This is a genomic window from Janthinobacterium sp. HH104, from assembly GCF_001758715.1.
Lineage (GTDB): Bacteria > Pseudomonadota > Gammaproteobacteria > Burkholderiales > Burkholderiaceae_D > Janthinobacterium > Janthinobacterium aestuarii.
The window spans coordinates 1-57671 of record NZ_LRIB01000040.1 but is presented as its reverse complement, the minus strand read 5'-3'; the positions used below and the strand labels follow the sequence as shown (position 1 = coordinate 57671).

The window sequence follows — 57671 nt, the reverse complement described above, 5'->3', positions numbered from 1 at the left end:
CAATCCTCAACCGCTAAAGTACAGTCGGGCGGCAGCTTACTTGAAATCTTGCCCTGATACAAAGGCAAGTCCAGGTAATTTGCCGCTCAATTGCCTGCTATTCTTCGTTTCGAATAGATCATCTACCTGCCGTACCGTCCAAAGCTTGCGTCTTGCCTGCGACTTTCCAGCTTCCATCTCCAACCTTTGTTGCACATCTTTTTGCTAAACCGCGCTGTCCTAAACCTGATCTTATTGAAGGCAAGAGGCAGGAAAAGCCTGCCTTGGAACGCCTAAACAAAACGTCGTCCAAAGAAACCCCTCGGCGGACAGCATACCGGCCCCAATCCAACCGACCGCGGCAAGCTTGGCTGCAAGCCCCATCTGCTCATCGATCAACGCGGTCTGCCTCTGGTGGCGAGCATATCGGGGACTCAGGTACATGATTCACGGATGCTGATCCCGCCGCTTGTCTCGGCGTCCTTGACGCGGGCCTTATTCCGCGCCTTTCCTTTCGCCGGGGACTTCCCCGCCGTGATCAGTTTCTTTGCCTCGCCCAGCTTCTCGCGCGCCTCCGCCAGCGTCATGCCGCCGACGCCATAGCGGCCGAAGATAACGGTCTCCTGGCGGCCGTTGATTATATAGTTATAACGGAACGAGATTGAGCCGGCAGTCGTGACGGCCACATACAGGCCATCGCGGTCGTTCACCTTGTAGAGTTTGTCCTGTGGCTTGAGATTGCGCAGTTTGGTATCGGTCAGCATGGCATCTTGTCGTGAAGGGCTGAAATGCCATGATCAAAAAGCCGATGAAAATTTCTTACAAGTCCTTGATTTTAATGACCTTTTACAAAAACGATACCATGAAAGAATCCGGAAGCATCGCATGGTATCGACCGCTGATCATGCATCGTTGTGAGGTCATACCATTAATAACGCCATGCAAAAAACAGTGCTTAAGCGCGCCAATCGTTGCCAGGCAGTGCCAGACAAAATAACAAAAAAGCCCGTGAAATCACGGGCTTAGGTGTGGTTTCCTGCCTATCAGTGCCAGCAGTTGCTAGACATCAAATCATTCCCACTCGATGGTCGCCGGCGGCTTGCCAGAGATATCGTAGACGACGCGGTTGATGCCGCGCACTTCATTGATGATGCGGTTCGAGACCTTGCCCAGCAGGCTGTGCGGCAGGTGTGCCCAGTGGGCCGTCATGAAGTCCTGCGTTTGCACGGCGCGCAGGGCCACCACGTATTCGTAGGTGCGGCCGTCGCCCATCACGCCCACCGATTTGACGGGCAGGAAGACGGCAAACGCCTGGCTGGTCGCTTCGTACCAGTTGGTCGGAACGCTATCCTGGTCGAAACCAGGAACCACGACCGGCTCATACGGCGTGTTGCGCAGCTCTTCGATGAAGATGGCGTCGGCGCGGCGCAGCAGGTCGGCGTAGTCTTTCTTGACTTCGCCGAGGATGCGCACACCGAGGCCCGGGCCCGGGAATGGGTGGCGGTAGACCATGTCATGCGGCAAGCCCAGGGCCACGCCGAGTTTACGCACTTCGTCCTTGAACAGTTCGCGCAGCGGTTCGAGCAATTTCAGCTTCATGGTGTCCGGCAAGCCGCCCACGTTGTGGTGGCTCTTGATGGTCTGGCCTTTTTTACCTTTACCGGCCGATTCGATCACGTCCGGGTAAATCGTGCCTTGCGCCAGCCATTTGGCGTTGACCAGCTTGCCCGATTCCACCTGGAAGACTTCGACGAATTCGCGGCCGATGATCTTGCGCTTTTGCTCAGGATCGGTGACGCCGGCCAGGTGGCCCATGAACTGGTCTTCCGCATCGACGCGGATGACTTTCACGCCCAGGTTCTTGGCAAACATGTCCATCACCATCTTGCCTTCGTCCAGGCGCAGCAGGCCGTGGTCGACGAAGACGCAGGTCAGCTGGTCACCGATGGCGCGGTGGATCAGCGCTGCCGCGACGGAGGAATCGACTCCACCGGACAGGCCCAGGATGACATCGTCGGTGCCCACTTGCGCGCGGATCTTTTCCACCGCTTCGCTGATGTAATCGGGCATGTTCCAGTCCGACTTGCAGCCGCAGATTTCATGCACGAAACGGCCGAGCATGGCCTTGCCCTGCACCGTGTGCGTCACTTCCGGGTGGAATTGCACGCCGTAGAACTGGCGCTCTTCGTCGGCCATGGCGGCGATCGGGCAGCTCGGAGTGTTGCCCATCAGCTTGAAGCCTGGTGGCATTTCCAGCACCTTGTCGCCATGGCTCATCCACACTTTCAGCATGCCGTGGCCTTCGTCGGTGACGAAGTCGGCGATACCGTTGAGCAGCTTGGTATGGCTGCGGGCGCGCACTTCGGCGTAGCCGAATTCGCGCACCAGACCGTTTTCCACTTTGCCGCCCAATTGAGCCGCCATGGTTTGCATGCCGTAGCAGATGCCCAGCACGGGCACGCCCAGCTCGAACACGGCTTGCGGCGCGCGCGGCGAGTCGCCGTCCAGGGTGGAATTGTGGCTGCCCGACAGGATCACGCCGGCGGCGCCGTAGTTGCGCACGAATTCATCGCTGACGTCATACGGGAAGACTTCGGAAAACACGCCGGAATCGCGCACGCGGCGGGCGATCAACTGGGTGACTTGGGAACCGAAATCGAGAATGAGGATTTTAGAATGCATGATGGGGACTTTATCTGAGGTCATTACAAAACCGGCGCACTAGGCGCCGGTCTGGTGTGTCGCTATTTACTCGGAACGGTAATTCGGCGCTTCCTTGGTAATCTGCACATCATGGACATGCGACTCGCGCATGCCGGCCGAGGTGATTTCCACGAATTCCGCTTTTTCGCGCAGTTCGTCGATGGTGGCGCAACCGCAGTAACCCATCGATTGACGTACGCCGCCCACCAGCTGGAAGATGATCGCCAGCACGCTGCCTTTGTAGGCCACGCGGCCTTCGATACCTTCAGGCACGAACTTGTCGGCCTTCATGGTGGCGTCCTGGAAATAACGGTCAGCCGAACCATCAGACATCGCGCCCAGCGAACCCATGCCGCGGTACGATTTGTAGCTGCGGCCCTGGTACAGGATCACTTCGCCCGGTGCTTCTTCCGTACCGGCAAACATGGAACCCATCATGACGGTCGAGGCGCCAGCGGCCAGCGCTTTGGAAATGTCGCCCGAGAAGCGGATACCGCCGTCGGCGATACACGGCACGCCCGTGCCTTCCAGTGCTTCGGCCACATTCGAGATGGCCGTGATTTGCGGTACGCCTACGCCAGCGACGATACGCGTGGTGCAGATCGAGCCAGGACCGATGCCGACCTTGACCGCATCGGCGCCGTATTCCACCAGCGCCTTGGCGGCAGCGGCCGTAGCGATATTGCCGCCAATCACTTCGACTTGCGGATACTTGGTCTTGATCCAGCGTACGCGGTCGAGGATGCCTTGCGAGTGGCCGTGGGCCGTGTCGACCACCAGCACGTCGACGCCTGCAGCGACCAGCAGGTCGATGCGCTCTTCATCCTTGGCGCCCACGCCGACGGCAGCACCGACCAGCAGTTTGCCCTGGCTGTCTTTCGACGCGAACGGGTGCGAAGTCGACTTCTGGATATCCTTGACGGTGATCAGGCCGCGCAACTCAAACGCGTCGTTGACGACCAGCACGCGCTCGAGGCGGTGCTTGTTCATCAGGCGCTTGGCTTCGGCCGTATCGGCGTCTTCCTTGACGACCACCAGCTTTTCGCGCGGGGTCATCTTGGCGGAAGCTTCCGCGTCGAGTTCCTGCTCAAAACGCAAATCGCGGTTGGTGATGATGCCGACGACTTCCTTGCCTTTGACGACAGGGAAACCGCTGATGCCGTATTGTTCCGTCAGCGCGATCACGTCGCGGATTTTCATTTCCGGCGGAATCGTGATCGGATCACGCAGCACACCTGCTTCGAAACGCTTTACGCGGGCCACTTCACGTGCCTGGTCCTTCGGATTCAAATTCTTGTGGATGATGCCGATGCCGCCTTCCTGGGCCATCGCGATTGCCAGACGGGCTTCCGTCACCGTATCCATGGCTGCGGACAGCAAGGGAATATTCAAGGTGATATTGCGGGTCAGGCGAGTTTTGAGGGACGTATCGGCGGGCAGAACGTTGGAGTAGGCTGGGACGAGCAGCACGTCATCGAATGTGAGTGCTTTTTGAAGTAGACGCATAGCATTTCCTATTGGCGCAAAAGCAGATTATACAGAAAAAAGCGCCCTCCGTCCTTGCAGCATAGAAAAGATATTTGAAAATAGCCAAAAATGGCGCGCGCCAGGCAGCGGCCACCCTGCCCGCTCAGCCCTTGGCAGGCTTGCCGCCAGCCCTGCGCCGGCGTGCCTCTTTCGGGTCCGCCTGCAAGGGGCGGTACACTTCCACCCGGTCATGTTCGTGCAAGACCGTATCGAGCGGCCTCTTCTTGCCATAGATGCCCACCATATTGATGGTCAGGTCGATGCCGGGGATGGCCTGCAGCAAGCCGCTCTGTGCCACCGCCTGTTCGATGGTGGTGCCGGCAGGCACCGTCAAGGCGCGCAGGAAGCTGCTTTCCGGCAAGGCGTGGCAGACTTGCACGTGGATGCTGGCTTCAGCCATACACGGTCTCCGCGCGCTTGCAGAAGGAATCGACCATGCTGTTGGCGATCATGCCGAAGACGGGGCCGATGATCTGCTCGAGTACGCGGCTGGAAAACTCGTAGTGCAGGTCCAGTTCGATCTTGCAGGCATCTTCACGCAGGGCCTTGAAGGTCCACACGCCATCGAGGGTCTTGAAAGGGCCGTCCACCAGCTTCATCTTGATGGATGACGGCGGCACGTTCTCGTTGGACGTGGTGAAGCTTTGGCGCACGCCGTGGTAATGTATGCCCACGCTGGCGACAACCGTGTTCTCGCCCCGCTCGCGAATCTCGACCGCACCGCACCAGGGCAGGAATTTGGGATAATCCTCCACCGCCGCCACCAGCGCGAACATTTGTTCGGCGCTATAGCCGAGAAAAACTGATTTATGTACTACTGCCATTGAAGAACCATTTGCTATGATGTTGGATACATTTGATTTTATCGCGCTTGCGCGAGACAGTAGTTTAACCGACCCGCGCACATTTACCATCTCATGACCATAGCAGACAACAGAAAAGCCTTCCACGACTACTTTATCGAGGATCGCTACGAAGCGGGCATCGTGCTGGAAGGCTGGGAAGTCAAAGCCATCCGCGACGCCCGCGTACAAATCAAGGAAGCCTACGTCGTCGTCCGCGGCGATGAACTCTTCCTGTTCGGCGCGCATATCAGCGCCCTGCCGACCGCCTCCACCCACATCCATCCGGAAGCCGTACGCACGCGCAAGCTGCTGCTGCACCGCACGGAAATGGATAAACTGATCGGCAAGGTGGAACGCTCCGGCTACACCCTGGTCCCGCTCAACCTGCACTACAAGGGCGGCCGCGTGAAATGCGAAATCGGCCTGGCCAAAGGCAAGAAGCAGCACGACAAACGGGCTGCGGAACGCGACCGCGATGGCGCGCGCGAAGTGCAAGCGGCAATGAAATCGCACCGCCGCTGATCCGGCACTGCGCGCAGCGTGCTGCGCCAATACCAACAAGCCCGGCTATATGCCGGGTTTTATTTTGCCGATTGCCTGCGGCAAGCGGAAATGCACAACATAACGGGATAAAAACAGGGAAAGGAAGAGATACGACGGAAATAAGACTGGTATTGACGAAAATACCGGGAAGATAAGCGATGTGAATCAGCTTTGCCTGCCTGGCCAAAGACGATAAACGAGGAAAGTTCCGGATGCTTGCGTGCTGCCTGGTATTACCCCTGCACTACTCCACAGGACAAGCATCCGAATGAATGGCGTATTACATTACACCTTCAGCAGATCACGCGACTTGCCCGAATCGGTCCATTCTTTGACCCATTTCGGTTGACGGCCACGGCCAGTCCATTGTTGCGTCGCATCATCCGGATTGCGATAGCGCACTGCAACCGTGCCGGTTTTAGCGCGGATACCCGTACCAACCAGATCTTTCACGGAAACGCCGACGCTCTGGGCGATCGCCAGGATTTGTTCGCGCGCCTTGGACAGATCGTCCTGTTCGCGTTTCTTCATTTGCTTCTTGATGTCGTCCTGCAAGGTGCGCAGTTCGGACAGGGATAAGCTGGACAGATCCATGATATTTCCTTGTGTGAGTTGAAAAATATAACTGAACAGTTAAATTCTATCCAATTGTAACGCGACTGAGGTGATTTTTTTGAAGATTTGATTGTTTTTTACAATTCTTTTACCAAAAATCCTACTCCCCCCGGCTTTCAAGCGATGCTGTCTTCAACCAAGTGGGGCGGACATCACACACGGACCGTCTGCGCAAGCACCTCTGTTTTGTGCGGCGGCGATTCAATACAGCGCTATCGGCCGCATTTATTCTGCAGTATTTTTTGTTTCATTGCAATTTATAGTAATTCTAAATTGCAATTCAAAATATACATGAGGCCAATACTATCGGCCATCGCCCATCCGCCCCAAACCCCGCACCGGCATCCGTAGCGGACATCGGTGCAGCAGATTCTACTTCAATCAAAAAGATAAGCGTCGCACGACAGCATATAATCCCGAAAGTGCGCACAGCATAGCATAAAGAAAATATTTTCAACGTTACTGGTTCAAGCGCAGATACTCGATCCCTGCTGCCACCACATATTCCGGTAGCGCAAATGAAAACTGCCCACCATATGGCGGGCAGTTTTGACGGCAAACTTGCTACCAGTTTGCTATTCGCCAGGCAATCAGGGAATAGCCACGCCGCCTTTCGGCTTCTGCGTTTTCACCACCTGCATCGCCGTGGCGATCAAACCGCTCATATCACCGAGATTGGCCGGCACGATAATCGAGTTATTCGTTTTCGCCAATTGCGCGAAGGCGCCCACATACTGCTCGGCTACTTTCAGGTTGACGGCATCTTCGCCGCCCGGCTCGCGGATGGCGGCCCCCACCTGGCGCAGCGCCTCGGCGCTGGCCTGCGCCAGCGCGACGATGGCCGTGGCCTGGCCTTCGGCGCGGTTGATCGATGCCTGCTTTTCGCCTTCGGAACGGGCGATAGCCGCTTCGCGCTCTCCGCTGGCGATATTGATCTGCTCCTGCTTGCGCCCTTCCGAAGCAGCAATCAGCGCGCGCTTTTCGCGCTCGGCCGTAATCTGCGCCTGCATCGCATGCAGGATTTCCTTGGGTGGCGTCAAATCCTTGATTTCATAACGCAATACCTTGACGCCCCAATTCGCCGCCGATTCATCGATGGCATTCACGATGGCTGTATTGATATGGTCGCGTTCTTCAAATGTCTTGTCGAGCTCCATTTTACCGATTACCGAGCGCAAGGTCGTTTGCGCCAATTGCGTAATGGCGGCAATATAATTCGACGAACCATACGAAGCACGCATGGCATCGGTAATCTGGAAATACAGAATGCCATCGACCTGCAATTGCGTATTGTCGCGCGTGATGCACACCTGCGGTGGCACGTCGAGCGGAATTTCCTTGAGCACATGCTTGTAAGCGATACGGTCAACAAAAGGCACGACAATATTCAGGCCGGGGCCCAATACCGCATGGAACTTGCCCAGGCGCTCCACCACCCAGGCATGCTGCTGCGGCACCACATTGACCGTCTTGAAGACAAATACCAACGCCAGCAATAACAAGATCAGCGACACGCTTCCGATACTTACTTCCATAATTTATTCTCCAGGTTATCCAACAATCAAACGGCTGCCACGCACGGCCCGTATGGTGTAATGACCGGCCTGCGTATCGCTGCCGGGAATCAGTTCCACATCCCACAAGGCGCCGCGATACATGACGCGCGCCGCGCCATCGACCCAGTGCGCGACTGCCACGCTTTGGCCGATATCGAGATTCACATTCGGATCCTGCGCCGCATCGCGCCGCGCCGCCTTGCCAAAACGGCTGCGCCGCAATAACAGGGTGGCCGCCACGCCGACAATAGCGGCCGTCAGGGCCTGCCAGCTGCCATTTCCGCCCGCCAGCGCCACCAATCCGCCCGCACTGACGCCGATGGCGATCATCAGCAGATAAAACGTGCCCGTAAACAGCTCCAGGATCAATACCGCGCCAGCCGCTACAAACCAGCCTACCCATTCAGCCATGATGCCTCCATCTTTGTAAATCCGAAAATAAAAAACCCCGCGGCCTATATAAGCGACGGGGTTTAATGCGCTGTGCTGCCTGATATTATTCTTGCCAAACACCTATATACAAGCAGTCTAACGCAATTCCGGATGGCGTCAATAGCTAGGGGCGAATTAGCGCCACCAGCCCGGCAATTACTCTTCCAGCAGGCTGCGCAGCATCCACGCGGTCTTTTCATGCAGATCCAGGCGCTGCGTGATCAGGTCGGCCGTCGGCTGGTCATTGGCTTTTTCCAGCAGCGGGAACAGGCGGCGCGCCGTACGCGCGGTCGCTTCCTGTGCCGCCACCAGATGGCTGACCATGTCCAGCGCCGGCGGCACGCCGTCGATTTCCTTGATCGAGGCCAGCTTGACGAATTCCTTGTAGGTGCCCGGCGCCGGGTAGCCGAGGGCACGGATGCGCTCGGCGATCAGGTCCAGCGCGGCCCACTGCTCCGTGTATTGCGTCATGAACATCAGGTGCAGGGTGTTGAACATCGGTCCCTTGACGTTCCAGTGAAAATTATGGGTCATCAGGTACAAGGTGTAGCTGTCGGCTAGCAGGCCGGACAGGCCTTCCGCAATCTTCGCGCGGTCCGCCTCGGAAATGCCGATGTCGATCTTTGCAACTTTGCTTGGTTTCTTGCTTGCCATGTGAACTCCTGTTTCAATGTATTGGTGGAATCATTTTAGCTGATCTGGCGCAAGCCCATCGGATACTGCCGTGCGCCGCATGGCGGGCATAAAAAAACCCGCTGCCGGGTGAGCGGCAGCGGGTTTTCAGACGGCGATAAAGATGCTTACGCTTTCAGCGCAGCGAGCTTTTGCCAGGTATCGATCACCGAGTCGGGATTCAGGGACATCGATTCGATGCCCTGCTCCATCAGCCAGACGGCGAAGTCAGGGTGGTCCGAAGGACCCTGGCCGCAAATGCCGATGTACTTGCCGCGTGCCAGGCAAGCCTTGATGGCCAGGGCCAGCAGGGCTTTCACGGCAGGATCGCGCTCGTCGAAGTCGGCGGCCAGCAATTCCATGCCGGAATCGCGGTCCAGGCCCAGGGTCAGCTGGGTCAGGTCGTTCGAACCGATCGAGAAGCCGTCGAAATGGTCGAGGAACTGGTCGGCCAGGATGGCGTTCGACGGTACTTCGCACATCATGATGACGCGCAAGTCGTTCTCGCCGCGCTTCAGGCCATTCTTTGCCAGCAGGTCGATGACTTTCTCGGCTTGGCCCAGGGTACGCACGAATGGCACCATGATTTCCACGTTCGTCAGGCCCATGTCGTTACGCACGCGCTTCATCGCTTCGCATTCCATGTTGAACGCTTCGGAGAAGTCGGCCGACAGGTAGCGCGCCGCGCCGCGGAAGCCCAGCATCGGGTTTTCCTCGTCCGGCTCGTAGCGCGAACCGCCGATCAGCTTCTTGTACTCGTTCGACTTGAAGTCGGACAGGCGCACGATGACTTTTTTCGGCCAGAACGCGGCGGCGATGGTGGCGATGCCTTCGGCCAGCTTGTCGATGTAGAACGCCTTCGGCGAAGCGTGGCCGCGCGCCACCGATTCCACGGCCTTTTTCAGGTCGGCGTCGATGTTCGGGTACTCGAGGATCGCGCGCGGATGCACACCAATATTGTTATTGATGATGAATTCCAGGCGCGCCAGGCCCACGCCCGCATTCGGCACGGACTGGAAGTCGAACGCCAGCTGCGGATTGCCCACGTTGAGCATGATCTTGGTGTCGAGCTTCGGCAATTCGCCGCGCGATACTTCCGACACTTCCGTTTCCAGCAAGCCATCGTAGATCTTGCCTTCGTCGCCTTCGGAGCACACGACGGTGACGAACGTGCCGTCTTTCAGCACGTCGGTCGCGTCGCCGCAGCCGACGACGGCCGGCACGCCGAGTTCACGGGCAATAATTGCAGCGTGGCAAGTACGGCCACCACGGTTGGTGACGATGGCCGATGCGCGCTTCATGACCGGTTCCCAGTTCGGGTCCGTCATGTCGGCAACGAGCACGTCGCCTGGCTGCACACGCTCCATGTCGGCCGGGTCGTGAATCACGCGCACAGGGCCGGCGCCGATCTTCTGGCCGATGGCGCGGCCGGACGTCAGCACGGTGCCCGTGCTTTTCAGCTTGAAGCGCTCCTGCACGTCGGTCGCCTTTTGCTGCGACTTGACGGTTTCAGGACGCGCCTGCAGGATGTACAGCTTGCCGTCGCGGCCATCCTTGCCCCACTCGATGTCCATCGGACGGCCGTAGTGGTTTTCAATGATGACGGCGTATTTGGCCAGCTCCACCACTTCGCTGTCGTTCAGCGAGTAGCGGTTGCGCATTTCGACGGGCACGTCGACGGTTTTCACGGAACGGCCAGCTTTCGCTTCGTTCGTGAATTCCATCTTCAGCAGCTTCGAGCCGATATTGCGGCGGATCACAGGCGACTTGCCTTTTTCCAGCATCGGCTTGTGCACATAGAATTCGTCTGGGTTGACGGCGCCCTGCACCACGGTTTCACCGAGGCCATAGCTGGAGGTGACGAAGACCACGTCCTTGAAGCCCGATTCCGTGTCGATGGTGAACATCACGCCGGCCGCGCCCAGGTCGGAACGCACCATGCGCTGCACGCCGGCCGACAAGGCCACTTCAGCGTGCGTAAAGCCTTTATGTACGCGGTACGAGATGGCGCGGTCGTTGTACAGCGACGCGAACACCTGTTTCATGGCCTCGAGCACGTTGTCGATGCCGACCACGTTCAGGAAGGTTTCTTGCTGACCAGCAAAAGACGCGTCCGGCAAGTCTTCCGCCGTGGCGGAGGAGCGCACGGCAAACGACATTTCCGTGTCGGAATCGGCCACCAGCTTGGCGTAGAACTGGTCGATTTCGGCGGCCAGGCGTGGCTGGAATGGCGTTTCCACGATCCATTGACGGATCTCGGCACCGGCTTGCGCCAGCGAGCGCACGTCATCGATGTTCAGCCCTTCGAGGCGCTGGGCGATGCGTTCGGCCAGCGGCAAGCCGCCATTGGCGCTATACGACAGGAAATCGCGGAATGCCTGCGCCGTGGTGGCAAAGCCACCGGGCACGCGCACGCCGGCTTCCGCCAGCTGGCTGATCATTTCGCCCAGGGAGGCGTTCTTGCCGCCGACGGATTCGACATCCGTCATGCGCAAATGCTCGAACGAGGCAACATACACCGCGTCCTTGTCTTCCTGCTGTTGCGATACTGCGTTGGTCATAATGACACCCTTACTGATGATAGAAATCTTTACGCGCGGCGCACAGACAGTCTTCTTGTTATTCTTGGCGTCGTGCAGCACAATCATACCGTTGCAGCCATTTTACCTTGTGCGGCGCAAATTGACGACGCACAATCTTGATCCGAAAACCCATGACACAAGAACCACGCCCTCCTCTGCCCTCCGCGGCCCGCACCGTCTTCTTCGTTTCCGACGGCACCGGCATCACCGCCGAGACGTTCGGCCACTCGGTGCTGACGCAGTTCGATCTGCGCTTCCGCCAGATCCGCCTGCCCTTCATCGACACCATGGACAAGGCCCATGAGGCGGCGCGCAAGATCAACGAGGCGTTTGCCAGCGACGGCCAGCGTCCGATCATTTTCTCCACCCTGGTGAAGAACGACCTGTCGGCCGTGATCCGCAAGTCCAGCGGCATGCACATGGACCTGATCCAGACCTTTGTCGCCCCGCTGGAGCAGGAATTGGGCGTCATGTCGACCCATACCATCGGCCGCTCGCACAACATCGTCGACAGCGAGGAGTACAAGAACCGCATCGAGGCGATCAACTATTCGCTGGCGCACGACGACGGCCAGTCGCACAAGAACCTGTCATCGGCCGATGTCATTCTGGTGGGTGTTTCGCGCTCTGGCAAGACCCCGACCAGCCTGTATCTGGCCATGCAATATGGCATCAAGGCGGCCAATTATCCGCTGATTCCCGACGATTTCGAGCGCGACAAGCTGCCATCGGCCTTGCTGGAATTTAAGAATAAAATTTTCGGATTGAGCATTACGCCCGAACGTTTGTCGGAAATACGCAACGAAAGACGCGCTGGCAGCAAGTATGCGGCCATTGAAAATTGCCGTTACGAGGTCAACGAGGCGGAAAAAATGATGAAACGCGAGGGAATACGCTGGCTGTCGTCGACCACCAAGTCGATCGAAGAGATCTCCACGACCATCTTGCAAGAGATTAAGCCGAACCGCCGCGAATACTGAGAAAAACACCTGACCAGACCTGCCGCGCGTCGGTTTTGTCAGGTGGTCGCCTCGCTGGACAGCACCGTCAGCGCGGCCACCAGCTGATCGAGTTCACCGGTGGTGGTCGTGATGGCGACCGTGGCGCGCACAACATCGGTATCGCCGATATTGCGCTGCACGGTAAAGACGCCGAAACGCTGCAGCAAGGCTTGCTGCAGATCGCGCGCGCTCATGCCATCGACTGCAAAGGCGACCAGCGCCGTACCACGCCTCGCATCGAGCGGCGACAACATGCGCACGCCCGGCAGTTGCGCGGCGCGGCTGACCCAGTAATTGCGCAGCCAGGCCAGGCGTTCGTTCTTGGCCGGCGTGCCGCCCAGGCGCGCATGGAAATCCAACGCGGCAGGCGCGGCCAGGATGGCGCCGATCGGCGGCATGCCCATGTGCAGGCGGCTGCGGATATCGTCCAGCGGATAATCGTCGTCGCCACAATGCGGCTCGATCTTGTGCAGCTGCGATGCGCGGATATACACGACACCGAGTCCCGCCGGCGCCCCCAGCCATTTGTGCAGATTGAAACCGGCGAAATCGACGCCCATGGCCTGCACGTCCACGTCGACCTGTCCCAGCGCATGGGCGCTGTCGAGCAGCACGTCGATGCCGTGCTCGCGCGCCAGCGCCATGATGTCCTTGAGCGGCAGTTGCTGGCCGTTGGCCGGCGTCACCTGCGACAGCAGCAGCAATTTTGGATTGACGGCCTGGCGCATGGCTTGCGCGTAACGGGCGATGATCTCGTCATCGCTGATGGGCAGGCTCAATGTGACTTGCGTGCTGGTGACGCCACGGCGCTGCGCCAGCCAGCGCATGGCCGTGCGCATGGCCGGATAATCGAGATTACTCCACAGCACCGTATCACCTGGCGCCAGACCATGGTATTGCGTGATCAGCACCTGCATCGATTCGGTGCCGCTGCGGGTCAGCAGGATCTCGTGCGGCTGCGCGCCGATCAGCGCGGCGACGCGCTGGCGCAGGATATCCACGTGCGTGCGCGTGAACTCGCCGCGCACGAAAGGGCTCAGTTGCTCGTTGGTGTAGCGCACGGCCTGCTCGAACGCCGCTTGCACGGGCGCGGCCATGGCGCCGAAATAACCATGTTCGAGATTGACGATGGCGTCCGGCGGCGCGGGATACAACGCGGCCACCTGGCGCCACCAGGCCTCGTCACGTACGGCACCATCGGCAAGCAGAGGAAAAGACATGGCTACCCTGTTCAGGACTGGCCCTGGCGCAGCTGCTCGAAGAAGCAGACGGCGGCGCAGGCGGCCACGTTCAGCGATTCGATCTGGCCCAGGTGGGGAATGACCACCTGGTGCGTCGCCATAGCCAGCAGGTCGTCGGCCACGCCCTGCCCTTCATGGCCGAACAGCCACGCGACGGGCTGGCGCAGGTCGACGTCGTACAGCTGCTTCGTGGCGTAGCCGCTGGTGGCCAGGGTCGCCACCTTGGCGCCCGCAACGAGCGCGGCCAGGTCGACGTTTTCAAAGATGTCGAGCACGAAGTGCGCACCCATGGCCGCGCGCAGCACCTTCGGCGACCAGCAAAAGGCCGTGCCGGCGCTGCAGTAGACCTGCGTGATGCCGGCGGCGGCCGCGCTGCGCAAAATCGACCCCACGTTGCCCGGATCTTGCAGGTTATCGAGCAGCACGGCCGACACGCTCAGTGGTTGCGTGACGGCCCGTTCCGGCGTCTCGATGAGGAACATCACGCCCACGCCGTGTTCGACCTGGCTCACGGCGTTGTACAGCGCGTCGGGCAAGCCCAATACATGCGCTCGCTGGCTTTCCAGCTGGCCGACGATCTCCGCCACTTCCGGATTCCGCAAGGCGCTTTCGCTGACAATGCACTGCTCCGGCATGCCGCGCAGCTGCAGGTACGACTGGCACAGGTGCACGCCGTCGAGCAAGGTGCGGCCCGACTTGCGGCGCGCCTGCGAACTGCCCGCCAGCTTCAGCAAATCCTTGTATTGCGCATTGTCGCGCGAAGTGATCGTCTTCATGCCGCCACCTCCTGTCCGCCAAACAGCGCGATCACGTTGCGCACGGGCGCGAACGAGCGGCGGTGCACGGGCGAGGCGCCGTGCAGGTGCAATCGCTCCAGGTGCAATTTGGTGCCATAACCCTTGTGCTGGTCGAAGCAGTATTCGGGATAGGCCGCATGCAGGTGTACGAGGGCCGCGTCGCGCGCCGTCTTGGCCAGGATCGAAGCGGCGGAAATCGAATCGACCTTGTCGTCGCCACCGACGATGGCCATGCCGCGTATCGGCATCACGGGACAGCGGTTGCCGTCGATCAAGGCCAGGGTCGGCACGGTGGCCAGGGCCTCGACGGCGCGGCGCATGGCCAGCATCGACGCCTGCAGGATGTTCAGGCGGTCGATCTCTTCTTCCGACGCTTCGGCGATGGCCCAGGCCAGGGCCTTGGCCTTGATCTGCGGCGCCAGCAAGTCGCGTTTTGCTTCGCTGAGTTTTTTCGAATCGCGCAAGCCGTCGATGGGCTGGTTCGGGTCGAGGATCACGGCGGCGGCGAACACGGGGCCGGCCAGCGGACCGCGGCCTGCCTCGTCGACGCCGCAGATGATTTCATCGAGCGAGAATGGCAAGTCGTCAAACAGGCCGGGATAGATATTTTTCACGTTGAATCTTTGGTAGGAACTGCGATTGAAACGGTGCTCACTTGTGGTTGGCGGCAATGACCTGCATGACGGCATTCGCGCTTTCCTGCGCGCTGTCGCGCAGCAGGCTGTGGTGCATGTCCGTGAAGCGCTGTACCAGGCGCAAACGGCCCGGCACGTCGCTCAGCTGCTGCCACATGGCCTCGGCCAGCGCTTCGGGGCTGGCCGCGTTTTGCAGCAGCTCGGGCACCAGGTAATCGCGCGCCAGGATGTTCGGCAAACCGATCCACGGCTGGTAGCCCATGTGGCGCATGATTTCCCACGAGGCGCGCATCATCTTGTAGGCGATGACCATGGGCTTCTTGTACAGCGCCACTTCCAGCGACGCCGTACCGGATGCCACCAGCACCGCATCGGCGGCGCAGATGGCCGTGTGCGAGCCGCCGTCCGTGAGCAAAATCTCGACGTCCTGCAAGCCCGCTTCCGCTATCAATTGCAGGAAGTACTGGCGCTGCTTTTCGCCGGCCATGGGCGCGACGAAACGCAAGGAGCGGTCGCGCGCCAGCAGCAGCTTGCAGGCGCCGACAAAGGCCACGGTATTGTATTTGAGTTCGCCCATGCGGCTGCCCGGCATCAAGGTCACGACATTCGCGTCTTCGGGCAAACCCAGGACACGCCGCGCGGCCGCTTCATCGGGCTGCAACGGAATCATCTCGGCCAGCGGATGACCGACATAGGTGACGGGCACGCCCGCCCTGCGGTAGATCTCTTCCTCGAATGGGAAGATCACCAACATGTGCGAGACGGCCTTGATGATTTTTTTGATGCGGCCACCGCGCCAGGCCCAGATCTGCGGCCCGATGTAATGCACGGTGGGGATGCCGCCTTCCTTGAGCTGCTGTTCCAGTCCCAGGTTAAAACCCGGATAGTCGGCGCCGATGAAGACGGCGGGACGCTCGGCCAGCAGCTGGTCGCGCAGCGCGTTCTGGATGCCCTTGATTTCGCGGTAGCGAGGGATGATCTCGAACAGGCCGCGCACGGTCAATTTGTCGAGCGGCCAGTCGGAAACAAAACCCTGCTTGGCCATGTGCTCGCCGCCGATGCCGTGGAAGCGCGCGCCGGGCAGCTGCGGCACGAGGCCCGACAGCAGCCGGCTGGCCAGCAGGTCACCCGACACCTCGCCGGCGACGATGGCGACCGACAGGTCGCTGGCATGGTCAGCGGACGATGCCACGCGACGCCACGCCAAGGAATTCGCGCATGGCGCGAATATGTTCCGCCACCTCGGGCGACGCTACCGCTTCTTCTTCGAACAGGGCTGCCTTGGATTCTTCCAGGGTCAGTCCCGAGCGGTAGATGAGTTTATACGCGGTGCGGATACCGTTGATCTGCTCGCGCGTAAAGCCGCGGCGTTTCAAGCCTTCGATATTGACGCCATGCGCCTGCGCCGGATTGCCGTTCAACAGGACGAATGGTGGCACGTCCTGCGTCAGGCTGGTACTCATGCCGACAAAGGCGTGCGCGCCGATCTTGCAGAACTGGTGCACATTGGCGAAGCCGCTCATGATGACCCAGTCGCCGATTTCCACGTGGCCCGCCAGCTGCGCGTTGTTCGAAAAAATCGTGTTGTTGCCCACCAGGCAGTCGTGCGCCAGGTGCACATACGCCGAGATCCAGTTGTCATTGCCCAGGCGCGTCACACCGCCGCCTTGCACGGTACCCGTGTTGAAGGTGCAGAATTCGCGGATCGTGTTGCGGTCGCCGATTTCCAGGCGCGTCGCCTCGCCCGCCCATTTTTTATCCTGTGGCTGCGCGCCGATGGAGGAAAACTGGAACAGGTGGTTGTCGGAGCCTATCGTCGTGTGGCCGTCGATGACCACGTGCGGGCCAACCCTGGTGCCAGCGCCGATGCGCACGTGCGGACCGATGATGGTGTACGGACCCACCTCGACCGAGCTGTCGAGCTCGGCCTTCGGATCGATGACTGCCGTGGAGTGGATGGCCGCCATGTTACTGTCCCGCTGGCTGGCTCGCAGACTGGCTCGCATCTTGCGCGCTGCGGATGGTGCACATCAGTTCCGCTTCCACCGCCAGCTTGCCGTCGACCGTACCGACGGCCTTGTATTTCCAGATGCCGCGCGAGACGCGCAGGATTTCCACATCCATCTTCAGCTGGTCGCCCGGTTCGACAGGACGCTTGAAGCGCGCATTGTCGATGCCGACGAAGTACACGACCGAATTTTCGTCCGGTTTCACGCCCATCGACAGGAACGACAGCAGGGCCGCCGTCTGCGCCAGCGCTTCGATCATCAGCACGCCAGGCATGACCGGCTTGTGCGGGAAATGGCCCTGGAAGAACTCTTCGTTGACCGTCACGTTCTTGATGGCGGTGATGGTCTTGTCCGCTTCCCAGTCCAGCACGCGGTCGACCAGCAGCAGCGGGTAGCGGTGCGGCAGCAGCGATTTGATGGCGAGGATGTCGAGGGTCTTTTTTTCAGTAGTCATTTTTCGTCTTGCGTGGTCAGTGTTTTAATTGTTTTTTCAAGCGCGCGGATTTTCTCGCGCATGCTTGACAGGTTGCGCACGATGGCGGCGCTCTTTTCCCAGTCGGCGTTCTTCGCCAGCGGATAAAAACCCGTGTACTGGCCCGGCTCCGCGATCGACCGCGAAACCATGCTGCCCGAGCCCACGTGGACGCGGTCGGCGATGGTCAGGTGGCCCAGCACCATGGCGGCGCCGCCAAAGGTGCAGTACTTGCCGATGATGGCGCTGCCAGCCACGCCGACGCAGCCGGCCATGGCCGTGTGCGCGCCGATATGGCAGTTGTGGCCGATCTGGATCTGGTTATCGAGCTTGACGCCATCTTCGATGATGGTGTCGGCCAGTGCGCCACGGTCGATGGTGGTGTTGGCGCCGATATCGACATCGTCACCGATCACCACCCTGCCCGTCTGCGGAATCTTGATATACACGCCGCCTTCGTTGGCGAAGCCGAATCCGTCGGTGCCGATCACGGCGCCCGAATGGATGATGCCGCGCTGGCCGATCACGCAGCGCGCGTGGAAGGTCACGTTGGCGAACAGCTGGGTGCCGGCGCCGATGACGGCGTCGCGGCCGATCACGCAGCCGGCGCCGATGACGCAGCCGGCGCCGATCACGGCGCCCGCTTCGATCACGGCGCGCGGTCCGACCGAGGCAGTGGCGTCGACCTGCGCACTGGCATCGACGATGGCGCTGGCATGGATACCCACGGGCGCCTTGATCTCGGCCAGGGCGGCGAAATACTGCGCAGCGCGCGCGAAATACACATAGGGATTCGGTGTGACGATGCGCGCGCCGGCGTAGTCGCCGCCGATCAGCGCGTCGTCAGCCGGCGTGAGTATCAGCGCGGAGGCGCCGCTCTGGGCCGCCTGTGCGCGGAATTTGCTATTGCTGAGAAAGCTGATGTGCGAAGCGCCAGCGTCAGCCAGCGGCGCGATCCCTGAAACTTCCAGGTTGGGATCGCCCGCCAACTGTCCGCCGAAGCGTTCGACCAATTCACCTAGTCGAGTGCCCATCGATATACCCTTATAAAAACGCCTGACTATGCCTACTGCGCGGCGCGATTTGCGGTCTCCGATGCTCACTGTGCTCCAGCACAGTTCCGCTTCTCAACCACAACTCACATCCGCTCGCTACGGCACTGCCAGGCTTGAAACCGTTTCGATTACTTGTCCAGCGCCTTCAAGACCTTGTCGGTGATGTCGATGCGCGGGCTGGCCCACAGGGCTTCCTGCAGCACGATGTCATATCCTTCGATATGCGCCATCTGCTGGATGATGGTGTTGGCTTTTTCCGCGATGGCGCTGCGCTCTTCGTTCGTGCGCTGGTTCAGGTCTTCGCGGAACTCGCGCTGGCGGCGCTGCAATTCCTTGTCCAGCTCGAAAAACTCGCGCTGGCGCTTGGCGCGCTCCGCCTCGCTCAGGGTCGGCATGTCCTTTTCCAGGGCTTCGTTGGCCACCTTGAAGCGGGCCGCCAGTTCCTGCACGGCTTTTTCGCGCGAGCGGAACTCTTCGGCCAACTTGGCGCTGGCCAGCTTGGCCAGCCTCGACTCGTTATAAATACGTTCGCTGCTGATCCAGGCGATCTTCGACTCCTGAGCCTGCGCCTGCACCGGCAACAGCGAACTCCAGCACAATGCGATCACGGCAAGGGTCTTGGGCAGGGTAGCGGATGCGGTGTTCATGATACTCCATGGTCAAAAAGTAAAAGCTGTCGCCCCCGTTCAGATGGCCCGGTCAGAAACCGGTGCCCATCTGGAACTGGAAGCGCTCCAGGCGGTCCGTCGGCTTGGCGTTCAGCGGCTTGGCGTAGCTCAGCTTGAGCGGGCCCACCGGCGAAATCCAGCTGATGCCCAAGCCAGCAGAATAGCGCAATTGCGACAGACGCATTTTTTCGCCTTCCTGGTAGACCTGGCCGCCGTCAAGGAAACCAAACCAGCGCAAGCTGCGGTCATTGCCCGAACCGGGGAATGGCATCTGCAGTTCCGCGTTCGCGATCAGGCGCGAAGCGCCGCCCAGTGCATCGTTGGTGCTCGGTTCGACCGCGCCCAGCGAGGAACTCAGGTAGCCGCGCACCGAACCGATACCGCCGCCGTAGAAGTTCTTGAAGACCGGATAGACGTGATTGCCGATGCCGTGGCCGTAATCGAGCTCGCCCTTCAACGCCAGGGTGACCTTGCTGAACAGCGGACGGAAATACTGGTGCTCATAAATGGCACGGAAGTATTTCTGGTCGCCGATCAGGTCAGCCTCCAGGTTGACGCGCTGGTAGCGGCCGATCGATGGCGTCAGTGCGCTGTCGCGGCTGTCGCGCTGCCATGCCGCCGTCAGCGGGATGGAATTCGTCGTGGCCGAACCGATACCGTCGGACGGGCCGCCATTGTCGACCACGTACTGCTTGAAGCGGATCGGGCTGGTGACGTCGGTTTCGATGCGCGAACGCTCGGCGCCGATACCGAAGAAGACGGTGTCAACTTCCGAGAACGGCACGCCGAAACTGACGCGGCCACCGGTCTGCTTGATCTTGTAGCTGCCGATGTTCAGCGCCGGCGGTTCCGTCGTACGCAGGTAGACTTCAAAGCTGCGCGAAATGCCATCGTCCGTGTAGTACGGATTGGTTTGCGAAAACGCGATCGTGCGGCTGTAATGGCTCGTATTGAGTTCGATGCCGACCGTGTTGCCGCTACCGGCGAAGTTGGCCTGCGAAATCGATGCCGACAGCGTGAATTTTTCCGATTGCGAGAAGGCGCCGCCGATCAGGAAGTTGCCGGTTGGTTTTTCCACCACCGTCACGTTGACGTCGACCTGGTCGGTCGTGCCCTGCGCTTCCGGCGTGTCGATGGTCACGTCCTTGAAGTAGCCGAGACGGTCGACACGGTCGCGCGACAGCTTGATCTTGTTGCTGTCGTACCAGGACGATTCGAACTGGCGGAATTCGCGGCGGATGACTTCATCGCGCGTGGTGGTGTTGCCGGCGATATTCATGTGGCGCACGTAGACGCGCTTGCCCGGATCGATGAAGAAGGTGAAGCCGACTTCATGCTTTTCGCGGTTGATTTCGGGATTGGCGTTGACGTTGGCAAACGCATAGCCGAACGTGGCCAGGCGGTCCTGGATACGTTTGTTCGTGGCCGTCAGGCGTGCGCCCGAGTAGATTTCGCCTTCGCGCATCAAGTTCAGCGCTTTCAGTTCTTCTTCACGGCCGAACATCTCGCCTTCGAACTTGGTGCCGGCGATCTTGTACTTCTCACCTTCGGTGATGTTGATCGTCAGGTAGATATCTTTTTTATCGGGCGTGATCGACACTTGCGTCGAATCGACCTGCATCTCGATATAGCCGCGGTCCAGGTAGTAGGACTTGAGCGACTCGATGTCGCCCGTCAGCTTGGTCTTCGAATATTGATCGGCCTTGGTGTACCAGCTGAACCAGCCGCCCGTGTTCAGGGCCAGCTGCTCGCGCAGTTCCTTGTCCGTGAAAGCCTTGTTGCCGACGATGTTGATCTGCTTGATGCGGGCCACGTCGCCCTCGTCGACGGCGAACACCACGTTGACGCGGTTACGCTCGATCGGCGTGACGGTGGTGGTGATCTTCACGCCGTACAAGCCATGCGACAGGTACTGGCGCTTGAGTTCCTGTTCCGCGCGGTCGACGGACGCCTTGTCGAAAATCTTGGCTTCACCGACGCCGATTTCCTTCAGCGCCTTGACCAGCACGTCCTTTTCAAATTCCTTGGTCCCGGTAAATGCCACGGAAGCGATGGCCGGGCGTTCCTCGACCAACACCACCAGCACGTCGCCATCGGCTTCCAGGCGCACATCCTTGAACATGCCCGTCGCATACAGGGCCTTGATGGCGGCAACGCTCTTCTCGTCGGAGAACGTTTCGCCGACCCGCACCGGCAGGTAGGCAAACACGGTGCCCGCTTCAGTACGCTGGATCCCTTCGACCCGGATGTCCTTGACAGTAAATGGCTGGACGGCCAGCGCATGGCCGGAACAGAAGGCCATGACGGCGGCGCCGATCAGGGTGCGGCGAAAGGAAGGCAAGGCAAAACGAGCAGAATGTAATTTCATTGGGGTTATTCAATGGGTAAATCAATGGACAACATACACAAAAGATTGCTTGTGCGACTCACGCAATGGCATCAACCACCGCCCTAATTCAGCAATCGCAACACGTCATTAAAGACGGCAAGCACCATCAAGGTCAGCAACAAACCGATCCCCAGGCGCTGGGCAATCTCGCCTACGCGCTCCGGCAAGGGGCGTCCGGTCAAAACTTCCAGCGAATAATACAGCAAATGCCCGCCATCCAGAACAGGAATGGGTAGCAAATTCATCACGCCCAGACTGATACTGATGAAGGCGATGAAGCTCAGATAGCTTACCAGGCCGATGCGTGCCGTCTGGCCCGCGTAATCGGCGATGGTAATGGGCCCCGTCACATTCTTCAGCGACACCTGGCCGGTGATCATCTTGCCCAGCATTTTCAGGCTCATGACACTGGTATCCCAGACCTTGGCGGACGCCTTGCCCACGGCAGAAAACGGTCCCGATGCCACGGTGATCATATCCGGCACCTGTCCCAGCTTTGCTTGTATCTTACCAACTGTTACAGCTCCCTCCGCCCCGGCGCCCGGCATGGCGTCCGGCGTAATGGGCAGGGTGAGGTCCTGCCCCTGGCGCAAGAGCTGCAATTGCAAGGTCTTGCCCGGCGCCTGGCTCAGGGTGGCAATGACGGCCGCCACGTCGTGCACGGGCTGGTCGTCGATGGCGAGAATCTGGTCGTTTTTCTGCAGGCCGGCACGCGCGGCGGCGCCATCGGGCATGATTTCCATCAGCGTGGGCGCGGAACGGGCCAGGGTCAGACCCAGCTTGCCCAGCACGTCGCCTTCCAGGTCCGTCTCCGTCAGGCTGGCCGTCGGCAACGTCGCTTCCTGCTGGCCACGGTCGGGACGGCGCACTTCGATGCGCGCCGGCTGCTTGTCGAGGGTGGCCTGGATCAGTTCCCAGCGCAGCTCGGACCAGCTGGCCACGGCCTTGCCATTGACGGCTTCAACGGTATCGCCGCTGCGCAGGCCGGCCGCGTATGCCGGCGTTTGTTCGGCCACGGGACCGAGTTTACTCGACGGTTCTTCGATGCCATACATGAACAGGCCTGCGTACAGCACGATGGCGACGAGGAAATTGGCCAGCGGACCGGCGGCCACGATGGCGATGCGGCGCCACACGCTCTGGCGCGTGAACTCGCGGCGCAATTCGCTTTCCGGCAAGTCGCTGAGGTCTTGCGCGCGGCTGTCGAGCATGCTCACATAGCCGCCCAGCGGCAATGCGGAAATCGCCCATTCCGTCTGGTCCTTGCCAAACTTGCGCGAATACACCACTTTTCCCATGCCGATCGAGAAACGCAGCACCTTCACGCCGCACCAGCGCGCCACCAGGTAGTGGCCCAGCTCGTGCAAGGTAATCAGTGAACCGAGCGCGACGATAAAAGCCAGCAAGGTGGTGATGAGCGTCATGCAGCCAGCCTTTGGGCAATGTACGCTTGCGCGGCCGCTCGGGCCAGGCGGTCCTGCTCCATCACGGCTTCGATGCTGGAAGCGGCGCCGTGCGGCACCGTCTCGATCACGTGCGCGATGACCCGGTCGATCTGGCGGAAGCCGATCCGTTCGTCAAGAAACGCTTGCACGGCCACTTCATTGGCCGCGTTGAGCAGGGCCGGCGCCGTGCCGCCCGCGCGCAGGGCGTCAAACGCCAGTGCCAGGCAGGGGAAACGGCGGAAATCGGGACGTTCGAACTGCAGAGTGGCCACTTGGGCCAGGTCCAGCTGCGCCACGCCGGAAGCGATGCGCTGCGGATACGCCAGCGCATGGGCGATCGGCGTGCGCATGTCCGGATTGCCCAGCTGGGCCAGCACGGAACCGTCGATGTAGGACACCATCGAATGGATCACGCTTTGCGGGTGGATCAGCACTTCGATCTGGTCGGCCGGCGCGCCGAACAGCCAGTGTGCCTCGATCACTTCCAGGCCCTTGTTCATCATGGTGGCCGAATCGACGGAAATCTTGCGCCCCATGGCCCAGGTCGGATGCTTGCACGCCTGGTCCGGCGTGACCGTGTCGAGCGTCTCGACGTCGCGCGTGAGGAAGGGACCGCCGGATGCCGTCAGCACGATTTTCGCCACGCCCGCAGCGCCTGGTGCGCGGCCATGCGCGTGCGGCATGCATTGGAAGATGGCGTTGTGTTCGCTGTCGATCGGCAGCAGCACCGCGCCGTTGTCATGCACGGCATCGATGAACAGCTGGCCGGACATGACCAGCGCTTCTTTATTGGCCAGCAATACTTTCTTGCCAGCACGCGCTGCCGCCAGGGTCGGCGCCAGGCCGGCCGCGCCGACGATGGCCGCCATCACGCCCGTCACCTGCGGCGCGCTGGCGATGGCGCACAGGGCTTCCACACCGTACTCGACTTCCGTAGACACGCCCTGCCCGCGCAGCAAGCGCGTCAGTTCAAGGGCCGCGTCCGCCGTGCCGACGACGGCGCGCTGGGGACGAAATTGCAGGCACTGGGCGGCCAGTTCGGCCACGCGGCTGTGCGCGCTCAGCGCATATACGCTGTATTGCTCTGGATGACGCGCGAGCACGTCCAGGGTGGACACGCCGATCGAGCCGGTCGCGCCAAGGATGGTGATGTATTGCATGAGTTTCCTTAAAGCCAGCTGGCCACGAGGGCGGCAAATGGCAGGACCGGGATCAACGCGTCGATACGGTCAAGTACGCCGCCATGGCCAGGCAGCAGGTTGCTGCTGTCCTTGATGCCGGCGCGGCGCTTCAATTGGGATTCGAACAGGTCGCCGACGATGCTGGCGGCGACGATCAGCAACAGCACCAGCAAGGCCACGAGCCAGCCGCGGCGCAATTGCAGCTGCACGGCGAAGGTATCTTGCAAGACCGGCAGCGATGGCGCGGCGATAATCGTGATGGCAGAGATGAGCAGCACGGCGATACCGCCGCCGATGGCGCCTTCCCAGGATTTACCTGGGGAAATACTTGGCGCCAGCTTGCGCTTGCCGAACGCCTTGCCCGAGAAATAGGCGCCGATATCGGCGATCCACACGAGGGCCATGACGGACAGCAGGTACAACGGGCTATGCAGGAACAGGGCGATGATGGCAACGAAGCAGCCAACGATGGTCACCGGGTACACGAGGCTGAGCAAGGTATTGCCCAGGCCTTCGGTCGGCGGCAAGCCCGTCGCCAGCGAAGGCACGAAGCGAATCAGCCAGATGGCCACGCACAGGGCGAACCAGAAATTGAGCTGCGCCATGCCGTTGCCGACAAAGAACGTATACGCGAAGGCGGCAGTCCAGATGGCGGCGATCAGCAGCGCCTGGCGATTCTTGAAGATGCGGAAGCTTTCCCAGACGGCGGCGCCGAAGAACGCCGTGGCGATCACGGCGAAGGCGGGGAAATAATTCAGATACAGAACGGGCAGCAAGACCGCCAGGAGGACCAGGGCGGTGATTATCCGTGTTTTCAGCATCAGTTTGTCTTTTCAGTTAATTGCGCGCTGGTACGGCCAAAGCGCCGTTCGCGCTGCTGGTAAGACGCGATTGCCGCGTCGAGGCACTCATCATTGAAGTCGGGCCAGAAAGTCTCGGTGAAAAACAACTCAGTGTACGCCAGTTGCCACAGGAGGAAATTGGAAATGCGCTGTTCGCCGCCCGTGCGGATGAACAGGTCGGGCTCGGGCGCGTAGGCCATGGCCAGGTGCGGCGCCAGTTGCTCTTCCGTGTAAGCGTGCCCGGCAGGCTGGCCATTGGCGCCAGCCTCGGCCGTCATTTTATTGACTGCCTGCATGATGTCCCAGCGGCCGCCGTAGTTGGCGCAGATGGACACCGTCAGGCGCGTGTTGTTCGCCGTCTTGCGCTCCGCATTGGCGATTAGGGTTTGCAGCTCTCCATTGAAGCGCGACAGGTCGCCCACCACCTTCAGGCGGATGTCGCTGGCATGCATCTTGACCACTTCGCGTTCCAGCATGGTGACGAACAGGCGCATCAGCATCGACACCTCTTCTTCCGGACGGCGCCAGTTTTCCGAGCTGAAGGCAAACAGGGTCAGGTATTCGACGCCGCGTTCGAGGCAGGTCTCGACGACACGGCGCACGGTATCGGCGCCCTTGACGTGGCCAGCCACGCGCGGCAGGAAGCGCTTGGTTGCCCAGCGGCCATTGCCATCCATAATGATTGCCACATGGCGCGGCACCGTGCCCACCTCAGGTACTGCCGTTGTCGAACTCGAATAGATCATGAAAACACGAATACCAAAAATAAAAGATAACTATTATGCTCCAAATAGCACTGCCCGGAAAAGCCATGCTTTCCCGGGCAGCGTCAAAAGGACTGAAAACTAGACCGTCAGCACTTCTTTTTCTTTGTCGACAACCATCTTGTCGATGTCGGCAATAAACTTGTCCGTCAGCTTCTGCACTTCTTCCGACGAGCGGCGCTCATCGTCCTCGGAGCAGGCTTTTTCCTTGACCAGCTTCTTCAGCGACTCGTTCGCATCGCGGCGAATGTTACGCACGGCAATCTTCGCGTCTTCCGCTTCGCTCTTGACCAGCTTGACCATTTCCTTGCGGCGCTCTTCCGTCAGCGGCGGCGTCGGAACGCGGATCAGGTCGCCCTGTGCCGATGGATTCAGGCCCAGGTCGGCGTCGCGGATGGCTTTTTCGATGGTCGAGGCCATTTTCTTTTCATACGGCTGCACACCGATGGTGCGCGCGTCGATCAGGGTCACGTTGGCAACCTGGGTCAGCGCCGTCGGCGAACCGTAGTAGTCGACCATCACGTGGTCCAGGATACCCGTATGGGCGCGGCCGGTACGCACTTTGGCCAGGTCGGCACGCAGTGTTTCCAGCGATTTCGTCATGCGTTCCTGGGCATTCTTTTTAACGTCAGCTAAGGACATTACTGTACTCCTGTAGTGACGCCTGTCAAAACCTGCTGCGCGTCGGTATTTGCGGCCTGCGATGCTCACCGTACCTTCGTACGGTTGCGCTTCTCTGCCACAACTCCCTTCCGCTCGCGACGGTTTTGTCAGGCGTTGTTAGTGATAAATTAATCTTGCAATTACATCCATATAACGAGCGGCTGGCGCCCGTCAAGAGTGCCGAAAACCGTTCAGGGCAAGGCGCAGCGCCGAAGGCAGTACGAATAGTACGGCGAGGCGCTGCAACGCAGCCATGGACGGTTTCTCGGTGCCCCTTATTTCTATACGTGAACCAGCGTGCCTTCATCCTCGCCCATAATGACGCGCATCAGCGCGCCTGGCTTGGTGATCGAAAACACTTTGATTGGCAGTTTCTGGTCGCGGCACAGGGCGAAAGCGGTGGCGTCCATCACTTGCAGGTGCTTGGCGATGGCGTCGTCGAACGTAATCGTGTGGAACAGGGTGGCGTTCGGATCCTTCTTCGGATCGGCCGTGTAGACGCCGTCGACCTTGGTGGCTTTCAGGACGATCTCGGCGCTGATCTCGGAACCGCGCAGGGCGGCTGCCGTGTCGGTGGTGAAGAACGGATTGCCGGTACCGGCGGCGAAGACGACCACTTTACCTTCTTCCAGGTATTGCAGGGCTTTCGGGCGGACGTACGGCTCGACCACTTGTTCGATGCCGATGGCCGACATGACGCGCGCGGTAATGCCGACGTGGCGCATGGCATCGGCCAGGGCCAGTGCATTCATCACGGTGGCAAGCATGCCCATGTAGTCGGCGGTGGCACGGTCCATGCCTTGCGCGCCAGGCGCGACGCCGCGGAAGATATTGCCGCCGCCAATCACGATTGCCAGTTCCACACCCAACTTCGCCACCTCGGCCACATCGGCCACCATGCGCTCGATCGTGGCGCGGTTGATGCCGTAGGGATCATCGCCCATCAGGGCTTCGCCGGACAACTTGAGGAGGACGCGCTTGTAGGCTGGTTTTGACATGAGCTGGGGCTCCATAAATGAGGTTATTCGAGTATGACATGGCGCAGCGCCTTGCAGCGCCGGATAGGCGGGAGGAAGCTGCCCATGCCGCCGCCCGGCACGACAGGTGCGGGCGGGCCAAAAAAACGGGCCTCTCGGCCCGCTTTACTTACGCTCCCTGGGAGGCAGCCATCTGTGCTGCGACTTCTGCTGCGAAGTCGTCTTGCTTCTTCTCGATGCCCTCGCCCACTACGTACATGGCGAAACCTTTGACGCTGGTGTTAGCCGCCTTCAGCATTTGCTCAACCGACAGCTTGTCGTTTTTCACGAAAGCTTGGTTCAGCAGGGAAACTTCTTTCAGGAACTTCTGTACGGAACCTTCCAGGCGCTTGGCCAGGATTTCCGGCGATTGCGCTGGCTTGCCTTCGGCGGCCGCTTTGGCTGCGTCTTCTTCGGCTTTCAGTTGTGCAACCGAACGCTCTTTTTCGATCAGTTCCGCTGGAACTTCGTTCGACGACAGCGACACTGGCTTCATGGCAGCGATGTGCATGGCCACGTCTTTGCCCACTTGCTCATCGGCGCCGTCGAATTCGACGATCACGCCAATGCGCGAACCGTGCAGGTACGAAGCCAGCTTGGCGCTGGTTTCGAAACGCTGGAAGCGGCGGATGGTCATGTTTTCGCCGATTTTGCCGATCAGGGCAGCGCGCACGTCTTCCAGGGTCTTGCCGTCGAGTGGCAGGGCCAGCAGGGCAGCTACGTCAGCCGGGTTGTGTTCCGCTACCAGACGGGCAGCGTTGTTGGCCAGTGCCAGGAAATCGTCGTTTTTCGCAACGAAGTCGGTTTCCGAGTTCACTTCGACCAGGGCGCCTACGCCGTTGGCGATGTAGGTTGCCACGACGCCTTCAGCGGTGATGCGTGCCGATGCTTTCGATGCCTTGCCGCCCAGTTTGACGCGCAGGATCTCTTCCGCACGAGCCATGTCGCCTTCGGCTTCGGTCAGTGCTTTTTTGCATTCCATCATTGGTGCGTCGGTTTTGCCGCGCAATTCGCCTACCATCGCTGCTGTAATCGCTGCCATGTGTTTCTCCTGATTCGGTGAGTCGATAGTCGCGGCCGGGCATGCATGCCTCGCCAGCGGTCACTATCGTTTTTTTGTTAAAAAAAAGGGGGAGCTGCTGCCACCCCTTTTCCCTTACTGCTGTGCTTACAAACGGCTATCTTGCGATAGCCTGGCCATTAAGCCTGTTCGTTAACTTCGACGAATTCGTCGCCAGCGGCTGCTTTAACCATTTCAACAACTTCGTTACCGGCAGCTGCACGGCCTTCGATGATTGCATCAGCAACACCGCGAGCGTACAACATGATGGCTTTCGAGGAGTCATCGTTACCTGGGATCACGAAGTTCACGCCTTCTGGGGAGTGGTTGGTATCGACAACGCCGATGACCGGGATACCCAGTTTAGCTGCTTCGGTGATCGCACCTTTGTGGTAGCCGACGTCGACGACGAAGATTGCGTCAGGAATGCCGCCCATGTCCTTGATGCCGCCGATCGATTTTTGCAGCTTGATCATTTCGCGGGAGAACATCAGCGCTTCTTTTTTCGACAGCTTCTCGATCGAACCGTCTTCGATCATCACTTCCATGTCTTTCAGACGCTTGATCGAGGTTTTGATCGTTTTGAAGTTGGTCAGCATGCCGCCCAACCAACGTTGATCAACGAAAGGCACGCCAGCGCGTTGTGCTTCAGCAGCGATGATTTCGCGAGCTTGACGCTTGGTGCCAACCATCAGGATGGTGCCACGGTTTGCAGCCAGTTGACGCACGTGCTTCATTGCGTCCTGGTACATCGCCATGGTTTTTTCCAGGTTGATGATGTGGATCTTGTTGCGATGGCCGAAGATGAACGGTGCCATTTTTGGATTCCAAAAACGGGTTTGGTGACCAAAGTGGACACCGGCTTCCAGCATTTCGCGCATTGTTACGGACATTATTAACTCCAGGGTTGGGTCTGGAATCCGATCAGTCACCATACAGGCACCCTTGTCGACCGGATTCGCGTGTTTATATAAATTAAAGACACTGTTTTACTGCATTGCTTAAAAGAGAATTCAAGCAACCCGGGATTCTACACTGAAATGCCTGCCGCATCAAGTCCGCACCGCAAATCGCGCGCCCGGCGGAAACACCCGGCGCACCACCATGGTGCAAGGTGTGGCCGCGCCGCCTTTTCATCCGCTTTCTCCCCACAAATCCCCTTCCGGCCCTAGGAAGGAGGCGGCGGATTGAGGGCGCCTCGTTTATAATTTCGACATATTTGCAGACTTTTCCCATACAGCAGGGATCGTCTGTGCTTTTCACCTGAATTCTTGCAGATTGCGAATTACACCATGTCCACCATCCGTATCAATACCGCCGCCGACATCGAAGGCATGCGCGTTGCCGGCAAGCTCGGCGCTGAAGTGCTCGACTACATCACCCCGTTCGTCAAGGTCGGCGTCACGACGGGCGAACTGGACCGCCTGTGCCATGAATACATGGTCAACGTGCAAGGCACCATCCCTGCCCCGCTGAACTACTGCCCGCCCGGCTACACGCCTTACCCGAAAGCCATCTGCACCTCGGTCAACGACGTCATCTGCCATGGCATTCCTGGCGACAAGGTCCTGAAAAGCGGCGACTCCGTCAACCTCGACATCACCGTCATCAAGGATGGCTACCACGGCGACAACAGCCGCATGTTCCTCGTCGGCACGCCGACCATCCTGGCCAAGCGCCTGTCGGAAATCACTTACGAGTGCATGTGGCTGGGCATCGACCAGATCAAACCGGGCGCCCACCTCGGCGATATCGGCCACGCCATCCAGCAGCACGCCGAGAAGGCCGGCTACAGCGTGGTGCGCGAATTCTGCGGCCACGGCATTGGCAAGGTCTTCCATGAAGAACCGCAGGTCTTGCACTACGGCAAACCAGGCACCCTGGAGCGCCTGGAAGCGGGCATGATTTTCACCGTCGAACCGATGATCAACTCGGGCCGCCGCGAAATCCGCGAAATGAACGATGGCTGGACCATCAAAACCAAGGACCGCAGCCTGTCGGCGCAATGGGAACACACGGTGCTGGTGACGGAAACGGGCTATGAAGTGCTGACCGTCTCGCCCGGCATGCCGCCACCGCCCGCCTTGATCCTGAACAAAGCCTGATCTTCCATCCCACGCACCGCCACCCAGGGCCCAGATGAAAAAGCAAGTTCGGGAACAGCTGAAACAGCAACTGAAAGCCGACCGCCAGGTCGTCATTGCGGCCTTCCAGGCCGACGGCAAGCCTGAAAAACTGCTGCGCAGCCTGCGCCACAGCGTCGACGGCGTACTGGCGCGTGCCTGGCAGGAAGCGGGTTTGCCGCCCGGCACGGCGCTGGTGGGCGTGGGCGGCTATGGCCGCGGCGAACTGTTTCCGTATTCCGACGTCGATCTGCTGATCCTGCTGCAACAGGCGCCGGACGCCGCCACGCAGGAAAAGCTTGAGGAACTGGTGCAACTGCTGTGGGACCTGGGCCTGGAAATCGGCCACAGCATCCGCACGGTCGATGAATGCATGGTCGAATCGAAGGCCGACATCACCGTCCAAACGAGCTTGCTCGAAGCGCGCCTCGTGTGCGGCAACGCGGACCTGTTCGCGCAATTGCAGCAACGCTATGACGCGGCCATGGACCCGCAAGCCTTCTTTCAGGCAAAAACAGCGGAAATGCGCCAGCGTCATGCCAAATATGAAGACACGGCTTTCAGCCTGGAACCGAATTGCAAGGAAAGCCCGGGCGGCCTGCGCGACCTGCAGGTCATCCTGTGGGTGGCCAAGGCGGCCGGCCTGGCGAACTCGTGGCGCACCCTGGCCACGAGCGGCCTGATCACCCTGACGGAAGCGCGCCAGCTGATGGAAAAGGAGCGCGCCTTCAAGGATATCCGCGTGCGCCTCCACCTGCACGCGGGACGGCGCGAAGACCGCCTCGTGTTCGACGTGCAGACGGCGATCGCCGAATCGCTGGGCCTGCAAGCGACAGGCAGCGGGCCGCACATGCGCCGCGCCAGCGAATTCTTGATGCAGCGCTACTACTGGGCCGCCAAGACGGTGACCCAGCTCAACACGATTTTGCTGCAAAACATCGAGGCACGGCTGTTCCCGCAAGACGACGTGGCCGTGCCCATCAACGAGCGCTTCAACGAGGTCAACAGCCTGATCGACATCAGCGCCGACGACACGTTCGAACAATATCCGTCGGCCATGCTGGAAATTTTTGTCCTGATGACGGAGCGCCCGGCCCTGAAGGGCATGACCTCGCGCGCCACGCGAGCCCTGTGGCATGCACGCTTCAAGATCGACGCCGCCTTCCGCCAGGACCCCGTCAACCGCGCCCTCTTCCTGCGCATCATGCAGGCGCCTGTCGGCATCATCCATGCGCTGCGGCGCATGAACGAGATGAGCATCCTGGGGCGCTACCTGCCGAATTTCCGCCGCATCGTGGGCCAGATGCAGCACGACCTGTTCCACGTGTACACGGTCGACCAGCACATCTTGATGGTGGTGCGTAACATGCGCCGCTTCACCATGAGCGAACACGCACACGAATACCCGTTCTGCAGCCAGCTGATGGCCGACTTCTCGCAGTCGTGGCTGCTGTACGTGGCGGCCCTGTTCCACGACATCGCCAAGGGCCGCGGCGGCGACCACTCGAAGCTGGGCGTGGCCGACGCCACCCAGTTCTGCCAGGACCACGGCCTGTCGCAAGAAGACACGGAACTCGTGGCATTCCTTGTAGAAAATCATTTGACCATGTCGCAAGTGGCGCAAAAGCAGGACTTGTCCGATCCCGATGTCATCGCCGCCTTTGCGAAAGTGGTCAAGGACGAGCGTCATCTGACGGGCTTGTACCTGCTGACGGTGGCCGACATCCGCGGCACCAGCCCGAAAGTGTGGAATGCCTGGAAGGGCAAGCTGCTGGAAGACCTGTACAAGATCACCCTGCGCGTGCTGGGCGGCGAGCCGCACACGGCCGACCGCGAGCTGAAAAACCGCCAGCAGGAAGCGCTGGCCACCCTGCGCCTGTACGGTTTGCCGCCGGACGCGCACCTGAAACTGTGGCAGCAGCTGGACGTGGCGTATTTCCTGCGCCACGACGCGTCCGACATCGCCTGGCAGACGCGCTCGCTGTATGACAAGCTCGACAGCAAGTTGCCGGTGGTAAAATGCCGGCTGGCGCCCATCGGCGAAGGCTTGCAGGTGGCCGTGTACATTCCCGACCAGCCCGACCTGTTCGCGCGCATCTGCAGCTATTTCGACCGCAAGAATTTCAGCATCCTCGACGCGAAGATCCACACGACGAAAAACGGCTATGCGCTCGACACCTTCCTCGTCACCGAGCAGAACTTCGCCAAGAGCTACCGCGACATCATCAGCCTGATCGAGCATGAGCTGGGCGAGCTGCTGCAGTCGCAAACGCCGCTGCCGCCGCCGGGCAAGGGACGGCTGTCGCGCCTGTCGCGCACCTTCCCCTTCCAGCCGACCGTGGATTTGCGGCCCGATGAGAAGGGCCAATACTATTTGCTGTCGGTGGCGGCCAACGACCGCACGGGCCTGCTGTATGCGATCGCCAACGTGCTGACCAAGTACCGCATCAACTTGCACACGGCCAAGATCATGACCCTGGGCGAGCGGGTCGAAGACGTCTTCCTCGTCGACGGCCCCGCGCTCAACAATGCCCGCAACCAGATATTGCTGGAAACCGATTTACTCGATGCGCTGAAAGTGTAAGCTTTCCGCACAACGCCTACCCTTACTGAAACTGAAACAACATGACCGAAGAATTATTACGCTTGTCCAAACGCATGTCCGAACTGGGCCTGTGCTCGCGCCGCGAAGCCGATGAATGGATCGCCCGCGGCTGGGTCCGCGTGGATGGCAAGGTGGTGTCCGAGCTGGGCAGCAAGGTCTACCCGAGCCAGAGAGTCACCGTGGAACGCCAGGCGGCGGCCGAGCAATCGAAGCGGGTCACCGTGCTGATCAACAAACCGGTCGGCTACGTCAGCGGCCAGGCCGAAGACGGCTACACGCCCGCCGTGGCCCTGATCAAGGCGGAAAACCGCTGGGCGGAAGACCGCAGCCCGGAACAGTTCCACCCGACCCAGCTGCGCAGCCTGGTGGCCGCCGGCCGCCTGGACATCGATTCCGTCGGCTTGCTGGTCTTGACGCAGGACGGCCGCGTGGCCAAGCAGCTGATCGGCCACGATACCGATATCGACAAGGAATACCTGGTGCGCGTGAGCTACACCAAGGGCGGCACCCTGCCCGACAGCGAACTGAAAAAGCTCAACCACGGCCTGTGGCTCGACGGCAAGCCGCTGCTGCCGGCCAAGGTGCGCTGGCAAAATGAAGACCAGCTGAGCTTTACCCTGCGCGAAGGCAAGAAACGCCAGATCCGCCGCATGTGCGAAGCCGTCGGCCTGAAAGTGCTGGGATTGAAACGCGTGCGCATTGGCAAGGTCAAACTGGGCGACTTGCCGACCGGCCAATGGCGTTACCTGAGCGCTGACGAGCAATTCTAAGCGCCCGCCTGGCATGCCAGGCCACATAAGCAACAGGAATATAGTGATATAAAATCAATTATTGTGATTTACTTAGTAAATATTGCCTTAAACCTATACACTATTCCCCATTAGAACAGAAGAGATACGCTGTCGTGAACGATCCCATTCCCAATCCCCTGCGCAAGGGCGCGCCCAGCCTGGCTGACGTGGCCGAGCCGATGGCCCCCGGCACCAAGCCGCACCATATGAGCGATCCATGGGATATCGGTGAAACCCTGTGCAGCCTGGCTGACAACGGCGACGCCATTTCCATCTACCCGGCGGGCGGCGAAGACGTCATCCTGGCGCGCATCCTGTCCGTCGACGATGACTTGCCGCAATTCGTGCTGGAACTCAATGAAGGCGCGACCCTGCCAGACGGTGCCGCCACGTTTGTGTCGTGGGTGCAAAGCGCCAAGCTGCAATTTACCATCAATGGCGAATGGCAAGCGTATCCCGACCGTCCCAACGTCTACCTGACGAACTTCCCCAGTCATTGCCTGGTGCTGGAACGGCGCGAATCGACGCGCCTGGAAACGCCGCTGGGCGTGTACTACCTGGCCGCTTTCGTGCTCGAGGGGCGTCCGTATGAGCTGCAGCTGTACGATTTCTCGGCCGGCGGCATCGGCATGCGCGCCCATCCGCGCGACACGGTCGGCCTGTACGTGGGCCGCAAGCTGTCGCGCGTGCGCCTGGAACTGGGGCCGAACAAGGTCATGATCGCCGACCTGGAAATCCGCCTGTCGCGCACCTTCCGCTCCTTCCTGCTGGGCGAACAGGTACAGATCGGCTGCCGCTTCCTGAACCTGACGGATGCCATGCAGGATGAGTTGAAGAACTTGCTCGATAACCTGGGCAGCAACCGCAAGGTGCGCTAGGTTTGCTTCACATATAAAAAATGGCCGCCCAGCTGATTGCTGCGCGGCCATTTTTTTTGTTTGATAGTCACAAGTACGAGGTGCCTGAAAAACGCTCAGGGCAAGGCGCATTGCCGAAGACAGTACGAATAGTACGGCGAGGCAATGCAACGCCGCCATGGGCGTTTTCTCAGGTGCCGATCAGTCGTCGTCGTTTGGATCGAGGTCCGGAAACATCACTTCCGTATAACCGAACTGCGTGAAGTCGACGATACGCATCGGATACAGAATCCCGTGCAGGTGATCCACTTCATGCTGCACCACGCGCGCATGGAAGCCGTCGCAATCGCGGCTGATGGGCTGGCCGAACTGGTCCACTCCTTCGTAGTGCAGCTCGCTCCAGCGCGGCACGCTGCCGCGCAAGCCGGGCACGGACAAACAGCCTTCGAAACCCTCTTCCTTGCGTTCAGACAAAGGCGTCAGCACAGGGTTGATCAGCACGGTTTCCGGCACTTGCGGCGCGTCCGGATAGCGCAGATTTTGCTTGAAGCCGTAGATCACCAGCTGCAGGTTGACGCCGATCTGCGGCGCCGCCAGGCCCGCGCCATTGGCTGCATGCATGGTGTCGAACATGTCGGCGATCAAGGCATGCAGTTCGGGCGTATCGAATTCACGCACGGGCTCGGCCATCCGCAGCAGGCGCGGATCGCCCAACTTGAGGATTTCACGTACGGTCATTTTGCTTCCAGTGCCGATTGCAGTTCTTGCAGGTAGGTGCGGAAGGCCGCACCCGTTTCCGGATGTTTCATACCCATTGCCGTCGTGGCCTTCAGATAACCCAGCTTGGAGCCGCAATCATAACGCTGCCCCTGGTAGCGGTAAGCGAGCACGCGCTCTTCGCGCATCAGGGCGGCGATGCCGTCCGTCAGCTGGATCTCGCCGCCGGCGCCCGTGCCGATATTTTCCAGGTGATTAAAGACACGGCTGGTCAGCACATAACGGCCCACCACGGCCAGGGTCGATGGCGCCTCTTCCGGCGAGGGCTTTTCCACGATGGCCGAGACCAGTTCCAGATCGTGCTGATAATTCTTTGCCGACACGATACCGTACTGCTTGGTTTCCGCGCGCGGCACGTCCTGCACCGCCAGCAGCGAGCAATTTTCATACTGGAAGACATCGGTCATCTGCGCCAGCACGGGGCGCACGCCCTCTTCCACGTCCATGAAGTCGTCGGCCAGCAAGACGGCAAACGGCTCGTCGCCGATCACGGGACGGGCGCACAGCACGGCATGCCCCAGGCCCAGCGGCGCCGACTGGCGGATGTAAATGCAGTTGATATGCTTGGGAATGACGTTTTGCACCATCTCGAGCAACTGGCGCTTGCCGGCCGCTTCCAGTTCCGACTCGAGCTCATAGGCCGTATCGAAATGGTCTTCGATGGCGCGCTTGTTGCGGCCCGTGATGAAGATCATTTCCGTGATGCCCGCCGCCACGGCTTCTTCCACCGCGTACTGGATCAATGGCTTGTCAACGATGGGCAACATTTCCTTCGGTTGCGCCTTGGTCGCAGGCAAGAAACGGCTGCCCAGGCCGGCGACGGGAAAGACTGCTTTTCTGATTTTTTTCATGGGTCTTCTGTAATATTTAAATGATTAGTCTTGCGCGAGCAAGGCCAGCAAACCAGCCTCGTCGAGTATGGCCACGCCCAGTTCCTGGGCCTTGGCCAGCTTGCTGCCAGCATCCGATCCGGCCACGACATAACCGGTTTTCTTCGACACGGAACCGCTGACCTTGCCGCCGGCCGCCTCGATCAGCTCCGCAGCTTCGTCGCGGCTCATGTTGGGCAACGTGCCCGTCAAGACGAAGGTTTTGCCGTCCAGCTTGCCGCCAGCGGCTGGCATTTCAGGCAATTGTGACATTAATTCATTTCGCAGGGCGTCCAGTTGACCAAGCAGCTTGACATTGCTCTCATCGGCCAGCCACTGCGCCAGCGCTTCGGCCACGGCAGCCGGCAAGCCCGCGTGGAAGCTGGCGCCTTGCGCCGCCAGGCTGGCCAGGGTGACGCCCCGCTCCACCAGTTGCTTGCTGCGCGGCTCCGTCAGTTTCGGGATGCCGATGGCCGCCAGCAATTTGGTTTCCTCAAGCTGCGTGCGCAGCTTGGCGCTAGGCGCGTGTTCGCCCTGCGGCGTGACGCCAGCGTCCAGCAATGCCTGCAGCGCCTGCTGATTCTTTTCCTCGGCGAAGAAATCGGCAATCGATTCGGCCACTGTACCGCCGATGTCGGGCAGCACGCGCAGCAATGCCGCCGGCGCTTGCCGCACATACGCCAGGCTACCCAGCCACTCGGCCAGAGTCTTCGCCGTCGATTCGCCCACGTGGCGGATGCCCAGCGCGAACAGGAAACGTTCGAGCGGCGGGCGCTTGCTCGCCTCGATGCCGGCCAGCAGGTTTTCCGCCCACTTGGTGGGAATCTTGCCTTGTTGCACTGTTTCCGGCGTCGAACCGTCACGTTCGTCGGCGCGCAACTTCATTTCCAGCAATTTATCGAGGGTAAGGCTGTACAGGTCAGCCAGGCCATGCACGTATTCGAGTTCGACCAAGGTATCGATATAACGTTCCCCCAGGCCTTCGATGTCCATCATGCGGCGGCCCGCGAAATGACGAAACGCTTCCTTGCGCTGCGCCGAGCAGAACAAGCCGCCCGAGCAGCGGGCGATGGCTTCGCCCTCTTCGCGCACCACGTGCGAGCCGCAGACGGGGCACGCTTCGAGCATCTTGAACGGCAGCGGCGCAGGTTCCGGGCGTTTTTCCAGTACCACGCTCAGCACTTCAGGAATGACGTCGCCGGCGCGGCGCACGACGACGGTATCGCCCACGCGCACATCCTTGCGCAGCACTTCATCTTCATTGTGCAAGGTGGCGTTGGTCACCGTCACGCCGCCCACGGAGACGGGCGCCAGGCGCGCCACGGGCGTCATGGCGCCCGTGCGGCCGACCTGGATATCGATGCCCAGCACCTGTGTCAGCGCCTCTTCGGCGGGAAACTTGTGCGCCAGCGCAAAACGCGGTGCGCGCGAGACAAAACCCAGCTCCTGCTGGTCTTCCGTCGCGTTCACCTTGTAGACGACGCCGTCGATTTCATACGGCAAGGCGGGGCGGCGCGCGCCGATATCGGCGTAGTAGGCCAGCAAGCCCTGCGCACCCCGCACCACCTTGCGCTCTTTTGACACGGGGATGCCCAGGGTCTCGTACCAGTCCAGCAAGGCCGAATGCGAGGCCGGCATGGCGGCGCCATCGAGGGCGCCGATGCCGTAGGCATAGAAACGCAGCTTGCGCTGCGCCGTGATGCGCGAATCGAGCTGGCGCAGGCTGCCGGCGGCCGCATTGCGCGGGTTGGCAAATTCCTTCTGCCCTGCCTCGCGCTGGCGTTCGTTCAGGCGGGCAAAATCGCCCTTGAACATCATGACTTCGCCGCGCACGTCGAGCAAGGCTGGAATCTTGTCGCCATGCAGGCGCAGCGGGATGCCGGAAATCGTGCGGATATTCGCCGTCACGTCTTCGCCCGTGGCGCCGTCGCCGCGCGTGGCCGCCTGCACGAACAGGCCGTTTTCATAGCGCAGGTTGATGGCCAAGCCATCGAATTTCACTTCGGCAGCATACGCGACGTCCTGCGCATCGAGGCCCAGGCCTTCGCGCACGCGGCGGTCGAAATTGACGATGTCGTCATCAGAGAAACCATTGTTCAGCGACAACATCGGCACCGTGTGCGTGACTTGCTCGAATTGCGGCAACGGTGCCGCCCCCACGCGCAAGGTGGGCGAATCGGGCGTGCGCAAGTCGGGATGGGTCGCTTCCAACACCTGCAGTTCGACGAACAGCTTGTCGTACTCGGCGTCGGGGATGGTGGGATTGTCGAGCACGTGGTAGGCGTGCAGATGCCGATTGAGTTCGGCCGTGAGTGCCAGGACGCGGGCGGCGGCGTCCTGGTTGATCGGATCAGTCATTGTTGCGGGATTCTTCAGCTAAATAAACGCAGGGCGCGGGTGGAACCGGCCGGAATGTCGGCCGCGTCCATTTCCTGGTAAAACTCTTGCACCTGGCCGGCGATCTCGGCCAGCGCCGCATCGGACAGGGCCTGGTTGTAATCGTCGACGATGGTGGCGTCGAGGCGTCCCACCAGTGCCTTCGCGCAAGCGACCATGGCGCCAAAACCGTCGCGCGCAGGCGCCACGCATGGCACGTCCAGCAGCAGGGTCAAACGGGGCGTCGTTTCCTCGGCCAGGGTGACATTCGTCGACAGCGAGAACAGATAGCCGCCTTCGCCGTCCGGCATGACGAAGCGGCCGTCCGGACGCACGTCAAAGCCCTGTTTTTCCAGCGCGAACAGCAAGGTGGAAATGGCCCATGGTGCGCCATTCGTGTGCAGGTTCACGCCCAGCTGGGCGTCGTGGCCGGCAACAAAACGGTGCAGATTGCGCGCTTCGGCCATCACTTCCATCATGTCCGGCACTTCCGGCTCGGCGCCGATCTCGTCCGCTACACCACGCAGGCGCGTGACCAGTTCCGAGTATTCGAGTTCATTCAAGGCCGTGCTGCGGCTGGCCAGCTGCACGCCGCCCTGCATCTTGGTGTAGACACCGCCATGCGTGATCGGTTCCCAGTCGCCATTCACATGCAGGCCGATGAAGTGCACGGGTTTGTTGCCCACCAGGCGCAGGGTTTGCAGCACGGGCAGGATCTTGTCGCCGCGCACGGGCGCTTCCAGCGACAAAGGCAGCAGGCAATCGATGAGCGGGTCGACCAGGCTGGTCGCCTGTTCGCTGGCGGCGCTGACGTCTTGCTGTACCGGCGCGGCAGGGGCCGCGGCAGGCGCTTCGATGCCGGCACCACCCAATGATGGTTCCGCATGCACGGGTGCGTCGGGCACGGGCGCCGCTGGCGGTGCGCCGAACGACGGTTCGGCCTTGGCGGCGGGCGCGGCGTCAAAGCGCGGCTCCTGGCGCAGCACGGGTTCCTGGGCTTCCATTGCGGGCGCATCGCCTTCGCGCATCAGCACGTCGTCGTGGTCGGTGGAAAAAGCCCGTTCCACGCTTTTCTTGGCCTTGTATTCCTGCCATTTGTTGTACGAGAAAACGCCGACGATAAAGACGCCGCCGGCGCCGAACAAGGTAATTTGAAGGTCTGTCATGCTGCTTGTGCCTCGGTTGCAAAATTTGCGGCGGACTCCATGTCCACCGCCACGATGCGCGATACGCCCTGCTCCTGCATCGTCACACCGATCAATTGATGGGCCATTTCCATCGCAATCTTGTTATGCGAAATGAAAAGGAATTGGGTCTGGTCGGACATGCGCTTGACCATGCGGCAGAAGCGTTCCGTGTTCGAATCGTCCAGCGGTGCATCGACTTCGTCGAGCAGGCAGAACGGCGCCGGATTCAGGCGGAACATGGAAAACACCAATGCGGTCGCGGTCAGCGCCTTCTCTCCACCGGACAACAGGTGGATGGTGGCATTTTTCTTGCCGGGAGGCTGCGCCATGACTTGTACACCGGAATCGAGAATCTCGTCGCCCGTCATGGTCAGTTTCGCCTGGCCGCCGCCGAACAGGATCGGGAACAGCTCGGAAAAGTGATGGTTGACCTTGTCGAACGTGTCTTGCAGCAAGTCGCGCGTTTCCTTGTCGATCTTGTGGATCGCGTCTTCCAGCGTGTTGATCGCTTCCGTCAGGTCGGCATTCTGGGCGTCGAGGAAATTCTTGCGCTCGGATGCCTGCGCCAGCTCGTCCAGCGCGGCCAGGTTGACGGCGCCCAGGGCCGTGATGGCATTGGTCAGACGCGTGACTTCGCCCTGCAGATACGATGGGCGCATGTCCGGATGCAGTTTTTCCGTCAGGGCCGCTTCATCGGCGCCCGATTCCAGCAATTGCTGGGCGAATTGCTCCTGGTTCAGGCGCGCGGCCTGTTCCTTGAGCTGCATTTCCATGATCTTGTCGCGCTGCGGCTGCAAGCTGCGTTCCGATTGCGTGCGTGCATCTTCGGACAGGCGCAGCTGCTGCGTAATTTGATCGAGTTCGTGGCGCGCGTCGGCCAGCGCCCGCTCCTGCGTGGTGCGGCGCTCGAGCAAGTCCTGCAAGCCGTCGGCGGCCGCGCCGCTTTCCAGGTTGGCCAGTTCCAGTTCGCCCGCCTGCAGGCTGGCCGTCACTTGCTGGGCCTGCGTACCGGCCGTGGCGATATTGCGGCGCAACTCCTCGATCTTCGCGCGGTGGGCTTTTTCCGCGTATTCCGTATCCTTGGCGGCCCGCTCCAGGTCGCGCAAGGCTTCGCGCGCCTCCGCCAGACGCTGTTCCTTCTGCAGGAAGTCCGTATGGCCGTCTTCGTGCGCTTCCTGCAAGTTGCCCAGCTCCATGTCCAGCTGTTCGAATTTCTCTTCCGATTCCGCCTTGATCTGCTGCTGTTCCGCTTCCTGTGCGGCAATCTCCGCCAGGTCGGCGCCGATCTGCGTGCTGCGCTGGTTGAAGCGCGCTTCCACTTCCGACAGTTTCACCACGTCCAGCTGCAAGGTATGCACGGAGGAAGTAAGCTGCTGTATGCGGAGTCGCAAGTCGGACAGGTTGCGCGTCAAGGTGGCGACGGCCGCGTCGGCCCGCACGGAACGGGCGCGCGCCTCTTCGGCCAGCAATTGCTGGGCGCGCAACTGTTTGCCGATATTCTCGATTTCCTGCTGGCGGCCCAGCATGCCTTCCTGCTCCGAATCGGCCGCATAGAAGCGCACGCTGGTGGCCGTGACCACGTGACCGGCGCGCGTGACGAAATAGCCGCCCGGCGGCAATTTACTACGTTCGGCCAGCGCTTCGGCCGCGTCTTCCACGGCATAGGCGTTGTACAGCCAATCCTGCAGCAAGCCGCGCAAGCCCGGATCGTTGAGTTTGAGCAAATTCAGGAAAGGCTTGAGGCCCGGCACTTCCGGTTGCGGCAGCGGCGCCACGGTCGACGGCGCGTACAGGGCCAGCTTGGCTGGTGGCGCATCGGCAAAGAAGGCCTTGGCCCAGTCGATGTTCGACAGTTGCAGAGCCGACGTACGCTCGCGCAAGATCGATTCCATGGCCGCTTCCCAGCCCGCTTCGATCTGAAGCTTTTGCCACAAACGCGGCAAGGTGTCGAGTTCGTGCTTTTTCAGCCATGGCTGAACCTTGCCTTGGGTTTGTACCCGTTCCTGCAATTGTTTCAAGGCGGAAAGACGCGCTTCCAGCTGGGCGTTGGCAGCCGTTTCGGCATTCACCTGCGCCTGCGCCTCCATCCGTTCCTGCTCCAGCTTCGGCTGCTGCTCCAGCGCCTCTTCCAGGTAAAAGCCCTGCTCTTCCAGGGTTTGCTGCTTTTCTTCCAGCTGCAGTTTCAGGTTTTCCAGGTGGCTGCTGTCGGGCAGGCTCAGGCTGTTCTTTTCCTGCTGCAGGCGCTCGCGGCGCGTCAACAGGCTGGCCAGGATGTTCGAGGCGTTGCGCTGGTGCGCCGATTCCAGTTCCAGCTGCTGCTGTGCCTGCATGATCCGTGCGCGCGATTCCGTGCTCTTGTTTTGTGCGGCGCGCCAGGCGGCGTCGAGTTCGGGCAATTGCTCGCCCTTCTGCTCGGCCATCATTTGCGACTGTTCCACCTTGGCAGCCAGTTCCTCGAGGTGGAATTCCGCCTCTTCGATCTGTTCCTGGTATTCGCTACCCTGCTGCGTCCACTGGTCGCGCTGGGCAGTCAATGTGGCCAGCTGCGCCTGCAGGCGGGCGCGCGATTCGATGACGAACTTGATCTGCGCCTCCAGGCTGCCGATTTCCGCATTCGTCTGGTACAGATGGCCTTGCGCCGTATGCAGCCGGTCGCCCACGGCAAAGTGCGCCTGGCGCATCTGCTCGAGGGTCAGTTCCACGTTGCGCAGCTTGGCCGTCTGCTCTTCCAGGTCCGTCTGCGCCTGTTCCACTTCGCGGAAATAGCGCGTCTGTTCGTTTTGCGCCTCGTTCTTGCGCAGCAGCCACAACAGTTTCTGCTTTTCTTCCTGGTCCGCCTGCAAGGCGTGGAAACGGGTGGCCACGGCCGCCTGCGCTTCCAGCTTTTCCAGGTTGGCGTTGAGTTCGCGCAAGATGTCTTCCACGCGCAGCAAATTCTCGCGCGTGTCCTGCAGGCGGTTTTCCGTCTCGCGGCGGCGTTCCTTGTATTTGGAGACACCGGCCGCTTCTTCGAGGAAAACGCGCAATTCTTCCGGGCGCGATTCGATGATGCGCGAAATCATGCCCTGGCCGATGATGGCGTAGGCGCGCGGACCGAGGCCCGTGCCAAGGAAGATATCCTGGATGTCGCGCCGGCGCACGGGCTGGCCATTGATGTAATAGGTGGACGTGCCGTCGCGCGTCAGGGTGCGCTTGACGGCGATCTCGGCGTACTGGCCCCACTGGCCGGACGCCTTGCCATCGTTATTGTCGAACACCAGTTCCACGGAAGCGCGCCCGGCTGGTTTACGGTGGGTGGAGCCGTTGAAAATGACGTCCTGCATCGATTCGCCGCGCAATTCCGACGCTTTCGATTCGCCCAGCACCCAGCGCACGGCGTCGATGATGTTCGACTTGCCGCAGCCATTCGGCCCGACCACGCCCACGAGCTGGCCTGGCACCTGGAAATTGGTGGGATCGACGAAAGACTTAAATCCCGACAACTTGATGGAAGAGAGACGCACGTGTTTTAGAGTTCCTGGCCTATGCTGGCGGTTATATTATGGGTGAACCCGGTTCATATTCAGTTCAGATGCAGCATCGCGACGGCTGTCTGGCCATGCACCGCAAAAAAAGTGGTTCATCATACCATTTCCTGATGCTTTTCTGGCCAAAAAACAGCGGCGCCAGGCGCCGGTTGGCAGCGGATCAGCGGGCAGGACGGCCATCCTGCGCCAGTTTCCAGTCCGCACGCGAAAAAACGCGCTCGTGGCCGGACAGCACCAGGGCCAGTTTTTGCAGCCATTGTTCGGTCGGCATGGGTTCGGCCTTAAAGCTCAGCACCACCATCAACGCCAAGCTGGCCAGGGCCAGCGCATGGCTGACGGCGAAATTGACGGCGCCGCGGGCATTCCACATGAAGCCCAGCGCCACCGCCAGGCCCAGCACGCAGCCGCTGACGGCTTCCGACACGCTGTGCGCATGCACGACCACGCGGGAAATGGCCACCAGCACGGCAAAGGCCACGCCGACGAGCACGCCGGCATGGCGCCAGCGCGGCTCGGCCCGCTGCAACAGCACATACATCAGCACGGGAAACACAGCGCCGGCGCGCATGGCGTGGCCGCTGAAACCCGTAAAATCGAGCGTGCTGCTGCCCACGCCCCAGCTCATGAAGGCCAGCTTCGATAGCACCACGAGGGCCAGGCCGCCGCCGTACCACAAGCTCCAGCTGAGCACCAAACGCCACTGGCGCGACACGAGCAGCCACAGGGCAATCGCCACGCCAGCCGGCCCCATCACGGACATGTCGGCCGCAAAAGAAATCCCATTCCACCAAGTCATCGTGCATGCGCTTATTTCATGATCAGCTTGCACTATGCCACGACTCTGCCCTGTTCCGCGCGGCTTTTGCTGTGCTGCAGCGAAGAATTACATTCGATTACAAAATTTCCTCGTCAAGACCAGCCGCCTGAGCGTCAGATATTCGTCAGGCGCTTGCCCTTGGGCGGCGCAAAGTCGCGGATCGAGTCGATCATGCCCACGTCCAGCGCCTGGTCGGCCGTCAGGTGCAGGTCGGAATACGCATGCACCTGCCACTGCTCTTGCGTCAGGTTGACGTGGCCGCGCAGGATGCGCTCGGTGCGCATGTCGTCGGCGCGCAAGCCCTCGACGATGATGCTGAGCGCATCGGGACGCGAACCGGGCGAGGCCGTCGCATGCGACTTGTGCACCATGAAGCGGGCCGTGTCGCTGGCGTGGCGCTGCCGCCCCGCCAGGAACAGGGTGACGGCGATGGACGCCACGGCGCCTGCGTTGTAGGTAATGATGTCGAGCGGCAACTTGCTGAGGAAGTTGTACAGACAGATGCCATCGCTGACATAGCCGCCGTTGGACTGGATCAAAATGTGTGCGGTGGTGAGCTTGTCTTCCGTGATGTCGGCCACGGCGTTGAAGACGCGCCGCACCATGTCACTGTTGACGTCGCCCGAGAGGGTAAAGTAACCGTGCTGCTCGGTGTTGTTTTGTGTCTCGCTTTGTGTCGTGTTCATGGCAGGCACCCGCAAGAAAGCCAGGATTTCATCATAGCGCATTCCCGCGCGGCCGGGCGCCCTTTTGCAACGGGCCAGCGCCCCTCCCAGCCCCGCAAACCGGGGCTTTTGCTGCAATTTGGCAACGTCTTTTCAGATTGACAGAAACACCCCGCTGGCATATATTCCTCCCACTTGATCGGGAGAGGGCAACCCAGCGTTGCCGCCGAAGGGGCACTACCCAAAAACTCTCAGGCAAAAGGACCGATCAGGCGGACTGAAGCTGTTGCTTTGGCAACATCTTTAGCTCAACTCTGGAGAGCGGCCGCGGCTATTGCCGGCGGCCCACCGAAGGGGCGCACGGGGCAAGCCCCCGTAATCTCTCAGGTACAAAGGACAGGGGGGTCAGTGATCACGCTGGAAAGCCGTGTTTGGCTATTCTATGTTTTGTTAACTCCCCCTTTACCTTCGTCCCGAGGAATCCATGACGCTCAAAGCGACCCCACTCAACAACGCCCACCGTGCCCTCGGCGCCCGCATGGTCGATTTCGGCGGCTGGGACATGCCTGTCAACTACGGTTCGCAAATCGAAGAACACAACGCCGTGCGCGGCGACGCCGGCATGTTCGACGTGTCCCATATGTGCGTGGTCGATATCGAAGGTCCGAACGTGCGCGCCTTCCTGCGCGGCTTGCTGGCCAATAACGTCGACAAGCTGCAAGTGTCGGGCAAGGCCCTGTACTCGTGCATGTTGAATGCCGAAGGTACCGTCATCGATGACCTGATCGTCTACTTCTTCAATGAAAACTGGTTCCGCCTCGTCGTCAACGCGGGCACGGCTGAAAAAGACGTGGCCTGGATGCAGCAGCAAAATACCGGCACCAACAGCGGCCTGACGATCACGCAGCGCCGCGACGGCAACGACGCCATGGCCCTGGTGGCCGTGCAAGGTCCGAACGCGCGCGCCAAGGTGTGGCAAGTGCTGCCAGAAACGCAAGCCGCGTCCGAAACCATCAAGCCGTTCAACGTCGTCATCGTCAAGGACACGGCTTTCGGCGAAGTCATGCTGGCGCGCACCGGCTACACGGGCGAAGACGGTTTTGAAATCGGCGTGGCCGCCACCCAGGTGGAAGCGCTGTGGAATGCATTGATCGCCGCTGGCGTCAAGCCGGCCGGCCTCGGTGCGCGCGACACCCTGCGTCTGGAAGCGGGCATGAATCTGTACGGCCAGGACATGGATGAAACCGTCAACCCGCTCGACGCGGGCCTCGCATGGACGATCGACCTGGTCAGCGAGCGTGACTTCATCGGCAAGGCCGCCCTGCTGGCCAAAGGCCAGAACGCGCAATTCGTCGGCCTGATCCTGCGTGAAAAAGGCGGCGTGCTGCGCGCCCACCAGAAAGTCATCATCGCTGGTAACGAGCAAACAGGCGAAATCACGAGCGGCACCTTCAGCCCGACCATGCAGGAAGCAATTGCCCTGGCGCGCGTGCCCAACGGCGTCAACGTGGGCGACACCGTGCACGTGGAAATCCGCGGCAAGCAGCTGGCCGCCTCGGTAGTCAAGCTGCCTTTCGTGCGTAACGGTAAAATCCTGGCTGCGTAAGCGTATTTATAGAGCCGCCCGCAAGACCGTACAACCATAATCAATAACGAACATTTACCATCTGGAGCCACACATGAACATTCCTGCAGACCTGAAGTACACCGCTTCCCACGAATGGGTACGCCTGGAAGCCGACGGCACGATCACCGTCGGCATCACCGAGTACGCGCAGGATGCGCTGGGCGACATCGTCTTTGTCGAACTGCCTGACGTCGGCGCCACCTTCACCGCCGGCGACGACGCCGCCGTGGTGGAATCGGTCAAGGCGGCAAGCGACATCTATGCGCCGCTGTCGGGCGAAGTCGTGGCCGTCAACGACGACGTGGTCAATGCGCCTGAATCGATCAACGCCGACGCCTACGCCAACTGGCTGTTCAAGATCAAGCCAGCCGACGTGTCGGCCCTGGACGGCTTGCTCGACGCTGCCGCCTATGGCGCCACCACCAGCGCGTAATCGCGTTTGACTCACGGGCCGCGTTTGCGGCCCGTTTGCATTTAATTTTGTAGCTATGCCCCGGCGCCGCGCCCGCGCGCCGCATCCCGGTTTTTCAGTCTTTTTTGGCCTCTATATCATGACCCGCACCAGCCTGACCCAACTCGAAGCACGCGATGCCTTCATCGCCCGCCACATCGGCCCTTCCGCCACCGAACAGCAAGCCATGCTGGCGACCCTCGGCTATCCATCGCGCGCCGCGCTGATCGATGCCCTGGTACCGGCCAACATCCGCAACAAGGGCGCCCTGCCCCTGGGCGCGTACTCGCAGCCGATGCCGGAACAGGAAGCCCTGTCGCGCCTGAAAGCCATCGCCGGCAAGAACCAGGTGCTAAAATCCCTGATCGGCCAGGGCTACTACAACACGTTCACCCCTGGCGTCGTGTTGCGCAACATCTTTGAAAACCCGGCCTGGTACACGGCATACACGCCTTACCAGCCAGAGATTTCGCAAGGCCGCCTGGAAGCGATTTTGAACTTCCAGCAAGTGATCACGGACCTGACCGGCATGGGCATCTCGAACGCCTCGATGCTGGACGAAGGCACGGCCGCCGCCGAAGCGATGACGCTGATCCAGCGCGTGGGCAAGTCGAAGTCGAACGTGCTGTACGTCGCCAACGACGTGCTGCCGCAAACCCTGGAAGTGGTGCAGACGCGCGCCCAGCCGATCGGCATCGAGGTGCGTACGTTCGACCCGGCTGAAATCGAGTCGCTCGACGCCTGTTTCGGCGTGCTGCTGCAATACCCTGGCGTGAACGGTGTCGTGCGCGACTACCGCGCCGGCGTGGAAAAACTGCATGCGAATGGCGCCATGGTCATCGTCGCGGCAGACCTGCTGGCCCTGACCATGCTCACGCCACCGGGCGAATGGGGCGCCGACGTCGTCGTCGGCAACAGCCAGCGCTTCGGCGTGCCGCTCGGTTTCGGCGGCCCGCACGCAGGCTATCTGTCCACGCGCGATGAATTCAAGCGCAATATGTCGGGCCGCCTGGTCGGCGTGACCGTCGATGCGCAAGGCAACAAGGCGTATCGTCTGGCCCTGCAGACGCGCGAACAGCATATCCGCCGCGAAAAAGCGACGTCCAATATCTGCACGGCGCAAGTGCTGCTGGCCGTGATGGCCTCGATGTACGCCGTCTACCACGGCCCTGCCGGCCTGCTGCAGATCGCCCAGCGCGTGCACCGCTTTACGGGCGTGCTGGCGGCCAACCTGAAGACGCTCGGTTATGGCGTCGTCAACGCGAGCTACTTCGACACCCTGACCATCAATGTCGCCGATGCGGCGCAGCTGCACGCGACGGCCATGCACCACGGCGTCAACCTGCGCAAGATCGACAACACCCATGTCGGCGTGTCGCTCGACGAAACCACCACGCGCGATGATATCGCGCTGCTGTGGAAGGTCTTCGCGCACGGCCTGGCCAACGCGCCTGCCGCCCCGGACCTGGACGCCGTTGAAGCAAATGTGACCAGCGCGCTGCCGGCCAACCTGGCGCGCGAAAGCGCCTACCTGACCCACCCGGTCTTCAACAGCTACCACTCGGAACACGAAATGCTGCGCTACCTGCGCAGCCTGGCCGACAAGGACCTGGCGCTGGACCGCACCATGATCCCGCTCGGCTCGTGCACCATGAAGTTGAACGCCACGAGCGAGATGATTCCCGTCACCTGGCCAGAGTTCTCGAACATCCACCCGTTCGCGCCGGACGCGCAAACGGTCGGCTACCGCGAAATGATCTCGCAGCTGGAAGAGATGCTGTGCGCGCTGACCGGCTACGCGGCCGTCTCGCTGCAGCCGAACGCCGGCTCGCAGGGCGAATACGCGGGTCTGCTGGTGATCAAGGCGTATCACGAATCGCGCGGCGAAGGCCACCGCAACATCTGCCTGATTCCATCGTCGGCACACGGCACCAACCCCGCATCGGCCAACATGGTCGGCATGCAGGTCGTCGTCACCAGCTGCGACGCCAACGGCAACGTGGATCTGGCCGACCTGAAAGCGAAAGCGGAAAAGCACAGCGCCAACCTGGCTTGCGTGATGGTCACCTACCCATCGACCCACGGCGTGTTTGAAGAAGGCATCCAGGAACTGTGCGAAATCATCCACTCGCACGGCGGCCAGGTCTACATCGACGGCGCCAACATGAACGCGCTGGTCGGCGTGGCCGCTCCCGGCTCGTTTGGCGGCGACGTGTCGCACCTGAACCTGCACAAGACCTTCTGCATCCCGCACGGCGGTGGCGGACCAGGCGTCGGCCCGATCGGCGTGGGCGCCCACCTGGCGAAATTCCTGCCGAACCAGCGTTCAAGCGGCTACCAGCGCGACGCCGCCGGCATCGGCGCCGTCAGCGCCGCGCCATTCGGCTCGGCCAGCATCCTGCCGATTTCGTGGATGTACATCGCCATGATGGGCGCAGAGGGATTAACCGCAGCGACCGAGACGGCGATCCTGGCGGCGAACTATATCGCGCGCCGCCTGGCGCCGCACTACCCCGTGCTGTATTCGGGCCACGACGGCCTGGTCGCGCACGAGTGCATCCTGGACCTGCGCCCGATCACGGACGCCACCGGCATCAGCAACGAAGACGTGGCCAAGCGTTTGATGGACTTCGGTTTCCATGCGCCGACCATGAGCTTCCCCGTGCCGGGCACCCTGATGATCGAACCGACGGAAAGCGAATCGAAAGCGGAGATCGACCGCTTCATCGACGCCATGATCGCCATCCGCGCGGAAATCGCCAAGGTCGCCAGCGGTGAATTCGATCACGACGACAACCCTTTGAGGAACGCGCCGCACACGGCACAAGTCTTGATGTCGGACAGCTGGGACCGCAAGTACAGCCGTGAAATCGCGGCCTATCCGGTCGCGTCCCTGCGCCAGCGCAAATACTGGCCGCCGGTCGGCCGCGCCGACAACGTGTACGGCGACCGCAATCTGTTCTGCGGTTGTGCACCGATCAGTTCGTACGAGGAGGAATAACGCCAGACCAAACCTACTGCGCGTCGCGCTTTGCGGCCGGCGATGCTCACCGTACTAGAGTACGGTTGCGCTTCTCGGCCACAAATCACTGACGCTCGCTACGGTTTTGTCAGGCGTCGAAACTCGGTAATCAGGAATTAAAATCCTGGCGAAAACCGGGAGCATTAAACCAGAACGGCAGGCCGCAAGGTCTGCCGTTTTTTTATGCGCCGCCTACAGCTACGTAGGTCGGATTAGCGCGCAAGCGCGTAATCCGACATCACCACCGGCCTCGCCAACAATGTTGTCGGATTACGCTCCGCTAATCCGACCTACGCTAGCGGCAACGCCAGCAGGACGGCGCCCGGCAGCCCTAGGGTCGTGCCGAGTATCGTCAGCAATATGACGTCGCGCCGCTCGCAGCGGGCGCGGTGCGAACTCCAGGCGGCAAACAGCAGCGCCACGGCAACGCCGCTGAGCGAGATTCCCACCTCCGTCATGCCAGCTCTCCCGTCATTGTCTCTTCCTTCATCGCTCTCATCCTTTTCATTGATTGAACAAGCTACCTACCGGTAGGCAGTAAGTGTACAATAAAAAACACGGCGGCGTCCATGCCCTGTTTTTTGACGATAAAAGGAATCGCAATGCAGCAGCAAACCACTCTCCCCGCCGCCAGTCTCGGGCTGGCGGCTTCCCTGGCTCTCGTGGCCGTGCTTGGTCCGGCAGGCATCGACATGTACCTGGCCTCGATGCCCGCCATGGCGCGCGAGCTGCACACCTCGTATGCGAATGTGCAGCTGAGCCTGACCGTCTTCCTGCTGGCCCTCGGCGCAGGCCAATTGCTGTGCGGGCCGCTCACCGACATGCTGGGCCGGCGCCGTCCGCTCCTGGCCGGCATCGCCGTCTACATCGTGGCGGCCGTATGGGCGTCGCAGGCGGATCAATTGAGCACCTTGCTGCTGGCGCGTACCTTGCAGGGCCTGGGTGCGGCGCTGACCCTGGTCGTGGTGATGAGCATGGTGCGCGACGTGGCCGATGGGGTCAAAGCGGCGCAGCTGTTTGCCCTGTTGATGACCATTGTCGGTCTGGCGCCCGTGCTGGCGCCGGCCGTGGGCGGCTTGCTCGACGCGCACTACGGCTGGCGCGCCGTGATGCTGGCCCTGGCCGCGCTGGGCGCCTTGACCCTGCTCAATAGCGCGCTGTTCCTGCCGGAAACACTGCCCCGTGCCCGCCGCGTTTCGCCGCAAGGCATGCACCGCACCTATGCGCGCATCGCACAGGACCGCGCCTTCCTGCTGCCCGCGCTGGCCCTGTCAGCCACGTTCTTTTTCCTGTTCGCGTATATCGGCGGCGCGTCGCTCGTGTACCAGCGCGATTTCGGCCTGTCCGCCAGCAGTTTCGGCCTCGTCTTTGGCGCGACAGGCGTGGCCGTGCTGCTCGGTGCCATGGCCAGCGGCCGGATGGTGGAAAAGCATGGCGTGGCGCGCCTGAGCGTGGCGGGCAGCGTGGCCATGCTGGGCGGTGCGGCACTGGCCCTGCTGGGCGCGTGGGCGGGAGCGGGCATCGCCGCCGTCGTGCCGGGCATGTTCGTGGCCCTGTTTGGCCTGGGCATCGCGGAAGCGGCGCTGATGGCCATGGCCATGGGTTCGCAGCAGCGCGCACTCGGCTCCACGGCCGCCCTGCTGGGCGCCATCCAGATGACCTTATCGTCCTTGGCCACGCCGCTGGCGGCCAGTCTGTCCGAATGGGGGCCGCTGCCCTGGCTGCTGTTCTTGACCGTGGCCGGCCTGCTGGTATCATGGCTGACCCTGGCCACTGCGCGCATCCATCCGGTCCATGCCGGCAGCCTGGGAGCGCACTGACGCTTCACCCAATCACTACCCTCATATGAAGAAACGTTCGGCCTCGGCCGATAACATCTGCGCCGTCGCCGTCTTGCATTTTTCCGAACACGGCTACGACGCCTCGTCGCTCAGCTACATCGCCGAACAGGCGGGCATGCGCAAGGCTTCGCTGTATTCGCACTTCGCCGGCAAGGACGCCCTCTTCCTCGACGTGTTTGCCGACGCGCTGGCCGAGGAACAAGCGTTCATGGATAGCTGCTTCGCCGACGAAGCGGCGCTGACGGCGCCCGGCGGCCTGCAGGCCGGCGCCCTGTATTGCGACCGCATGGCGCAGCGCTACGCGGAGTCGGCCCACCTGCGCTTTTTGCTGCGCACGGCATATTTACCGCCCGCGCCCTTGCGCATCGAAGTCGGCACGGGCTATGAAGCCTTGCTTGCGCAATTGCAGCGACATTACGTGGCCAGCCTGGGCCGCCTGGCGCCTGCCCTGGCGCCGCAGCGCGTCGACCTGTATGCGCAAGCCTACCTGGGCATCGTCGACAGCCTGCACGTGGAACTGATCTACGCGGGCGGCGCCGCGCTGCAGCAGCGCCATGCAGCCCTGTGGCAGATATTGTCCGATTCACTGGCGATGGCGCAAACGGCTACGCCTTCCTCATGACATCATTCATTTCCTTCCTGCACACGTCTCCCGTGCATGTGGCCAGCTTCGCGCGCCTTCTCGATACGCAGGCGCCAGGCATGGTCGCCGAACACCATGTGGATGAAGCGTTGCTGGCGGCGGCGCAGCAAGCCGGCGCCGACGAGGCCGCGCTGGAACGGCGCATCCACGCCGCCATGGCGGCTGCCGCTGCCAACGGGGCGGCCGTCGTGGTCTGCACGTGCTCCACCATCGGAGCCGCCGCCGAACGCACGCCGACCGGCGGACGCTACACCGCCATGCGCATCGACCGCGCCATGGCCGATACCGCCGTGCTGGCAGGCCCGCGCATCCTGGTCGTGGCGGCCTTGGCCAGCACGCTGGCGCCCACCACGCGCCTGTTGCAGGAATCGGCTGCCGCGCTGGACAGGCCTATCCAGTTGCAGTCGCTGCTGGCCGAAGGCGCGTGGACGCACTTCCAGGCTGGCGATCACGCGGCGTATATCGGCGCCATCACCGGCTGCATAATGACAGCCACGCCGGCGGCCGACGTGATCGTGCTGGCGCAAGCGTCGATGGCGCCGGCAGCGCAGGCACTGCAGGAACTGGGCGTGCCGGTGCTGTCGAGCCCATCGCTCGGTGTGGCGCGGGCGCTCGCGCAATTGCAGGCACCTTGACGTCAACATTACACTTTGGAAACCTAAGATTTCTTCAGTTGACACTCTTGCAGCCCATCCATAAGATGCCCTCATTATTCATTTACGGAGTCCCACGTGGGTACTTGTTCTAGTGACAGTAGCCGATCTTGTATCGGTGATTGCCTCGGCAGCTAAACAGCAAGCAACGCGGAACTCTCTTTCCTCCGTGCCTTGCTGAGCAAGGTGCGGTGTCTCGCGCGGCCAGTCCGGCTGCGCGCCTCCTCCCTCTTTCCGATCGCGACCGGCTACTGACCCGGATTGCCCGCCTGCGTCATGGTTCGCCATGTTGCGTCGGCGGCACGCAAGTCTTGCCTGCGGCTGCGCCGCCCGTCAACACCTCGCCGTGAAAGGAAGAGCCATGAATCTCTTCACCCGCTTATTCGAATCGTTCCTGCGCAAACGCCATACGGCCGGTCATTTCCGCCGCCGCGCCATGCCGCTGGAAAACAGCACGGCCCGCCCCGTGCCCGACCACCTGGCGCGCCAGCTGCTGGCCGCCGCCCATGAAGACCTCGACAGCGCCCTGAACCGCCTGCACACGCGCGTCGAAGGCTTGCGCGATGCCGAGGCGCAAGTCATCGGCGCGCAAACGGGCCCGAACGAGGTCGAGCATGAAAAGCCGCTGGCCTGGTACCAGCACCTGTGGCTGTGCTACAAGAATCCGTTCAACCTGCTGCTCACCGTGCTGGCCATCGTGTCCTACCTGACGGAAGATCCAAAGGCGACCATCGTCATCGGCACCATGGTGATCCTGTCGACCTTGCTGCGTTTCGTGCAGGAAGGCCGCTCGAACCGCGCCGCCGAGCGCCTGAAAGCCATGGTCAGCAATACGGCCACCGTGCTGCGCAATGGCCAGCAAAGCGAGCTGCCGATCCGCCAGCTGGTGCAGGGCGACATCATCGTGCTGTCGGCCGGCGACATGATCCCCGCCGATTGCCGTCTGCTGTCCGCGAAAGACCTGTTCGTCAGCCAGGCCGCCATGACCGGTGAATCCTTGCCGGTGGAAAAGATGGCCGAGCTGGCCGACGCCCATGGCAAAGACCCGATGGAACTGGCCAATTTGCTGTTCATGGGCACGAACGTAATTTCGGGCGCCGCCACGGCGCTGGTCCTGGCCACGGGCAACCGCACGTATTTTGGCACCATCGCCACGAGAGTGACGGCCACCGAGCGCACGCCGACGGCGTTCGAGGCGGGCGTGAACAGCGTCAGCTGGCTCTTGATCCGCTTCGCCCTCGTGATGGCGCCGCTCGTGTTCCTCATCAATGGCTGGACCAAGGGCGACTGGATGGAAGCGTTTCTGTTCGCGCTGTCGGTGGCCGTCGGCCTGACGCCGGAAATGCTGCCCATGATCGTCACCAGTACCCTGGCCAAGGGCGCCGTGAAACTGTCGAAAAAGAAAGTCGTCGTCAAGCGCCTCGATGCGATCCAGAACTTCGGCGCCATGGACGTGCTGTGCACCGACAAGACGGGTACCTTGACGCAAGACAAGATCGTGCTTGAGCGTCACACGGACGTGTTCGGCCAACCGTCCGATGAAGTGCTGCAATTTGCCTATCTGAACAGCCACTACCAGACCGGCCTGAAAAATCTGCTGGACCGCGCCGTGCTCGACCATGTGGAATTGCAGACGGAAATGCAGCTGGCCCGCGATTATGTGAAAGTCGATGAAATCCCGTTCGATTTCGTGCGCCGCCGCATGTCCGTCGTCGTTTCCGAAAAAAATGATCATCATGAGCTGATCTGCAAGGGCGCCGTCGAGGAAATTCTCGCCGCCTGCAGCCATTTGCGCCTCGGTGGCGTGAACATTCCGCTCGATCCTGCCCTGCTGGATAAGGTGCTGGAAACCACGCATGGCCTCAATGCGGAAGGCTTGCGCGTAGTGGCAGTGGCAGTCAAGGAAGTGCCGCCGCATAAAACCGTGTATGGCGTGGCCGATGAAACGGCGCTGACCCTGATCGGCTACGTGGCCTTCCTCGATCCGCCGAAGGAATCGACGGCACCCGCCCTGCGCGCGCTGGCCGAACACGGCGTGACCGTGAAAGTCTTGACGGGCGACAACCACCTCGTGACGGCGAAGATCTGCCGCGAAGTGGGCCTGGCCGTGCATGGCGTGCTGCAAGGCCAGCAGCTCGATGACATGGACGACGCCACCCTGGCGCAGGCGGCAGAGGACAACACCGTGTTTGCCAAGCTCAGCCCGCTGCACAAGGAGCGCCTCGTGCGCGCGCTGCGCGGCAATGGCCATATCGTCGGCTTCATGGGTGACGGCATCAACGACGCGCCCGCCCTGCGCGCGGCCGACATCGGCATTTCCGTCGATTCGGCCGTCGATATCGCCAAGGAAGCGGCCGACATCATCCTGCTGGAAAAGAGCCTGATGGTGCTGGAAGAAGGCGTGCTGGAAGGCCGGCGCACCTTCAGCAACATGCTCAAATACATCCGCATGACGGCCAGCTCGAACTTCGGCAATGTGTTTTCCGTACTGGTGGCCAGCGCCTTTTTGCCGTTTTTGCCGATGCTGCCGCTGCACTTGCTGGTGCAAAACCTGCTGTACGACGTGTCGCAGATCGCCATCCCGTTCGACAATGTCGATGCCGAGCTGATCCAGCAGCCGCTGAGCTGGAATCCGCGCGACATCGGCCGCTTCATGGTGTTCTTCGGACCCATCAGCTCGATCTTCGACATCAGCACGTTTATCCTGATGTGGCATGTGTTCGGCGCCAATACGCCCGAGCAGCAGACACTGTTCCAGTCCGGCTGGTTCGTCGTGGGGCTGCTGACGCAAACCTTGATCGTGCACCTGATCCGCACGCCCAAGCTGCCGTTCATCGACAGCATCGCATCCGTGCCCCTGCTGGTGGCCACCACCGCCATCATGGCCGTGGGCGTCTTCCTGCCGATGGGTCCGCTGGCGACCTACTTCAAGCTGCAAGCCTTGCCGCTCGGATATTTCCCATGGCTGCTGGGCATCCTCGTCTGCTACACGGTGCTGACAACGTTCATGAAGCGCGTGTATCTGCGCAAATTCGGCTGGCAATAGTATGATGAGCCGCTCTTTCTTCTCACAAAGGCACGCATGAGCGGCTCCCACCTTTCCAAACGTAATCTCGCCCTGCTGCTGTCGGGTCTCGTGTTTCCCGGCAGCGGGCATTTTGTATTGAAACGCAAGGCGCGCGGCTGCCTCTTCCTCGTGCCGGCCCTGGTCGCGCTCGTGCTCGTATTACGCCAGATCATGGCACGTTTGGACCAGGTAATGGCACAGATCGACAGCGGCGCCCTGCCCCTCGACGTGCAGCTGATCGTGGAAAAGGTCGATGCGCTGTCCGCCAATGACGGCCCGGCCATGACAGTGGCCGTGGGCGTCCTGGTGGCGTGCTGGGTAGCCAGCCTCATCGACACCTTCCTGATCAAGCCATGACGGCGGAGGCGCAGGCGCGCAAAGCACGCAAGGAAGCCAAGATGCAGGCGCGCCGCGCGCAGCTGGCGCTCAGCCGCCAGGACCACGGCGGCCCGCTGGCCTGGCGCGGCTGGTTCGACGGTTCCGCCCACCCGAATCCGGGCAAACTGGGCATAGGCGCACTGCTGCTGGGGCCGAACGGCGAACGCATCGAAGTGAGCGAGTCGGCTGGCTATGGCAGCAGCAGCGACGCGGAATACGCGGCCCTGACGGCCGTGCTGCAAGCGGCACTCAAGGTGCGCCCGCCGCCCGTGCAGTTGCTGCTGTTCGGCGACAGCCAGGTGGTGATCAACGACGTGCTGGGAACGACGCCGGTCGGCGCCAAAGGACTGGAAACGCAAAGGGCCACCGTAGTGGCCCTGCTGGAACAATTCAATGAGGTCAGCTTGCGCTGGCTGCCGCGCCACCGCAATGGCGAGGCGGACAAACTGTCGCAGATGGCGGTTGCAAACCTTACCCCAGAGTCCTAAATACCGGGGTCGTACCCTCCAGGGTACGACCCCAGCTTTTACGGGGTAAGCAACTTAAGCCGCACGGCCGATCCGCAACGCTTGCTTCTGCTCTTTTGCCATCGGACGTTTCATCCCCTTCAAACCGCTGACACTGGCCTGCTGGCCATTCAGTTTGAATACGCTGACGACTTGCGCCAGGTTATGCGCCTGGTGCTGCATCGATTCGGCGGCGG

At 61.2% G+C, this 57671-nt stretch carries 50 protein-coding genes, 2 pseudogenes and 2 riboswitches (1 of these 54 running past the window's edge); of the genes and pseudogenes, 17 read left to right on the top strand and 35 right to left on the bottom strand.

All coding sequences use genetic code 11. The features are described from left to right. Positions 1-17, top strand: partial view of a hypothetical protein gene (locus JAB6_RS29025; RefSeq protein ID WP_139143435.1) — the 3' portion only. It extends 505 nt beyond the left edge of the window; only the last 17 of its 522 coding nucleotides appear in the window; its start codon lies off the left edge, out of view; it ends in the stop codon at positions 15-17. Between the two features lie 274 nt (positions 18-291). Then, positions 292-393, top strand: a pseudogene (locus JAB6_RS28550) (IS5/IS1182 family transposase); the annotation flags it as partial. Positions 394-449: 56 nt separating this feature from the next. Here JAB6_RS28550 and JAB6_RS18500 read toward each other — a convergent pair. The 5 genes and pseudogenes from JAB6_RS18500 to JAB6_RS18480 form a co-directional block, all read right to left on the bottom strand. Next, positions 450-743: pseudogene (locus tag JAB6_RS18500) on the bottom strand (Arm DNA-binding domain-containing protein); the annotation flags it as partial. A 307-nt stretch (positions 744-1050) separates the two neighbouring features. Beyond that, positions 1051-2661 (bottom strand): glutamine-hydrolyzing GMP synthase, encoded by a 1611-nt coding sequence (gene guaA, locus JAB6_RS18495; protein ID WP_034752205.1) that lies wholly within the window; start codon positions 2659-2661, stop codon positions 1051-1053. Positions 2662-2727: 66 nt separating this feature from the next. Next, a complete protein-coding gene (guaB, locus tag JAB6_RS18490; RefSeq protein ID WP_034752206.1) occupies positions 2728-4188 on the bottom strand; it encodes an IMP dehydrogenase in 1461 nt (486 codons plus the stop codon). Between the two features lie 124 nt (positions 4189-4312). Then, positions 4313-4609, bottom strand: a complete 297-nt coding sequence (locus JAB6_RS18485) for an RnfH family protein (RefSeq protein WP_070304021.1) — start codon at positions 4607-4609, stop codon at positions 4313-4315. Then, on the bottom strand, positions 4602-5033 hold the full coding sequence (locus JAB6_RS18480) for a type II toxin-antitoxin system RatA family toxin (RefSeq protein ID WP_034752216.1): 432 nt from the start codon (positions 5031-5033) through the stop codon (positions 4602-4604). The genes JAB6_RS18485 and JAB6_RS18480 overlap by 8 nt, the downstream gene beginning before the upstream one ends. A 93-nt stretch (positions 5034-5126) precedes the next feature. Between JAB6_RS18480 and smpB the strand changes: the two genes are divergently transcribed. Continuing rightward, positions 5127-5576 (top strand): SsrA-binding protein SmpB, encoded by a 450-nt coding sequence (gene smpB, locus JAB6_RS18475; RefSeq protein WP_034752217.1) that lies wholly within the window; start codon positions 5127-5129, stop codon positions 5574-5576. A gap of 306 nt (positions 5577-5882) precedes the next feature. On the opposite strand, the gene JAB6_RS18470 is transcribed toward smpB, so the two are convergent. From JAB6_RS18470 to ppsA, 5 genes are all read right to left on the bottom strand, one after another. After that, positions 5883-6191 (bottom strand): H-NS family nucleoid-associated regulatory protein, encoded by a 309-nt coding sequence (locus tag JAB6_RS18470; RefSeq protein WP_010397665.1) that lies wholly within the window; start codon positions 6189-6191, stop codon positions 5883-5885. Between the two features lie 611 nt (positions 6192-6802). Then, complete coding sequence (locus JAB6_RS18465; protein WP_034752220.1) at positions 6803-7747, bottom strand: SPFH domain-containing protein; 945 nt, start codon at positions 7745-7747, stop codon at positions 6803-6805. A gap of 15 nt (positions 7748-7762) precedes the next feature. Continuing rightward, the gene (locus JAB6_RS18460) at positions 7763-8179 is read right to left on the bottom strand and encodes an NfeD family protein (RefSeq protein ID WP_034752222.1); all 417 of its coding nucleotides are present in this window, start codon (positions 8177-8179) and stop codon (positions 7763-7765) included. Between the two features lie 177 nt (positions 8180-8356). Next, a complete protein-coding gene (locus JAB6_RS18455) occupies positions 8357-8854 on the bottom strand; it encodes a Dps family protein (protein WP_070304020.1) in 498 nt (165 codons plus the stop codon). A gap of 146 nt (positions 8855-9000) precedes the next feature. Further along, a complete protein-coding gene (ppsA, locus tag JAB6_RS18450; RefSeq protein ID WP_034752367.1) occupies positions 9001-11433 on the bottom strand; it encodes a phosphoenolpyruvate synthase in 2433 nt (810 codons plus the stop codon). A 152-nt stretch (positions 11434-11585) separates the two neighbouring features. On the opposite strand from ppsA, the gene JAB6_RS18445 reads away from it, so the two are divergent. Further along, positions 11586-12434 carry a pyruvate, water dikinase regulatory protein gene (locus tag JAB6_RS18445; protein WP_034752226.1) on the top strand — a complete coding sequence of 283 codons (849 nt, stop codon included), beginning with the start codon at positions 11586-11588 and terminating at the stop codon, positions 12432-12434. A 38-nt stretch (positions 12435-12472) separates the two neighbouring features. Here JAB6_RS18445 and JAB6_RS18440 read toward each other — a convergent pair whose 3' ends face one another. The 17 genes from JAB6_RS18440 to rpsB all read right to left on the bottom strand — a co-directional run bounded on the left by JAB6_RS18440 (position 12473) and on the right by rpsB (position 29585). Then, complete coding sequence (locus JAB6_RS18440) at positions 12473-13675, bottom strand: aminotransferase class V-fold PLP-dependent enzyme (protein ID WP_070304019.1); 1203 nt, start codon at positions 13673-13675, stop codon at positions 12473-12475. Positions 13676-13686: 11 nt separating this feature from the next. Further along, the gene (locus tag JAB6_RS18435; RefSeq protein ID WP_070304018.1) at positions 13687-14472 is read right to left on the bottom strand and encodes an RNA methyltransferase; all 786 of its coding nucleotides are present in this window, start codon (positions 14470-14472) and stop codon (positions 13687-13689) included. Beyond that, positions 14469-15107, bottom strand: a complete 639-nt coding sequence (rnhB, locus tag JAB6_RS18430; RefSeq protein WP_070304017.1) for a ribonuclease HII — start codon at positions 15105-15107, stop codon at positions 14469-14471. Before rnhB ends, JAB6_RS18435 begins: the two co-directional genes overlap by 4 nt. 37 nt (positions 15108-15144) lie before the next feature. Then, entirely contained in the window at positions 15145-16320 is a 1176-nt protein-coding gene (gene lpxB, locus JAB6_RS18425) for a lipid-A-disaccharide synthase (protein WP_070304016.1), read from the bottom strand. Further along, complete coding sequence (lpxA, locus tag JAB6_RS18420) at positions 16304-17095, bottom strand: acyl-ACP--UDP-N-acetylglucosamine O-acyltransferase (RefSeq protein WP_070304015.1); 792 nt, start codon at positions 17093-17095, stop codon at positions 16304-16306. The genes lpxB and lpxA overlap by 17 nt, the downstream gene beginning before the upstream one ends. 1 nt (position 17096) lies before the next feature. Further along, a complete protein-coding gene (gene fabZ, locus JAB6_RS18415; protein ID WP_034752234.1) occupies positions 17097-17591 on the bottom strand; it encodes a 3-hydroxyacyl-ACP dehydratase FabZ in 495 nt (164 codons plus the stop codon). Continuing rightward, entirely contained in the window at positions 17588-18643 is a 1056-nt protein-coding gene (gene lpxD, locus JAB6_RS18410; protein WP_070304014.1) for a UDP-3-O-(3-hydroxymyristoyl)glucosamine N-acyltransferase, read from the bottom strand. Before lpxD ends, fabZ begins: the two co-directional genes overlap by 4 nt. A 149-nt stretch (positions 18644-18792) precedes the next feature. Next, positions 18793-19311, bottom strand: coding sequence for an OmpH family outer membrane protein (locus tag JAB6_RS18405; protein WP_051991282.1), 519 nt, complete (start codon positions 19309-19311; stop codon positions 18793-18795). A 52-nt stretch (positions 19312-19363) separates the two neighbouring features. After that, positions 19364-21700: an outer membrane protein assembly factor BamA gene (gene bamA / locus JAB6_RS18400; protein ID WP_034752241.1), complete on the bottom strand. Its 2337-nt coding sequence runs from the start codon at positions 21698-21700 to the stop codon at positions 19364-19366. An 83-nt stretch (positions 21701-21783) separates the two neighbouring features. Then, positions 21784-23145, bottom strand: coding sequence for an RIP metalloprotease RseP (gene rseP, locus JAB6_RS18395; protein ID WP_070304013.1), 1362 nt, complete (start codon positions 23143-23145; stop codon positions 21784-21786). Then, the gene (gene ispC, locus JAB6_RS18390) at positions 23142-24326 is read right to left on the bottom strand and encodes a 1-deoxy-D-xylulose-5-phosphate reductoisomerase (RefSeq protein WP_070304012.1); all 1185 of its coding nucleotides are present in this window, start codon (positions 24324-24326) and stop codon (positions 23142-23144) included. Before ispC ends, rseP begins: the two co-directional genes overlap by 4 nt. A gap of 8 nt (positions 24327-24334) precedes the next feature. Then, the gene (locus tag JAB6_RS18385) at positions 24335-25168 is read right to left on the bottom strand and encodes a phosphatidate cytidylyltransferase (RefSeq protein WP_070304011.1); all 834 of its coding nucleotides are present in this window, start codon (positions 25166-25168) and stop codon (positions 24335-24337) included. Then, a complete protein-coding gene (gene uppS, locus JAB6_RS18380) occupies positions 25168-25935 on the bottom strand; it encodes a polyprenyl diphosphate synthase (RefSeq protein ID WP_034752255.1) in 768 nt (255 codons plus the stop codon). The genes JAB6_RS18385 and uppS overlap by 1 nt, the downstream gene beginning before the upstream one ends. 99 nt (positions 25936-26034) lie before the next feature. Further along, positions 26035-26595 (bottom strand): ribosome recycling factor, encoded by a 561-nt coding sequence (frr, locus tag JAB6_RS18375; RefSeq protein WP_034752256.1) that lies wholly within the window; start codon positions 26593-26595, stop codon positions 26035-26037. 302 nt (positions 26596-26897) lie between these two features. Further along, entirely contained in the window at positions 26898-27614 is a 717-nt protein-coding gene (pyrH, locus tag JAB6_RS18370) for a UMP kinase (protein WP_034752258.1), read from the bottom strand. Between the two features lie 148 nt (positions 27615-27762). Continuing rightward, positions 27763-28674 carry a translation elongation factor Ts gene (gene tsf / locus JAB6_RS18365; protein ID WP_034752260.1) on the bottom strand — a complete coding sequence of 304 codons (912 nt, stop codon included), beginning with the start codon at positions 28672-28674 and terminating at the stop codon, positions 27763-27765. Positions 28675-28832: 158 nt separating this feature from the next. Then, entirely contained in the window at positions 28833-29585 is a 753-nt protein-coding gene (gene rpsB, locus JAB6_RS18360; protein WP_010397614.1) for a 30S ribosomal protein S2, read from the bottom strand. A gap of 399 nt (positions 29586-29984) precedes the next feature. Here rpsB and map point away from each other — a divergent pair, with 399 nt between their 5' ends. The 4 genes from map to JAB6_RS18340 all read left to right on the top strand — a co-directional run bounded on the left by map (position 29985) and on the right by JAB6_RS18340 (position 35089). Further along, positions 29985-30797 carry a type I methionyl aminopeptidase gene (map, locus tag JAB6_RS18355; RefSeq protein ID WP_035826955.1) on the top strand — a complete coding sequence of 271 codons (813 nt, stop codon included), beginning with the start codon at positions 29985-29987 and terminating at the stop codon, positions 30795-30797. A 34-nt stretch (positions 30798-30831) separates the two neighbouring features. Beyond that, positions 30832-33399 (top strand): [protein-PII] uridylyltransferase, encoded by a 2568-nt coding sequence (locus JAB6_RS18350; protein ID WP_034752262.1) that lies wholly within the window; start codon positions 30832-30834, stop codon positions 33397-33399. A gap of 41 nt (positions 33400-33440) precedes the next feature. Next, positions 33441-34190, top strand: a complete 750-nt coding sequence (locus JAB6_RS18345; RefSeq protein WP_034752263.1) for a pseudouridine synthase — start codon at positions 33441-33443, stop codon at positions 34188-34190. A gap of 134 nt (positions 34191-34324) precedes the next feature. After that, positions 34325-35089 carry a flagellar brake protein gene (locus tag JAB6_RS18340; protein WP_083292796.1) on the top strand — a complete coding sequence of 255 codons (765 nt, stop codon included), beginning with the start codon at positions 34325-34327 and terminating at the stop codon, positions 35087-35089. A gap of 180 nt (positions 35090-35269) precedes the next feature. Here the strand turns inward: JAB6_RS18340 and def are convergent, their stop codons facing one another. The 7 genes from def to JAB6_RS18305 all read right to left on the bottom strand — a co-directional run bounded on the left by def (position 35270) and on the right by JAB6_RS18305 (position 45307). Beyond that, the gene (gene def / locus JAB6_RS18335; RefSeq protein WP_070304010.1) at positions 35270-35806 is read right to left on the bottom strand and encodes a peptide deformylase; all 537 of its coding nucleotides are present in this window, start codon (positions 35804-35806) and stop codon (positions 35270-35272) included. After that, positions 35803-36696 (bottom strand): UTP--glucose-1-phosphate uridylyltransferase GalU, encoded by an 894-nt coding sequence (gene galU, locus JAB6_RS18330; protein WP_070304009.1) that lies wholly within the window; start codon positions 36694-36696, stop codon positions 35803-35805. The genes def and galU overlap by 4 nt, the downstream gene beginning before the upstream one ends. Before the next feature lie 24 nt (positions 36697-36720). Continuing rightward, the gene (gene ligA, locus JAB6_RS18325) at positions 36721-39072 is read right to left on the bottom strand and encodes an NAD-dependent DNA ligase LigA (protein ID WP_070304008.1); all 2352 of its coding nucleotides are present in this window, start codon (positions 39070-39072) and stop codon (positions 36721-36723) included. A 14-nt stretch (positions 39073-39086) separates the two neighbouring features. Continuing rightward, a complete protein-coding gene (locus JAB6_RS18320; RefSeq protein WP_070304007.1) occupies positions 39087-40256 on the bottom strand; it encodes a cell division protein ZipA C-terminal FtsZ-binding domain-containing protein in 1170 nt (389 codons plus the stop codon). Next, positions 40253-43780: a chromosome segregation protein SMC gene (gene smc / locus JAB6_RS18315; protein WP_083292794.1), complete on the bottom strand. Its 3528-nt coding sequence runs from the start codon at positions 43778-43780 to the stop codon at positions 40253-40255. The genes JAB6_RS18320 and smc overlap by 4 nt, the downstream gene beginning before the upstream one ends. 184 nt (positions 43781-43964) lie before the next feature. Continuing rightward, entirely contained in the window at positions 43965-44600 is a 636-nt protein-coding gene (locus JAB6_RS18310) for a phosphatase PAP2 family protein (RefSeq protein WP_235194236.1), read from the bottom strand. A gap of 134 nt (positions 44601-44734) precedes the next feature. Further along, a complete protein-coding gene (locus JAB6_RS18305) occupies positions 44735-45307 on the bottom strand; it encodes an ATP-dependent Clp protease proteolytic subunit (protein ID WP_034752378.1) in 573 nt (190 codons plus the stop codon). Positions 45308-45476: 169 nt separating this feature from the next. Further along, positions 45477-45563, top strand: a riboswitch (glycine riboswitch). Between the two features lie 27 nt (positions 45564-45590). After that, positions 45591-45696, top strand: a riboswitch (glycine riboswitch). 74 nt (positions 45697-45770) lie between these two features. Here JAB6_RS18305 and gcvT point away from each other — a divergent pair. The 3 genes from gcvT (at position 45771) to gcvP (ending at position 50365) form a co-directional block, all read left to right on the top strand. Then, positions 45771-46892, top strand: a complete 1122-nt coding sequence (gene gcvT, locus JAB6_RS18300) for a glycine cleavage system aminomethyltransferase GcvT (RefSeq protein ID WP_070304005.1) — start codon at positions 45771-45773, stop codon at positions 46890-46892. Positions 46893-46965: 73 nt separating this feature from the next. Further along, positions 46966-47346, top strand: coding sequence for a glycine cleavage system protein GcvH (gene gcvH, locus JAB6_RS18295; protein ID WP_034752282.1), 381 nt, complete (start codon positions 46966-46968; stop codon positions 47344-47346). Positions 47347-47464: 118 nt separating this feature from the next. After that, the gene (gene gcvP / locus JAB6_RS18290) at positions 47465-50365 is read left to right on the top strand and encodes an aminomethyl-transferring glycine dehydrogenase (RefSeq protein WP_070304027.1); all 2901 of its coding nucleotides are present in this window, start codon (positions 47465-47467) and stop codon (positions 50363-50365) included. 311 nt (positions 50366-50676) lie between these two features. On the opposite strand, the gene JAB6_RS29385 is transcribed toward gcvP, so the two are convergent. After that, complete coding sequence (locus JAB6_RS29385) at positions 50677-50844, bottom strand: hypothetical protein (RefSeq protein WP_175444571.1); 168 nt, start codon at positions 50842-50844, stop codon at positions 50677-50679. Between the two features lie 144 nt (positions 50845-50988). Here JAB6_RS29385 and JAB6_RS18285 point away from each other — a divergent pair, with 144 nt between their 5' ends. The 6 genes from JAB6_RS18285 to JAB6_RS18260 all read left to right on the top strand — a co-directional run bounded on the left by JAB6_RS18285 (position 50989) and on the right by JAB6_RS18260 (position 57456). Continuing rightward, positions 50989-52206, top strand: coding sequence for a Bcr/CflA family efflux MFS transporter (locus JAB6_RS18285; RefSeq protein WP_070304004.1), 1218 nt, complete (start codon positions 50989-50991; stop codon positions 52204-52206). 25 nt (positions 52207-52231) lie between these two features. Beyond that, positions 52232-52849: a TetR/AcrR family transcriptional regulator gene (locus tag JAB6_RS18280; protein WP_070304003.1), complete on the top strand. Its 618-nt coding sequence runs from the start codon at positions 52232-52234 to the stop codon at positions 52847-52849. Then, positions 52846-53505: an Asp/Glu/hydantoin racemase gene (locus JAB6_RS18275; RefSeq protein ID WP_070304002.1), complete on the top strand. Its 660-nt coding sequence runs from the start codon at positions 52846-52848 to the stop codon at positions 53503-53505. The genes JAB6_RS18280 and JAB6_RS18275 overlap by 4 nt, the downstream gene beginning before the upstream one ends. Positions 53506-53884: 379 nt before the next feature. Beyond that, positions 53885-56569, top strand: a complete 2685-nt coding sequence (gene mgtA / locus JAB6_RS18270; RefSeq protein WP_070304001.1) for a magnesium-translocating P-type ATPase — start codon at positions 53885-53887, stop codon at positions 56567-56569. A gap of 36 nt (positions 56570-56605) precedes the next feature. Further along, entirely contained in the window at positions 56606-56947 is a 342-nt protein-coding gene (locus tag JAB6_RS18265; RefSeq protein ID WP_034752292.1) for a hypothetical protein, read from the top strand. Then, complete coding sequence (locus JAB6_RS18260) at positions 56944-57456, top strand: ribonuclease HI family protein (protein ID WP_034752294.1); 513 nt, start codon at positions 56944-56946, stop codon at positions 57454-57456. Before JAB6_RS18265 ends, JAB6_RS18260 begins: the two co-directional genes overlap by 4 nt. Positions 57457-57671: the final 215 nt, after the last annotated feature.

What these genes read in the sequence shown, in the direction of transcription:
- guaA (WP_034752205.1), bottom strand. Translation starts at nt 2,661, where the DNA reads ATGCATTCTAAAATCCTCATTCTCGATTTCGGTTCCCAAGTCACCCAG.
- guaB (WP_034752206.1), bottom strand. Translation starts at nt 4,188, where the DNA reads ATGCGTCTACTTCAAAAAGCACTCACATTCGATGACGTGCTGCTCGTC.
- JAB6_RS18485 (WP_070304021.1), bottom strand. Translation starts at nt 4,609, where the DNA reads ATGGCTGAAGCCAGCATCCACGTGCAAGTCTGCCACGCCTTGCCGGAA.
- JAB6_RS18480 (WP_034752216.1), bottom strand. Translation starts at nt 5,033, where the DNA reads ATGGCAGTAGTACATAAATCAGTTTTTCTCGGCTATAGCGCCGAACAA.
- smpB (WP_034752217.1), top strand. Translation starts at nt 5,127, where the DNA reads ATGACCATAGCAGACAACAGAAAAGCCTTCCACGACTACTTTATCGAG.
- JAB6_RS18470 (WP_010397665.1), bottom strand. Translation starts at nt 6,191, where the DNA reads ATGGATCTGTCCAGCTTATCCCTGTCCGAACTGCGCACCTTGCAGGAC.
- JAB6_RS18465 (WP_034752220.1), bottom strand. Translation starts at nt 7,747, where the DNA reads ATGGAAGTAAGTATCGGAAGCGTGTCGCTGATCTTGTTATTGCTGGCG.
- JAB6_RS18460 (WP_034752222.1), bottom strand. Translation starts at nt 8,179, where the DNA reads ATGGCTGAATGGGTAGGCTGGTTTGTAGCGGCTGGCGCGGTATTGATC.
- JAB6_RS18455 (WP_070304020.1), bottom strand. Translation starts at nt 8,854, where the DNA reads ATGGCAAGCAAGAAACCAAGCAAAGTTGCAAAGATCGACATCGGCATT.
- ppsA (WP_034752367.1), bottom strand. Translation starts at nt 11,433, where the DNA reads ATGACCAACGCAGTATCGCAACAGCAGGAAGACAAGGACGCGGTGTAT.
- JAB6_RS18445 (WP_034752226.1), top strand. Translation starts at nt 11,586, where the DNA reads ATGACACAAGAACCACGCCCTCCTCTGCCCTCCGCGGCCCGCACCGTC.
- JAB6_RS18440 (WP_070304019.1), bottom strand. Translation starts at nt 13,675, where the DNA reads ATGTCTTTTCCTCTGCTTGCCGATGGTGCCGTACGTGACGAGGCCTGG.
- JAB6_RS18435 (WP_070304018.1), bottom strand. Translation starts at nt 14,472, where the DNA reads ATGAAGACGATCACTTCGCGCGACAATGCGCAATACAAGGATTTGCTG.
- lpxA (WP_070304015.1), bottom strand. Translation starts at nt 17,095, where the DNA reads ATGGCGGCCATCCACTCCACGGCAGTCATCGATCCGAAGGCCGAGCTC.
- fabZ (WP_034752234.1), bottom strand. Translation starts at nt 17,591, where the DNA reads ATGACTACTGAAAAAAAGACCCTCGACATCCTCGCCATCAAATCGCTG.
- lpxD (WP_070304014.1), bottom strand. Translation starts at nt 18,643, where the DNA reads ATGGGCACTCGACTAGGTGAATTGGTCGAACGCTTCGGCGGACAGTTG.
- JAB6_RS18405 (WP_051991282.1), bottom strand. Translation starts at nt 19,311, where the DNA reads ATGAACACCGCATCCGCTACCCTGCCCAAGACCCTTGCCGTGATCGCA.
- bamA (WP_034752241.1), bottom strand. Translation starts at nt 21,700, where the DNA reads ATGAAATTACATTCTGCTCGTTTTGCCTTGCCTTCCTTTCGCCGCACC.
- rseP (WP_070304013.1), bottom strand. Translation starts at nt 23,145, where the DNA reads ATGACGCTCATCACCACCTTGCTGGCTTTTATCGTCGCGCTCGGTTCA.
- ispC (WP_070304012.1), bottom strand. Translation starts at nt 24,326, where the DNA reads ATGCAATACATCACCATCCTTGGCGCGACCGGCTCGATCGGCGTGTCC.
- JAB6_RS18385 (WP_070304011.1), bottom strand. Translation starts at nt 25,168, where the DNA reads ATGCTGAAAACACGGATAATCACCGCCCTGGTCCTCCTGGCGGTCTTG.
- uppS (WP_034752255.1), bottom strand. Translation starts at nt 25,935, where the DNA reads ATGATCTATTCGAGTTCGACAACGGCAGTACCTGAGGTGGGCACGGTG.
- frr (WP_034752256.1), bottom strand. Translation starts at nt 26,595, where the DNA reads ATGTCCTTAGCTGACGTTAAAAAGAATGCCCAGGAACGCATGACGAAA.
- pyrH (WP_034752258.1), bottom strand. Translation starts at nt 27,614, where the DNA reads ATGTCAAAACCAGCCTACAAGCGCGTCCTCCTCAAGTTGTCCGGCGAA.
- tsf (WP_034752260.1), bottom strand. Translation starts at nt 28,674, where the DNA reads ATGGCAGCGATTACAGCAGCGATGGTAGGCGAATTGCGCGGCAAAACC.
- rpsB (WP_010397614.1), bottom strand. Translation starts at nt 29,585, where the DNA reads ATGTCCGTAACAATGCGCGAAATGCTGGAAGCCGGTGTCCACTTTGGT.
- map (WP_035826955.1), top strand. Translation starts at nt 29,985, where the DNA reads ATGTCCACCATCCGTATCAATACCGCCGCCGACATCGAAGGCATGCGC.
- JAB6_RS18350 (WP_034752262.1), top strand. Translation starts at nt 30,832, where the DNA reads ATGAAAAAGCAAGTTCGGGAACAGCTGAAACAGCAACTGAAAGCCGAC.
- JAB6_RS18345 (WP_034752263.1), top strand. Translation starts at nt 33,441, where the DNA reads ATGACCGAAGAATTATTACGCTTGTCCAAACGCATGTCCGAACTGGGC.
- def (WP_070304010.1), bottom strand. Translation starts at nt 35,806, where the DNA reads ATGACCGTACGTGAAATCCTCAAGTTGGGCGATCCGCGCCTGCTGCGG.
- galU (WP_070304009.1), bottom strand. Translation starts at nt 36,696, where the DNA reads ATGAAAAAAATCAGAAAAGCAGTCTTTCCCGTCGCCGGCCTGGGCAGC.
- ligA (WP_070304008.1), bottom strand. Translation starts at nt 39,072, where the DNA reads ATGACTGATCCGATCAACCAGGACGCCGCCGCCCGCGTCCTGGCACTC.
- JAB6_RS18320 (WP_070304007.1), bottom strand. Translation starts at nt 40,256, where the DNA reads ATGACAGACCTTCAAATTACCTTGTTCGGCGCCGGCGGCGTCTTTATC.
- JAB6_RS18310 (WP_235194236.1), bottom strand. Translation starts at nt 44,600, where the DNA reads ATGACTTGGTGGAATGGGATTTCTTTTGCGGCCGACATGTCCGTGATG.
- JAB6_RS18305 (WP_034752378.1), bottom strand. Translation starts at nt 45,307, where the DNA reads ATGAACACGACACAAAGCGAGACACAAAACAACACCGAGCAGCACGGT.
- gcvT (WP_070304005.1), top strand. Translation starts at nt 45,771, where the DNA reads ATGACGCTCAAAGCGACCCCACTCAACAACGCCCACCGTGCCCTCGGC.
- gcvH (WP_034752282.1), top strand. Translation starts at nt 46,966, where the DNA reads ATGAACATTCCTGCAGACCTGAAGTACACCGCTTCCCACGAATGGGTA.
- gcvP (WP_070304027.1), top strand. Translation starts at nt 47,465, where the DNA reads ATGACCCGCACCAGCCTGACCCAACTCGAAGCACGCGATGCCTTCATC.
- JAB6_RS29385 (WP_175444571.1), bottom strand. Translation starts at nt 50,844, where the DNA reads ATGACGGAGGTGGGAATCTCGCTCAGCGGCGTTGCCGTGGCGCTGCTG.
- JAB6_RS18285 (WP_070304004.1), top strand. Translation starts at nt 50,989, where the DNA reads ATGCAGCAGCAAACCACTCTCCCCGCCGCCAGTCTCGGGCTGGCGGCT.
- JAB6_RS18280 (WP_070304003.1), top strand. Translation starts at nt 52,232, where the DNA reads ATGAAGAAACGTTCGGCCTCGGCCGATAACATCTGCGCCGTCGCCGTC.
- JAB6_RS18275 (WP_070304002.1), top strand. Translation starts at nt 52,846, where the DNA reads ATGACATCATTCATTTCCTTCCTGCACACGTCTCCCGTGCATGTGGCC.
- mgtA (WP_070304001.1), top strand. Translation starts at nt 53,885, where the DNA reads ATGAATCTCTTCACCCGCTTATTCGAATCGTTCCTGCGCAAACGCCAT.
- JAB6_RS18265 (WP_034752292.1), top strand. Translation starts at nt 56,606, where the DNA reads ATGAGCGGCTCCCACCTTTCCAAACGTAATCTCGCCCTGCTGCTGTCG.
- JAB6_RS18260 (WP_034752294.1), top strand. Translation starts at nt 56,944, where the DNA reads ATGACGGCGGAGGCGCAGGCGCGCAAAGCACGCAAGGAAGCCAAGATG.